Source organism: Amycolatopsis sp. NPDC021455 (assembly GCF_040640995.1).
Classification (GTDB): Bacteria; Actinomycetota; Actinomycetes; order Mycobacteriales; family Pseudonocardiaceae; genus Amycolatopsis.
On record NZ_JBFACT010000057.1, the window covers coordinates 1 to 56,250 of the forward strand.

Here is a 56,250-nt window from a genome sequence, read left to right on the forward strand (position 1 = left end):
CCTAACCCCCCCTCTCCTCGCGGCCTTCTCCTGCCTCGGGGGGGGGGGGGGGGGGGGCGGCGGGGGGGGGGGGGGGGGGGGCCCCCCCGCGGGGGGGGGGGGGGGGCGCCCCCCCCCCCCCCCCGCCACATTGGGGCGTTTGAGCTGGGGCCGCTGTACGACCTCGGACGCGCGGCACTAGTCGCGGAGGAACTTCTCCGGGCGGCGCCAGGCGTCGATGAGGCCGAGGGGGTCGGGGCGCAGCAGGGACGCCGCCGAGTAGAGGCTGGCCACCACGACCAGGGCGATGAACCACCAGTCGTAGAGGGCCTGCTCGCCGGTCGGGTAGTACACCAGCGTCACGAACACCGATACCGCCACCACCAGCGCCAGGTGGCGGGGCTGCCACTTGAAGGCCGACAGCAGGACGAAACCCCAGGTCAGGTACCACGGCAGGGTCGGCGGCATGAGGATCGCGACCGCGAGCAGGGAGATGCCGGCCCGGTAGACCGCCTCCGTGCCGCCGCCGCGGCCGAGCCACCACTGGCGGATGCCGAAGCCGATCAGGACCAGCATGCCCGCCGCGCGGGCGACCGTGACGAACGGGGACACCTGGACGTCGACGATCAGGTGGACGAGGTTGTAGAACACCTCGCCGATGCCGGTGGGGATGTTGAGCCAGTTCGCGATGAGCTGCGGGGCCTTGAGCCCCGACCACCAGCCGAGGTTGAGGGAGCCGAGCGAGATCCACGTGCCCGCGACGAACACCGGGAGGAACAGCCCGACCGAGGCCGCGCCCGCGCGCAGGAAGTTGCGGACCTTCGACTCGCCTTCGAGGTGGTTGGCCCAGATCCACACCAGGAACGGCAGCGCGATCGCCGCGGTCGGCTTGATCAGCATGCCGATGGTGACCAGGACGACCGCGACGACGTGCTTACGTTCCAGGGCGGCGAGGACGCCGATGGTGAGGAACGCGAGCATCATCAGGTCGTTGTGCGGGCCGCCGAAGAGGTGGATGACCATCATCGGGCTGGCCACCGCGAGCCACAGCGCGACCGGGAGCTTGCCGCCGAGGTGCTTGACCAGCCGCGGCAGTGCCCACAGCGTCCCGGCGAGCCCGACCAGCAGCACGACGCGCATGAGGATGACGCCGAGGATCATGTTGTCGCCGCTGGTGGCGACGACGCCCTTGGAGATCAGCAGGAACAGCGGCCCGTACGGGGCCGGCGTGGTCTGCCAGAGCGGGTGGACGTTCTGCACGACGTTCGGCAGCACGTCGAGCTCGGCGGGGCCGTTGGCGTACGGGTCGAGCCCGTAGAGCAGCTGGGCGCCCTGGCCGAGGTAGGAGAAGACGTCGCGGGTGAACAGCGGCGGCGAGACCAGCAGCGGCGCCATCCAGCAGCCGGCGGCGACGAGGACCGGGCGGCTGCCGACGCGGCCGGCGAGCACGTAGCGGCCGAGGCGGACCCAGGCCCAGACGATCATGCCGAAGCCGGTGTAGAGCACGGCGTTGGCGAGCATGCGGCCGTGGCCGTAGCGGACCCACGACAGCGGGCCGTGGCCGAGCACGGGGTCTTTGATCAGGATGCCGCCCGCGCCGAGGGCGGCGATCATGAGCAGGGTGCTCCCGACCGTGCCCATCGCGATCGTGCGGTACGGGAATCGCGAGGGCACGCGGAGCCGCCCGGCCAGTCCGGCCGAGGGGGTCTGCGCGGGGTCGGTGGTGGTCGCCATTTCCGTTCGGAGGTTACACACCGCACCTGAGCGGGGTTCCCGCAGTGCCAGGTTTCGGGTGGCGGGCGCGGCGCAACTGTCTTGAACGACTCGTTCAGGACCTCCGGTGTCTTGAACGAGTCGTTCAAGACACCGGGGGCGCCCGGGCTAGCTCCCGACGGTGCGGCGCTGGGCGGTGCCGCCGGGCAGGGCGGCCAGCAGGGACTTCGTGTACTCGTGGTGCGGGTCGAGCAGGACCTGTTCCACCGTCCCGGTTTCGACGAGCTCGCCGCGGTACATCACGGCGACGCGGTCGGCGATGTTCCAGGCCAGGCCCAGGTCGTGGGTGATCACCAGGCCGGCGAGGCCCAGTTCCCGCCGCAGCCGCAGCAGCAGGGCGAGGATCTCGCCGCGGACGGACGCGTCGAGGGACGCGACCGGCTCGTCGGCCACCACCACCGACGGCTCGAGGGCCAGGGCCCCGGCGATGACGACGCGCTGGCGTTGCCCGCCGGAGAGCTCGTGCGGGAGCCGGTCGGCGTACTTCTCGGCGGGTCGCAGTTCCGCGGCCTCCAGGGCGCGGTGGACGACGGCCCGCTCGTCGGCCAGCCCGTGGATCCGCGGGCCTTCGGCGACCGCCTCGTACACCGTGTGGGCCGGGTTCAGCGCACTCGTCGGGTCCTGCAGGACCAGCTGGACCTGGCGGCGGTAGGCCTTGAGGCCGGCGCCGCCGGTCGGGACGGGCTTCCCGGCGTAGCGGACGACGCCGGAGTCGGGTTTCTGCAGGCCGAGCAGGGTGCGGGCGAGAGTCGTCTTGCCGGAGCCGGACTGGCCGACCAGGGCGACGATCTCGTCGCGGGACACCGTGAGGTCGACCCCGGCGACGGCGTCGATGCGTTTGCCCGTGCGGTCACGGAAGGACACCCGCAGGTTCTCCGCCGCCAGCAGCGGCTCCCCGCTCGCCCTCTCCGAAGGCTCGGGGGGCAGCGGGGTGCTGGTGGCCGGGGCGAAGCGCGACATCGGGTCGCCGACGGTCGGGAACGCCGCGGCGAGTGCCCGGGTGTGTTCGTGCTGGGGTGAGCCCATCACTTCGGCGCTGGGGCCTTCTTCGACGATCTTCCCGTCGTACATGACGGCGATGCGTTCGCAGGTGGCGGCGAGTACGGACAGGTCGTGGCTGATCATGATCAGCCCGATGTGCTGCTCGGCGACCAGCCGCGAGAGCAGGGCGAGGACCTGGGCCTGGACGATGACGTCGAGGGCGGTGGTCGGCTCGTCGGCGATGATGAGCCGGGGTGAGCAGGCCAGGGCCATGGCGATCATGACGCGCTGCTTCTGCCCTCCGGACAGCTCGTGGGGGTAGGCGCCGGCGCGGCTCGGGGGCAGGTCGACCTGGGTGAGCAGCTCGGCGACGCGGGCGTCGACCTCGGCGTCGGTGAGCGCCTTGCCGCCTTCGGGCGGGTGCAGCCGCAGGGGTTCGGCGATCTGCTCGCCGATCTTGCGGACCGGGTTGAGCGCGTGCATGGCGCCCTGGAACACCACCGACGCCTCGGCCCAGCGGACCGCGCGCAGGCGGCCCCACTTCATGGCGGTGACGTCTTCGCCGCCGAGGAGGATTTCGCCGTCGATCTTCGCCGAGCGCGGCAGCAGGCGCAGCACGCTCATCGCGACGGTGGACTTGCCCGACCCGGATTCGCCGGCGACGCCGAGGGTGCCGCCGGGGTCGAGGGCGAGGTCGACGCCGCGCACGGCCGGGACGTCGCCGCCCGCCGTGGTGTAGGTGACGGTGAGGTCCTTGAGCTGCAGCAGCGGGGTCACTTCTTCAACCTCGGGTTGAGCACGGTCTCCAGTCCCCGGCCGACCAGGGTGAAGCAGAGCACGACGAGCACGATGGCGATGCCCGGCGGGAGCAGGTTCCACCAGGCGCCGCGGGTGACGGCGCCGTTGTTGAGCGCGGTCTCCAGCATCGCGCCCCAGGACACGGCGTTCGGGTCGCCGACGCCGAGGAACGCCAGGGTGGCGTCGGCGATGACGGCGTTGCCGACGACGAGGGTGGTGTTGGCCAGCACGAGCGGCAGGACGCCGGGCAGGACGTGCTTGCCGACGACGTGCAGGTGTCCCCCGCCCAGCGCCCGGGCTCGCTCGATGTACGGGCGGCTTTCGATGGTGAGGGTCTGGGCGCGGACCAGCCGGGCGGTGCTGGGCCAGGCGGTGAGCCCGATGGCGACGATGACGGTGAACACGCCGTGCGGCAGGACCGCCGACAGCGCGATCGCCAGCACCAGCGACGGCAGCACCAGGAAGAAGTCGGTGAACCGCATCAGGATCGCCGAAGGCCAGCCGCCGAAGTGGGCGGCGGTGATCCCGATTAGCGTGCCGATGAGCACCGACAGGACGGTGGCGGAGAACCCGACGAGCAGGGAGATCCGGGTGCCCCAGAGCGTCATCAGCAGCACGGAGCGGCCGTCGATGTCGGTGCCGAGCCAGTAGCGGCCGCTGGGCGGGTTGAGCGGGCCGCCGTCGGCCTTGGTGACGTCCAGGCCGCCTTCGTCGCTGATCAGCGGCAGCAGCAGGGCCAGCACGACGGTGACGGCGAGCAGGATCAGCCCGGTGAGCGCGCCCTTCTGGGCGGCGAACTCGTGCCAGGTCTTCGCGGCGGCGCGGCGACGGCGGCGCCAGGCGATCGCGCGGGGCGATTCGGTGGTCTCGATCGCGGTCATGACGTCCGCACCCTCGGGTCGAGCACGCGGTAGAGCAGTTCCGCGAGCAGGTTCATCAGCACGACGGCGCCGGCGAGGACGACGAAGACGCCCTGCAGCACCGGCAGGTCCGGGCCGTGCAGGGACTGGTAGGTCAGCTGGCCGAGGCCGGGCCAGCTGAACACGGCTTCGACCGAGACCGCGCCGGAGACGACCATGCCGAACTGCATGAACACCAGCGTGGTGGTGGGCAGCAGGGCGTTCGGCACGGCGTGGCGGCGGCGGACGAGGTCGTCGCGCAGGCCCTTGGCGCGGGCGGTGGTGAGGTAGTCGGCGTTCATCTCCCCCAGCAGCGACGAGCGCATGATCAGCATGTACTGGGCGTAGAACACCGCCAGCAGCGTCACGCACGGCAGCACCAGGTGGTGCAGCACGTCGAGGGTCTGGGAGAAGACGTCGGGCGCGGCGTCCGGGGAGTGCATGCCGCGGCTGGGGAACAGGCCGTTGGTGGCCACCAGCAGGATCAGGCCGAGCCAGAACTGCGGGACCGACCACAGGGTCAGCGCGAGGCCGGTCTGGGTGCGGTCGAACGCGCTGTCGCGGCGCCAGGCCGCGCGGGTGCCGAGCCACAGGCCGAGGACGACGGCGAGCACGGTCGCGCTGCCCACGAGCAGGACCGTGGGCCAGAGCCGTTCGGCGATCATGTCGGCGACCGGGCGCTGTTCCAGGTAGGACGTGCCGAAGTCGCCGTGCAGGAGCTTCCCGAGGTAGTCGCCGAACTGCTGCAGGACGGGCTTGTCGACGCCGAGGCGTTCGCGCAGCTCCGCGATCTGCCTCGGGTCGGTGGGCCGGTCGCGGATCATGGTGGTGACGGGGTCGCCGGGCAGCATCCGGAACAGGAAGAAGAACAGCACGATCACCAGCAGGATGCTGATGACGGCCTCGACGACCTTCTGGAGGACGAACCGGGCCGTGCCGGTCCCGCCGCGGTGCTCGTCGGGGTCGACGAGCACCGCGGCTTGTTCGGGGGCAGTCATGCTTCTACTCGCGGTCTTCCGAGGTCTTGGTGCGGCGGCTGATCATGATGCCGCCACCGATGAGCACGATCACGACGACCGCGCCGACGATGATCCACACGACGGTGCTGTCGGAGCCGCCGGTGGCGTTGGCGTCCTTCGCCCCGGCCGGGGTGGCGCCGTAGACACCCCAGTAGCCGGACTGCTCGAGGATCGCGCCTTCGGGCTGCGGCTGCTTGGTGAAGCCGGAGAACTTGTCGGAGCGGTAGGCCTCGAGCGCGTTCGGGTAGTCCAGCACGACGTTGACGGCCTGGCTCGCCAGCCGCGCCTGGGCCTGCTTGACGATCTCGGCGCGTTTGGCGTCGTCGGTCTCGGCCAGCTGCTGGGCGCGCAGCCGGTCGAACTCGGGGTCGCAGAAGAAGGTGTCGGTGGTGGCACCCTTGCCCTGGGCGTTCGGCCGGGCCGCGCAGACGTGCAGCTGCAGCGCGGAGTCCGGGTCCGGGTTGGTGGCGTAGCCGGAGATGGCGAGGTCGTACTTGCCGGCGTTGGTGCGGTCGTTGAGCTCGTCGTCGGAGACGAGCTCCTGCTTGACGGTGATGCCGATGTCCTTGAGCCAGCCCGTGACGTACTGCGCGAGGCGCTGGTCGTAGGGCCGGTTCGCGTGCCCGGTCAGCCGCAGCTCCAGCTTCGCGCCGCCGGGGGCGACGCGGACGCCGTCGGCGCCCTTGGCGTAGCCGGCCTGGTCGAGGGCGGTGTTGGCCGCCGCGAGGTCGGACTTGACCTGCTCGTTCGCGGCGGGCTCCCAGTGGTAGGTCCGGAAGACCGGTGGGACGATGCCGCTGCCGGGCTGCGCGAGGCCGCTGGCCACGCGGTCGACGACGGCCTGCTTGTCGATGGCCTGGATGATCGCCTTGCGCAGCCGGATGTCCTTGAGCACCGGGTTGCCGTCGCCGATCGGCTGGTTGTCGCTGTTCTGCACGCCGAAGTTGAGGTTGATCTCGTCGTAGCGGCGGCTGGGAGCGGCGTTGGTGGCGATGTTCGGCTGGCCCTTGAGGGCGTTGAACTGGGTGGCGGTGAGCCGGTTGATGACGTCGACCTCGCCCTGGCGCAGGGCGTTGACGGCGGCTTCGGAGTCCTTGAACACGAGCAGCTGCAGCTCGTCGACCTGCGGCGCGCCGCGCCAGTAGTTCTTGTTGGCCTTGAACTTGACGTACTCGTTCTGCTTGTACTCGGTCAGCTGGTACGGGCCGTCGTTGACGCCGACGACCGGGATGGTGTCGGTCTGCGGGGAGTTGAGGTCCTTGATCGGCGCCCAGATGTGCTCGGGGACGATCGGGACGTCGAGCAGGTTCATGTCCGACTGCACGGTCTTGGTCTTGATGACCAGCGTGGTGTCGTCGGGCGCGGTGACGGTGTCGAAGTTGGTGACGTAGCTGCCGTTGGCGGTGCGGGCGTTCTCGTCGGTGAGCATCCGGTTGAACGTGAACGCGGCGTCCTTGGCGGTGACCGGCTGCCCGTCGCTCCACTTGGCCCCGGAGCGGATCTTGTAGGTCCAGGTGAGCTTGTCCGCCGACGGGGTCCACGACTCGGCGAGCGCGGGCGAAGCCTGCGCGGTCTCGGCCGAGGGGATGGTGAGGAACTCGTAGATGAACCGGCCGACCTGCGTCGAAGCCGCCAGGCCCGCGGTGAACGGGTTGAGGTGGTCGATGCCGGTGGTCAGCGCGACGCGCAGCACTTTGCCCTGCTGGGCGTGGGCGGGCGCGGCGAGCGGGATCGCGCTCAGCGCCGCGGCGGCGAGCACCGCGCCCACGCGGCCGAGCCGCCCGACTCTGCGTTGGAAATGCACCAAAAACCACCCCATCGTTCTCGCTGTGAGCCTCCCCAAGGACGAGAAGTAACCACATACCGGGACAACCGCGCAATATGTTGTCGCTCCGGCAGGTGCCCGATCGTTATCGATCGAATTTCGTCACGCACCGTGATCGGCGATTCGGCGTCCGGGGCGGCCGCGGGCTGGCTAGAGTGCCGGGCATGCGCATCATGATCTCGGCGGACATGGAGGGTGCCACGGGCGTCACGTGGACCGACGACGTCGTGCCCGGTTCGCCGCAGTGGGAGCGCTTCCGGCGGTTGTTCACCGGCGACGTCAACGCGGTGCTGGCGGGGCTGTTCGAGGCCGGGGCCAGTGACGTGCTGGTCAACGAAGCGCATTCGTCGCAACGGAACCTGCTGCTGGAGGACCTCGACCCGCGGGCGCGGATGCTGACCGGGCGGCACAAGCCGCTGTCGATGATGCAGGGCATCGATTCCGGTGTGGACGGTGTGGTGTTCCTCGGCTACCACGCCGGCGCGGGGTTCGACGGGGTGCTCTCGCACACCTACCTGGAGAACCAGATCACCGGGGTGTGGCTGGACGACGTCCCGGCGAGCGAGGGACGGCTGAACGCGGCCGTCGCCGCGGAGTACGGCGTGCCTGTCCTGCTCGTTTCGGGTGACGACAAAACATGCGACGACGCCCGTGACTACGCTCCGGAGTCAGAGCTGGTCCAGGTGAAGGAGTGCGTGAGCCGCTACGCGGCGATCTGCCTGCCGCCGTCGCGCACGGCGGAGCTGCTGACCGGCGCGGCGGCCGACGCGATGGCGCGGGCCGGGCGCGAGGAGCGCCGTGTCGGGGCGCACCGGATGGAGGTGGAGTTCGACGCGAGCCACCTGGCGCAGGCGACGGCGGTGATCCCGACGGTGGAGCAGATCGGGACGCGCCGCGTCGGGTTCGACGCGGTGAACATGACCGAGGCGATGAAGGCGTTCAAGGTCGTCACGGCGGTCGCGGCGGGGGCGGTGCAGGGTATCTATGGCTGACGTCGTCGAGCTGTGCGCGGACCTGATCCGGTTCGACACCACCAACCGCGGTGGCGGGGACGCCGAGCCCGAACGGCCGGCCGCGGAGTACGTGGCGGCGTTCCTGGACGGCCTCGGCATCCCCGCGCGGATCCTGGAGGCGGCGCCCGGGCGGGCCAGCGTGATCGCGCGCGTTCCGGGGAGCGACCCGTCGTTGCCGGCGTTGCTGGTGCAGGGGCACCTCGACGTCGTCCCGGCGGACGCGGCGGACTGGTCGGTGCCGCCGTTCGCGGGCGAGGTGCGCGACGGGTACCTGTGGGGCCGCGGCGCGACCGACATGAAGGACTTCGTCGCGATGGTGCTGGCCGCCCTGGCGGGCGGGGTGCGGCCGCGGCGTGAGCTGGTGCTGGCGTTCGTGGCCGACGAGGAGGACCGCGGGGACTGGGGTGCGCACTGGCTGGTCGCTTCCCATCCGGAACTGTTCGAGGGCTGTGTGGCGGCGATCAGCGAATCCGGCGGCTACACCTACCACGTGCCGGCGGCCGACGGCCGGGACGTGCGCCTGTACCCGGTCGGGACGGCGGAGCGCGGGACGGCGCACCTGCGCCTGACCGCCCGCGGCCGCGCCGGGCACGGCTCGCGCCCGAACGACGAGAACGCCGTCACCCGGCTGGTGGGTGCGTTGCACCGGATCGCGTCGCACCGCTGGCCGGTGTCGCTGACGCCGGCGGTGCGGGCGTTCCTCGAACGGACGGGCGCGGCACTGGGCGTCCCGGTGGATCTGTCCTCTTCGGACGGTGTGGACGCGGCGGTGGCGGCGCTGGGGCCGGCGGGTGCGCTGGTGGTGCCGACGGTCCGCAACAGCACGACGCCGACGATGCTGGACGCGGGCTACAAGGTGAACGTGATCCCGTCGACGGCGTCGGCGCAGGTGGACGTGCGGGTGCTGCCGGGCACCGAGGAAGAGCTGTTCGCGGTGGTGGACGAGCTGCTCGGGGAGGGTGTCACGCGGGAGTTCGTGGCGCACCAGCCGCCGGTGCAGGCGCCGGTGGACTCGCCGTGGTTTTCCGCGATGGCGGCGGCCTTGCGAGCGGAGGATCCCGAGGCGGTCGTGGTGCCGTACTGCCTGGGCGGGGGCACCGACGCGAAGGCGTTCGCGCGGCTGGGGATCGACAACTACGGGTTCGCGCCGCTGTGGCTGCCGAAGGGCTTCCCGTACCGGGCGATGGCGCACGGGGTGGACGAGCGGGTGCCGGTGGAGGGCCTGCACTTCGGCACCCGCGTGCTGTCCCGGTTCCTGGCGGAGTGCTGAGCCCTATCGCACCGGCGGGTTGGGCAGTTCCGCGGAGAGGTCCGGCTCCGGCAGCGGTCGCGCACCCGCGCCACCGAGCGGCGTCGGCGGGAGCGGGCGGCGCGGTTCGCGTACCCCGACGCCGCCGGCGCCGTCTTCGTTGTCGTCGCCTGGGTCCGGCAGGTCCGCCATGCCCGGCGACCGGTACTTGAGCTGTCGCGCGACCTTGCGGCGTCGTCCAGCGGGCATGGGGTGTCCTCTCCCCCCGTTACCGGGTGAACGTGGCCCAGTAGCGGGCGCCGTCGCGAATCGTGTCCAGGCTGAGCAGCCGCACGCCGTCCTGGGCGACGGACTCGATCTCCTCGCGGCGGAACGGCCACGGTGGGCTCTGCCAGGTCGCCATGTCGAAGTTCTCCTCCGCGACCTCGCACACGAACGCCGTGCCGCCCGGGGCGAGGAAGCCTGCCAGGGACGTCAGGGCTGCCGGGCGGAAGTCGCGGGGCATCGCCTGGATGTTCATGATCTCCACGACCAGGTCGAACGCGTGGTGCCACTCCCCGGGCGGCTTCAGCAGGTCCGCCACCACGTAGTCCACTGTGGACTCCGGGAACCGCTTGCGGGCGCCCTCGACGGCGGTCGGGGCGACGTCGAACGCCGTCACGGCCCAGCCGGCCGCGGCGAGCAGTTCGGCGTCGTCGCCGAGGGCGCTGCCGACCACCAGGGCCCGGCGGCTTTCGCCCGGGTGGCCGGCGGCCCATTCGGCCAGCTCCGCGTTCGGCTTGCCGCGGTGCCACGGCAGTGCCGCGTCGCCCTTTTCGGCGGCGGTGTACAGCTGCTCGAACCACCCGGTGGGGTCGCCTTCGGCGAGGGAGGCGCGGGCGAGTACTCGGTCGGCGGGGTCCGGCGTCGTCATGGTCGCGACTTTAGCGGCGACGCCGGACCCGCGTGAGCGGTTTACGGAGCGACCGGGCCGGGGATGGCGTACAGCTTTTCGCCCGCCCATCCGACGACGTCCCGGACCGGTGAGGCCGGCGGTGCCGGGCGGAAGTTGGCCGCGTCGTCGATGCTGCCGGTGCCGTCGTAGACCGCGCGTTGCGGGTAGGCGAACACCGGCCGGGTGCGGGTGACGTGGCCGGTGGCGTCGCGGCCGGTCGCGGTCACCACCGTCGGCGCGGTGCCGCGTTCGACCCAGGCGACCAGCTCGCGAAGCGGGTCGAACTCGGTGAGCGTGGTGCCGCCGCCGCAGTGGTAGAGCGACGGGACCATGAACAGCCGCACCGAGTCCTGGGGACGGCCGTGGGTGAGCCGCTGGTAGTAGTCGAGGGTGCCGGCCGGCGGGATGGCCTCGTCGGCCCAGCCGTGCCAGAGCACGAGCTTGCCGCCGCGCCGCTGGAAGGCCGAAAGGTCGAGGCTCAACGCGTTGTACCGGACGCCTTCGGGGATCAGGCGGTCGAAGTCGCGGCGGGTGAAGGTGAAGGTGTCGACGGTCGAGGCCGGGGCGCCGATCGGGTAGCCGAGGTAGCGCAGGTAGTTGTCGGCGAGGCTGCGGGCGAAGGCGACGCCGCCGGTCTCCGGGGTCGGGATGATCCAGCCGGCCCAGGACAGCTCCGAGCCGGGCAGTTCGCCGCCGGGGTAGAGCAGCGTGCCGTGGCCGTCGGTGGGCGGCGAGTAGAGCCGGCGGGTCGCGGCCACCTGGGCCGGCGTGAGGCACGACGGCGTGTCGGCGCCGGTGCAGGTCAGCGTCGCCGGGTCGAAGTGGCAGGCGCGCGGGTCGTCGAGCTGGCCGTCGGCGAGCCCGTCGAGGCGGTCGCAGCGGGCGAGGACGGCGTCGTGCAGCGCGGGCAGTTTCGCCGCGGTGAGGATCGGGCTGCCGTCGGCGGCGGTGTTGACCCGGGCGAGCCAGGCCTGGAACTCCAGCAGCGGGCTCCAGTAGTTCGCCGGGGCGCCGGCGACGATGCCGTCGAAGTCGGCCGGGTAGCGCTGGGCCAGCAGGAGGCCTTCGCGGCCGCCGTCGGAGCAGCCGGTGAAGTAGGACTTCTTCGGCGGGGCGCCGTAGAACGCCTGGATGATCGCCTTCGACGCGCGCGAGACGACGTGCGGCGCGCGGAACTCGAAGTCGTCGCGGGCGGCTTGGTCGTTCGCGCCCCAGCTGCCGTCGTCGACGACGGCGGGGGTCTTGCCGACGTGCCCGTCGTCGGTGGCCGCGACCGCGACGTCGCCGCCGTGGGGCAGGCCGCAGTCGGCGAACTCGGGCGGGTTGACCAGGCCGCAGAAGCCGCCGCAGCCGTACTGCAGGTAGCGGCCGGCGTAGGTCTTGGTGGGCAGCCGCAGTTCGAACTGCACGGCGCGTTCGACGTAGCCCCGGACGTCGCAGTACTCGGGATCGGTGCCGGTGGCCGCGACGACGGCCGCGGAGGTGACGTGCGTGGCGGCGCCCGGGAGGTCGAACCCCCGGACCAGGGTGCCGCAGGAGGTGATCGGCCGGACGGCGGAATCCGTCGCGGCGGTGGCCGTCGCCGGGGCGAATCCGGCGGTGGCGAGCAGGAGTGCGGTCAGTGCGGTGAAGATCCGGACTGGTCTCATCGGGTTCCCCGTTCCCTCGGTTGTCCAGTTCTGGTCAGGTTTGCCGACCGGTCTTGACATCGATGTCACCCGCGCGTTTCGCTCTCTGGGCGCCGCCGGTCCCCGTCCGTCGGTCCCCAGTTCACCCTCCAGAGCTTGGAGCAATGATGCCCCGAAGCGCCAGACCGCCGGTTGCTTTCCTGGTGACCGCCGCCGTGGTCGCCGCCGGCCTGGTCGCCCTTCCCGCGGCCTCGGCGGCCGCCGCCGAAGACGCTCTTCCCCCGGACTTCTCGTCCTCCTTCGAGGCGGGTGAGGTCCAGCCGACGTGGACCGACGCGGTAGACACCGACGCGGCGGGCAAGCCGCGCGCGTCCGGCGTGAACGGCGCGAACGGCACCTCGATCCCCGGCGACATCCGCGGCAAGGTCACCGAGACCAGCGCGAGCAGCGAGAACACCTCGGGCGGCGAGGTGGTGTCGAACCTCGTCGACGGCACCACGGACACGAAGTGGCTGTCGTGGGACCCGACGGCGTGGGCGCAGATCACGGTGTCGGAGCCGACGTCGATCACGCACTACGCGATTTCCTCGGCCAACGACTTCGCCGAGCGCGACCCGAAGGACTGGACGCTGCAGGGCTCGAACGACGCGAGCTCCTGGACCGACCTGGACTCCCAGACCGGGCAGTCGTTCGCCGAGCGGTTCCAGACGAACAACTACAAGCTGGCCGGGCCGACCGCGCCGTACAAGTACTTCCGGCTGAACGTCACGCGCAACAACGGCGGCCCGATCATGCAGATCTCGGAGCTGCTGCTGGCCAACGACGAGCCGGCCCCGCCGCCGCTGCCGAACATGCGCAGCTTCGTCGACTCCGGCCCGACCAGCGGCTACACGAACAAGAACCGCGTCGGCTTCACCGGTCTCAAGGCGTTCCGCTACTCGGGCAGCCAGACCGCGGCCGGGCACGGCTGGTCGTACAACAAGATCTTCGACGTCAACATCCCGGTCGTGGCCTCGACCGAGCTGTCGTACGAGGTGCAGCCGCAGTTCATCACCGGCGACCTGAAGTACCCGAGCACGAACGTCGCGATCGACCTGGCCTTCACCGACGGCACCTACCTGCGCGACCTCGGCGCGACCGACCAGTACGGCTTCCCGCTGACGCCCGAAGGGCAGGGGAAGAGCAAGGTCCTCTACACCAACCAGTGGAACCTGGTGCGCTCGGCGATCGGGCAGGTGGCCAAGGGCAAGACGATCGACCGGATCCTGGTCGGTTACGACAACCCGGACGGCCCCGGATCGTTGCAGGGCTGGCTCGACGACGTCAAGGTCTCGGCGACGCCGACACCGCCGGCGAGCCTCCGCCCGAGTGACAACGTAGTCACCACGCGGGGCACGATGGCCAACGGCTCGTTCTCGCGCGGGAACAACTTCCCGGCCACGGCGGTGCCGCACGGGTTCAACTTCTGGACCCCGGTCACCGACGCGGGTGCCGACAACGGTGGCTCGCCGCGCTGGCTGTACAACTACAGCACCCAGAACAACGCGCAGAACCTCCCGCAGCTGCAGGCGTTCAGCGTCAGCCACGAGCCGAGCCCGTGGATGGGCGACCGGCAGGTGTTCCAGGTGATGCCGTCGGCGGCCGCCGGGGTGCCGGACGCGAACCGCGACGCGCGGGCGCTGCCGTTCAAGCACAGCGACGAGACCGCGCGGGCGCACTACTACGGCGTGCGGTTCCAGAACGGGATCAAGACCGAGATCGCGCCGACCGACCACGCGGCGATGTTCCGGTTCTCCTTCCCGGGCACCGACTCCAGCCTGATCTTCGACAACGCCACCGACAAGGGCGGGCTGGCGCTCGACACCGCGACCGGCACGCTGTCGGGCTACACCGACACCGGCAACTACGCCGGGGCGGGCCGGATGTTCGTCTACGCGACGTTCGACAAGCCGGTCACCGCGGGCGGCAAGCTCACCGGGCAGGGCCGCGACAACGTCACCGGCTACCTGCGCTTCGACGCGGGCGCGGACAAGACGGTGAACATGCGGATCGCGACGTCGCTGATCAGCGTGGACCAGGCGAAGAAGAACCTCGCCATGGAGATCGCCCCGGCGGCGACGTTCGACTCGGTGCGCGACGCCGCGCAGCGCGCGTGGGACGACCAGCTGAAGGTGATCGAGGTCGAGGGCGCGTCGAAGGACCAGCTCACGACGCTCTACTCGAGCCTGTACCGGCTGTTCCTGTACCCGAACTCGCAGTTCGAGAACACCGGCACGGCGCAGAAGCCCGCGTACAAGTACGCGAGCCCGGTCTCGCCGAAGACCGGCGCGGACACCGCGACCCAGACCGGGTCGAAGATCGTCGACGGCCAGCTGTACGTCAACAACGGCTTCTGGGACACCTACCGGACGACGTGGCCGGCGTATTCGCTGCTCACGCCGGACATGGCCGGGAAGATGGTCGACGGGTTCGTGCAGCAGTACCGCGACGGCGGCTGGATCTCCCGGTGGTCGTCGCCGGGCTACGCGGACCTGATGACCGGCACCAGCGCGGACGTCGCGTTCGCCGACGCCTACCTCAAGGGCGTGAAGAACTTCGACGTCAAGTCGTTCTACGACGCGGCGCTGAAGGACGCGACGGTGACCCCGCCGAACAACGCGGTCGGCCGCAAGGGCATCGACGAGGGCATCTTCCTCGGCTACTCGCCGAACACCGCCGAGCACGGGTTCTCCTGGTCGATCGAGGGCTACGTCAACGACTTCGGCATCGCGAACCTGTCGAAGAAGCTGTACGACGAGGCGCCCGCGAGCGACCCGCGCAAGCAGGAGTACCTGGCCAACTACGAGTACTTCACCAACCGGGCCCAGCAGTACGTGAACGTGTTCGACCCGAGCGTCGGGTTCTTCCAGGGCCGGGACGCGGCCGGCAAGTTCAGCCGGTCGCCGCAGGAGTACGACCCGCGGGTGTGGGGCATCGACTACACCGAGACCGACGGCTGGGGCATGGCGTTCTCCGTGCCGCAGGACGGCCAGGGCCTGGCCAACCTCTACGGCGGCAAGGCGGGCCTGGCGAAGAAGCTGGATGCGTTCTTCGCCGACCAGGAGACGGCGAACTTCCCGGGTTCCTACGGCGGGGTGATCCACGAGATGCGGGAGGCGCGGGACGTGCGGATGGGCCAGCTCGGTCACTCCAACCAGGCCTCGCACCACACGCTCTACATGTACGACTACGCGGGTCAGCCGGCGAAGACGCAGGAGAAGGTCCGCGAGGCGCTCTCGCGGCTCTACACCGGCAGCGAGATCGGGCAGGGCTACGCGGGTGACGAGGACAACGGCGAGCAGTCGGCGTGGTGGATCTTCAGCGCGCTGGGCTTCTACCCGCTGCAGATGGGCAGCCCGAACTACGCGATCGGGTCGCCGCTGTTCAAGAAGGCCACGATCCACCTGGCCGGCGGGAAGGACCTGGTGATCAACGCGCCGAAGAACAGCGCGAAGAACGTCTACGTCCAGGGCGTGAAGGTCAACGGCAAGGCGTACTCCTCGACGTCGCTGCCGCAGGACCTGATCGCGCGCGGCGGGACGATCGACTTCGCGATGGGCCCGAACCCGTCGTCGTGGGGCACCGGCCCGGACGACGCGCCGAAGTCGATCACCACGGGTGACGCGGTGCCGACGCCCCTGCATGACGAGACCGGCGCGGGCAAGGGCACGCTGTCCACTTCGGACGGCTCGAACGCGGCGGCGCTGATCGACAACACCTCGCGCACCCAGGCCGCCGTCACCGGCGCCGTGCAGTACCAGCTGAACAACACCGACGAGGCCGTCACGCACTACACGCTGACGTCCCAGACCGGTGCGGGCGACCCGAAGAGCTGGACGCTGAAGGGCTCCTACGACGGCAAGACCTGGGCGGTCGCGGACAAGCAGGAGAACCAGGCGTTCACCTGGCGGCAGCAGACCCGCGCGTTCAAGGTGGCCAACCCGGCGCACTACGCCTACTACAAGCTCGAGGTCACCGCGACCAGCACCGGTGCCCCGGCGCAGCTGGCCGAGTTCGAGCTGCTGGGCAAGCCGGACGCCTCCTGCACCCGCACGGTCACGGGCGCTTCGAACGGCCCGTTGTCGGTGACGTCGGGCACGGTGTGCCTGCAGGACGCGACGGTGTCCGGCCCGGTGACGGTGACCGGCGGCGCGTCCCTGGTCGTGCGTGGCGGCTCGATCAACGGCCCGCTGTCGGCCGCCGGTGCCGGGCAGGTGGTCCTGAACCGCACGAAGGTCGGTGGCCCGGTGTCGGTGACCGGGACGACCGGGACGGTGTCGATCGAGCTGACCGAGGTGGGCGGCCCGGTCGCGCTGACCGGCAACCACGGCCCGGTGCTGACGTCGAGCACGGTCGGCGGTCCGCTGGCGTGCGCGCTGAACACGCCGGCGCCGACGGACTACGACCTGCCGAACACCGTCCGCGGCCCGTCCGCCGGACAGTGCGCGAAGATCTAGCCGCTGGTCAAAGGTCCGTGAAGGCCTCCTTACCGGCTCTTATGGCTGGTAAGGAGGCCTTCACGGCGTTCGAGGGGGTGGGATGGAGTACTTCTGCTATCACCGGGACCGTCCGGGGTCGGCCGCGCTGCGGGAGCGGCTGGTGGAGGAGCACCGGGCCTACATGGACCGGTTCGCGGCGACGATGATCGCCCGCGGGCCGACGTTCGACGGGGAGATCCCCACCGGTAGCGTGCATGTGCTCGACCTGCCGGATCCGGCCGCGGCCCGCGCGTTCGCCTTCGACGAGCCGGGCTATCAGGCCGGGGCGTACCGGGACGTGCTGCTGCGCCGGTGGCGCAACACCCTCGGGCGCACGATGGGGGACTTCCCCGGTGGCCCGGCCGGCGGGGACCGGTACCTGGTGCTCGGGCTCGGTTCGGGCGCCCCCGCCGACCTCGAGCCGCCGGCCGGGGCGGACCTGATCGCCTACGGGCCGCTGCTGTCCGACGACGCCGCCGCGTGGCTCGGCACCGCAGTGCTGCTGCGAGCCGCGGACGCCGCCGGGGCCCGGGCCGTGCTGACACCGGAGCGGTACGCGGCGATCGAGGTCCACCGCTGGCGGTTCGGCGGCCGCCCGTCGTGACCGGCGGCCTACGCCGTTCGGCGGATACGGTGTGGGCATGCCCGACGCCGTGTTCTTCTCGTCCTTCGAAACCGGTGACCCGCAGCCCGCGGACCCCGCGCTGTCCGTCGGCAGCGGACCGGACCGCTCCCCCACGGCGAAGACCGGCGTCGGCTTCACCGGCACCAGGGCCCTGCGCTACGACACGCGGCCCGAAGCCGTCCTGTTCGAACTCGACGTCCCGGTCACCGAAGGCACCGAGCTGTCCTATGTGGTCTTCCCGGCCTCGGACGGCGAGATCCCGGCCTACCACGCCACCCGGGTCAGCTTGGACGTCGAGTTCGCCGACGGCACCGCAGCCGGGTTCGCCCCGGTCGACGACAAGACGCTCTACCTCGACCAGTGGAACCTCGTCCGCCGCCCGCTGGGGGCGTTCGCCGGACGCCGGATCAGCCGGATCGTCCTGCGTACGGCCGCGCCAGGCGAGATCAGCGGGTGGATCGACGACGTCCGGATCGGCGAGCGGGCCGAGCCGCCGCGGGATCCCGTCGACTGCGTCCGGACCACCCGCGGCACGCACTCCAGCGCCGAGTTCTCCCGGGGCAACACCTTCCCGGCCACGGCCGTGCCGCACGGGTTCAACTTCTGGACCCCGGTCACCGACGCCGGCGTCACCAACTGGATCTACTCCTACCACCGCCACAACGACGCCGAAAACCGGCCCGCCCTGCAGGCACTGGCCCTGAGCCACCAGCCGAGCCCGTGGATGGGCGACCGGCACACCTTCCACGTCATGCCCGGCACCGGCCCGGTCGAACCCGACCGCCGCAAGCGCGCCCTGGCCTTCTCCCACGACGACGAAACCGACTCACCCCACCACTACCGCGTCCGGTTCGCGAACGGCATGACCGCCGAGCTCGCGCCGGCGTCGCACGCGGCGATCATGCGGTTCACCTTCCCCGCCAAGCACGGCTGGCTGCTGTTCGACAACGTCGGCAACCGCGGCGGCCTCCGCCTCGACCCCGACACCGGCGTCGTCACCGGCCACACCTGGGTCCGCAGCCGGCTGTCCGCCGGGGCGCGCCGCATGTTCGTCTACGCCGTGACCGACGCCCCGGCCACCAACGGCGCCAAGATCCGCCGCCGGCCCTGGCGGCGCGTCTCGGGCTACTTCGAGTTCGACGGGCCCGGCGTCACGCTGCGGATCGCGACATCGCTGATCAGCCTGGCCCAGGCCAAGCACAACCTGGAGCTGGAGATCCCGGCCGGGACGACGTTCGAAGACGTGAAAACGCGGGCCCGGGAGCTGTGGCAGGAGCAACTGGGCCGCGTCGAGGTCGAGGGGGCGACCGAGGACCAGCGGACCACGCTGTACTCCAACCTCTACCGGCTGTTCCTGTACCCGAACATCGCGCACGAGACCACGCCGAAGGGCGTCCGGCACGCCAGCCCGGTCCGGCGCCGGCGGTGGCCGAGCACCCGGACGCGCACCGGCGCGAAGGTCGTCGACGGCGAGCTGTACGTCAACAACGGCTTCTGGGACACCTACCGCACGACCTGGCCCGCGTACGCGCTGCTCGCCCCGGACCGCTGCGGCCGGATGATCGACGGGTTCGTCCAGCAGTACCGCGAAGGCGGCTGGATCTCCCGCTGGTCCTCCCCCGGCTACGCCGACCTGATGACCGGCACCAGCTCCGACGTCGCCTTCGCCGACGCCTACCTCAAGGGCGTCCGCGGCTTCGACGTCGAGGCCGCCTACGACGCCGGGCTGAAGAACGCCACCGTCACCCCGCCGCACCGCTCGGTCGGCCGCAAAGGCCTCGCGGAGTCGATCTTCCTCGGCTACACCCCGGTGTCCGTCCACGAAGGACTCTCGTGGGCGCTCGAGGGTTGCATCAACGACTTCGGCCTGGCCAACCTCTCCGCGGAGCTTTCACGTGAAAGCTCCGGGTCACGCTCGCGGATGTATGCCGACTACGCCGCCTACTTCCGCGAGCGCGCGAAGCACTACGTCCACCACTTCGACCCGGCGATCGGGTTCTTCCAGGGCCGCCACCGCGACGGCCGCCGCAAGTTCGCTCCCGAGGGCTACGACCCGGCCGCGTGGGGCGGCGACTTCGTCGAGACCAACGCCTGGAACACCGCCTTCACCGCACCCCACGACGGCCCCGGCCTCGCGGCCCTGCACGGCGGCACCGCCGGCCTGGAAGCCAAGCTCGACACCTTCTTCGCCACCCCGGAGACCGGACGGCGGCCCGGCGCGTACGGCGGCCTGATCCACGAGATGACCGAAGCCCGCGACGTCCGCATGGGCCAGTACGGCCACTCGAACCAGCCCTCGCACCACATCCCGTACGTCTACAACCTCGCCGGCGCGCCCGCGAAGACGCAAGCCGTCGTCCGGGAGGTGCTCGGGCGGCTCTACCTCGGCAGCGAGATCGGCCAGGGCTACCCCGGCGACGAGGACAACGGCGAGATGTCCGCCTGGTACGTCTTCAGCGCTCTCGGCTTCTACCCCCTGGCCGTCGGCAGCCCGCACTACGCCATCGGCTCGCCGCTGTTCGAGAAGGCGACCGTGCACCTCGGCGGCGGCAAGACGCTCGTCGTCCACGCGCCCGGCAACACCGGCGAAACCGTCTACGTCCGCGGCCTCACCGTCGACGGCGAGCCGCACGACGCCACGACCATCGCCCACGCCACCCTCGCCGCCGGCGCCACGCTCGTCTTCGACCTGACCACCGAGCCCACCGGCTGGGGCGCCCCGCCGCCTCCCGCCGAGCACCCGGACCCGGTCACCGACCTCGCCGGGACCGGGACCGCCTCGGACGGCACCGGCACCGGCGCGCTCTTCGACGACACGACCCGCACCCAGGTGACCTTCCGCGGCGCCACGCCGTCGATCGAGTTCACGGTCACCGGCGAACCCCGCGAAGTCACGATGTACACACTGACCTCCGGAGATCGCCGCGGAGACCCGAGCGCGTGGGTGCTGGAAGGCTCCGACGACGGCGTCACCTGGACCACCCTCGACCGGCGCGACGGCGAGCTGTTCCGCTGGCGCCGCCAGACCCGCCCCTTCGTCCTCACCACCCCGGCCGCGCACGCCCGCTACCGGCTGCGGATCACCGCCACCCGCGGCCGGCGCGCCACCCTCGCCCAGTGGGAGCTGCTCGCCCGATGAACGACTTCCGCACCGCCGCCCTCGACCGGCTCACCGCGGCCGACCCCGGCCTGGTCCGGCTGCGCCTGGCCGGCTCCGCCGTGCTCGGCATCGTCCTCGCCGTGGCCGCCCTGCTGCCCGCCCACCTGCCGCTGACCGTGATCCTCGTCGGGGCCATCGCCGCGATGATGACGGCGTTCACCGTCAACGACCCCACCCCGGGCGCCCAGGCCGTCACCCTCGGCCTGGCGTTCCTCACCGGCGCCGCGTCGATCACCGTCGCCAGCCTCGGCTCCGGCCTGCCGCCGCTCGACAGCGTCGTGTTCGTCCTGCTGATCTTCGTCGCCGTCTACGCCCAGCGCTTCGGCGCCCGCGGCACCGCGCTCGGCTCGATCGCCTTCTTCCTGTTCTTCTTCCCGATGTTCCTGCAGGCCCACGTCAAGCAGGTCCCGCAGCTGCTGCTGGCCCTCGCGGTCGGCGTCCTCGCCAACGCCGCCGTCCGCTTCCTCCTGCTGCGACGCAAGCCCGAAGCCGAGTTCCTCCGGGTCCGCCGCGCCTTCCGCGCCCGCCTCGGCGCCGTCATCCGCGCCACCGAGGCCTACCTGACCGTCAACGGCAGCGAACGCACCCGCAAGCAGCTGCGCAGCGCGCTCAACCGGCTCCACGAATGCGTCCTGCTCATCGAGGACGCCGCTCCCGACGTCGTCGACGCCCGCGCCGCCGACCGGCTCCGGCGCCGCGCGATCGAGGTCGAACTGGCCGTGCAGTGGCTCGCCATCACCGTCCAGCGCACCTGCTCCGACGAGCTCACCACCGACGTCCGCGACGACCTCGTCGCCCGGCTCGCCCGCTTCCGCGCCCTCATGGAACGCGACCCCCGAGAGCTCCCGCTGATCAGCCAGACCGGCGAATACAGCCGGATGCTCGTCGAAGGCAGCCGCATCGACTCCCACGCCGCTCCCGGCGACGGCGTCCGCAAGGCACTGGCCGAGCTGGCGCTGGCCGACGACCGCGCCCAGCGCGCCGCCGCCCCGGAGTCCACACCGGACCCGCTCGACCCGGAAGAGAACGACGACGAGCCGCCGCCCAGGTTCGCCTACGACAACCGGACCCGCAGCGCCATCCAGGCCGTCGTCGGCGGTGGGCTCGCCGTGCTCGGCGGCCAGCTGATCTCCCACCAGCGCTGGTACTGGGCCGTCCTGACGGTGTTCGTCGTGTTCATCGGCGCCTCCAGCGCCGGCGCCACCTTCGTCAAGGGCGTCCGCCGCCTCGGCGGCACCCTGATCGGCATCGTCGGCGGCGTCCTGCTCGCCCTGTTGGTCGGCGGCGACACCGCGGCCACGCTCGCGCTCATCCTGGTGTGCGTCTTCGGGATGGTCTACACCGCCCGCGTCTCCCAGGTGACGATGGCCTTCTTCGTCACCAGCATGCTCGGCCTGCTCTACAGCCTGCTCGGCACGTTCAGCCTCGAAGTGCTCTGGGTCCGCGTCGCGGAAACCGCCGTCGGCGCCGCCGCGGGCATCCTCGCCGCCGTCGTCATCGTCCCGGTCCGCACCCGCTCGGTCATGCTCGACGACATCGGCGAAGTGCTCGACGACCTGGAAGAGTTCCTCGAACACACCCGCGGCCTGCTCGCCGGCGAAGAGAACGTCAACATCATCGAGCTCTCCCGCGACCTCGACCGCGACGTCGAACAGGTCCGGACCACCGTCGAGCCGCTGACCCACCCGGTCAACCTCCGCAGTGCCCGCCGCGACTACGGCTGGCACGTGCTCACCACCCTGGAAACCATCGCCTTCCGCGCCCGCCACGTCGCCGCCCGCGCCCAGCCCGGCCAGCTCGCCGGCGCCGACGCCGACCGCCTGCGCCAGTTCACCGGACGGCTGCTGCGCAACATCGACGTCCTCCGCACGGCCCTCGACGCCCCCGGTGGCGCGGGCCCGGGCACGCTCGTGCGCGACGACGGCACCCCGGTCTCCGACCGCGTCGAGGCGGCCGAAACCCGCGCGGTCCTCTCCAGCCTCAGCCACCTCGACGAGGCTCTCGTCTCCCTCGGCCGTGTCTTCGGAGTGCAGGCCACCGATCCGCGCGCCCCGGCCAAACCGTGACTGCCGGGGTGGCGCGGTCATCCACCGCGCCACCCCGGCAGTCACACCCGATCACGGGCAGGTCAGCCACGCGAAGTGGTACGTGGTGGTGATGCTGCCGTCGGTCGAGTCCATCGTGACGTAGCTCGTCGTCTTCTTCGGATCCGACGTCCCGGCCGCCGCACGCAATTCCGTGTTGATGTTCAGGTTGCGTTCCTCGCCACACGGCTTGAACGCGATCGCCCCGACCTCCGTGGAATCGGTGAAATGCCAGTCATCGTCTAGCGGCCCCGCCAGCGGGTGCTGGACGTAAGCCGTCGGTGAATTACCCTGGAAATAGTAGTTCGCTCTTTCCAGGCCGGTCGCGCCGCGTTCCAGGTGCGCGAATCCGCGGTAGTCGGCCTGCGCGATTCCGTAGGTGAACCCCTGCGGCACGTGCACCCGCAGGCCGATCTGGCAGTTCTTCCTGGCGTCCAGCGGCCCGGCCCCGACGCCGACCAGAGCCGTGTACGTGCTGTAAGTTACAGTGAATGCCGTGTTGTCCTGCGAGACCGACACGGCGGCCGAGTTCGGCGGACAGCCGGTGCCATTGACGGTCGCGACGTCGATGACGATTTTGTCGGGGGGCGGAGGAGTGTTCCACGAATGCGGGGTGACCACAGAGGACAGCGCCATTACGGCAGCAACGACCGCAGACAGCATCGGAATCCTTCCCAATACATCCGAAATCGGGACCGGGGCCGGACCATGGTAGCGGAAGGATCATGGAAGCAAACCCCGCTGAACGGAGCAACGCCGCGCATCCAGGCCACTACACGACATTGCTCACGTTTCGACAAATTCTGCGCAACCCATTCCCGATGAACGTGAATGAATACTGGGGGAAAACGATTTCGCGCCCCCGGTCCGCCCGGTGATCGGCACGATCACCCGCGCGACGTCCGGCCCGGCCGATCACCGACCGGAGAGCGCCCGGCGCCTCTATGCCCGGGTGAGCAGTTCCATGTTGTGCCCGTCAGGGTCCGCGAAGTAGACCCCGCGACCGCCGTTCATGGTGTTGACCTCGCCGGGCCGCTCGTGGACCGGGTCCGCCCAGTACGCGATCCCGGCCGCTTCGATCCGGGCCAGCGCGGCGTCGAAGTCCTCGTCGCCGACCAGGAACGCGTAGTGCTGGCTCGTCACGTGGTCGACTCGCATGTAGTCCAGGGTCACGCCGTTCGCCAGCGCGATCGGCACGAACGGCCCGGCGACCGGACCGGTCCGCAGGCCGAGGATCCCGGCCAGGAACTCCGCCGACTTCTCACGATCGGTGACACACACGATCGTGTGGTTCAACTCCACGCTCATCGTTCGCTCCCTTCGGGCGCGCGGGCGAACGGCGGCGGACCGCCGATCGGGCTGAGGTGAATGCTCGCCAGCCGCCACCGGTCGTCGTCGCGGACCAGCACGTGCGTGGCGCGGAACCGGCCGTTCACGGGGTTCCCCCGGTGCGTCGCGACCTGCTCGTGCACGCCGATCGCGACCGCGGTACCGCCGAAATCGCGAACCTCGACGCCGTCCCAGTCCAGCTTTTCGGTCACCAGCCCACCACCACCGTAGCGCGCCAGCCACTGGTCACGGTCCAGGACGAAGCCCAGTGGCCCGACCAGCCGGAAGCCGTCGGCGGCCAGGCCGGCCAGGACCTCGGTGTCGCCGCGCTCCTCGGCGGCGGCCCAGACCCGGCCGAACTCGCGAACCTGCTCTTCGGTGCTCATCGCGTTCCCCTTCCTTCGATGCCATAAACGTTAGAAGTCTAACCATTAGATGTCAAACGCTTAGACTTCTCGGCATCTGCGGTACGGTCAACGACGTGCCAGCACCCGTCACCGCACCCATCGGCGTCGTCCTCGCCCGCACCGCCAAAACCGCAGGCCGCGCCTTCGACCAGGCCCTCGCCGCCGCCGGCGGCTCCCAGCCCATCTGGCAGATCCTCATCTCCCTCAAAACCCGACCCGTCGCCAACCAGCGCGAACTCGCCGACGCCGTCGGCATCCAAGGCGCCACCCTCACCCACCACCTCAACGGCATGGAAACCGCCGGCCTCATCACCCGCCGCCGCGACCCCGGCAACCGCCGCGTCCACCTCGTCGAACTCACCGACCACGGCGAAAACCTCTTCCACCGCCTCGCCGAAGCCGCCATCGCCCACGACCAGCGCATGCGCAAAGGCCTCACCGAAACCGAGATCGCCCAGCTCGCCGACCTCCTCCACCGGCTCGCCGCCAACGTGACGGATACCTGATCGATCCAGCCGGAGTGACTGGACGCACCCGAACAGCGACGCCCAGGAGGGATAGGCTCCAAGGCACAAGCCGAAGTCGTCTCAAGCTGGAGTACCGCAATGACCCAAGCCCCTGTCAACGTGACCGTCACCGGCGCCGCCGGCCAGATCGGCTACGCGCTGCTCTTCCGCATCGCGTCCGGTCAGCTCCTCGGCCAGGACGTCCCGGTGAAGCTGCGGCTCCTCGAGATCCCGCAGGCGGTCAAGGCGGCCGAGGGCACCGCCATGGAGCTCGAGGACGGCGCATTCCCGCTCCTGGCAGGCACCGACATCTTCGACGACCCCAAGCAGGCCTTCGAAGGCACCAACATCGCCCTCCTCGTCGGCGCCCGCCCCCGCAGCAAGGGCATGGAGCGCGGCGACCTCCTCGAAGCCAACGGCGGCATCTTCAAGCCCCAGGGCGAAGCCATCAACGCCGGCGCCGCCGACGACATCAAGGTCCTCGTCGTCGGCAACCCCGCCAACACCAACGCCCTCATCGCCCGCTCGCACGCCCCCGACGTGCCCGCCGACCGCTTCACCGCGATGACCCGCCTCGACCACAACCGCGCCCTCGCCCAGCTCTCCAAGAAGCTCGGCGTCCCCGTCACCGAGCTCAAGAAGCTCGCCATCTGGGGCAACCACTCCGCCACCCAGTACCCCTCGGTCCAGCACGCCGAGGTCGGCGGCAAGCCCGTCGACGTCGACCAGGCCTGGCTCGAAAACGACTTCATCCCCACCGTCGCCAAGCGCGGCGCGGCCATCATCGAAGCCCGCGGCCTCTCCTCCGCCGCCTCGGCCGCCTCCGCCGCCATCGACCACGTCTACACCTGGGTCAACGGCACCCCGGCCGGCGACTGGACCTCCGCCGCGGTCGTCTCCGACGGCTCCTACGGCGTCCCCGAAGGCCTCATCTCGTCCTTCCCCGTCACCGCCGAGAACGGCCAGTACAAGATCGTCCAGGGCCTCGAGATCGACGACTTCTCCCGCGCCCGCATCGACGCCTCCGTCGCCGAACTCGTCGAGGAACGCGACACCGTGCAGAAGCTCGGCCTCATCTGAGCAACTCCACGGAAAAGGGGCCGCCGTCACCCCGGTGACGGCGGCCCCTTTTCCGCGTGCCCGGACGCTCAGGCGGCCACCAAGTCCGTCCGCGTCCGCAGCAAGGCCCCGGCGCTCAGACCGCCACGCACCCCGACCTCCCCGGTGACGTCGTCACGGGTTTCGGCGTACCCGTGGGCCACACCGGCACCGTAGGCCGCGGCCGTAGCGGCGATGAAGGCCAAACCCCAACCGGCGGCCTTGCCGAACGCCGCGTGCGCGGCCAGCCGCGCGGTGGCCTCCGCGGCAGTGGCCGCACAGCTCACCGGCACGACCGGCATCGCCACCTGCAAGCGAACGAGCGCACCGGCCTGCACGCCGGCGGCTTCTTCGATCCTGTTCATCGTTGTCCTCACGGTTGGGCCGACTCGATCACGCGTGACGCTAGCTTCGCGCCCTACGCCCCACATCCACCCAACTGACGAGGCAGGCCAGGTTCAGCGATTCGCGGAAACCCCGTCCGCATCGCCCGCAGCGAACACCGCACGCTCACAGCGAAACCCCGCACCCGCCGTCGATCACCGGCCCTACCGTCAGGCCCATGACCCTTCTCGCCGTACCCGAAATGCAGGCACCCGGCCAGCCGACCGAAGACCCGGTCTACCAACAGCTCCTGCGCGACCGCATCGTCTTCCTCGGCTCCGAGGTCAACGACGAAGTGGCGAACCGGCTCATCGCCCAGCTGCTCCTGCTCGCCGCCGACGACCCCGCGAAGGACATCACCTTCTACATCAACTCCCCCGGCGGCTCGGTGACCGCCGGACTGGCGATCTACGACACCATGCAGCTGATCAAACCGGACGTCTCCACGTGGGGCCTCGGGTTCGTCGCGTCCATGGGCCAGTTCCTGCTCTCCTCGGGCACTCCCGGAAAGCGCTACCTGCTCCCGAACACGCGGATCGTCATGCACCAGCCGTCGGCCGGGATCAGCGGCGCCGCCACCGACATCGCCATCCAGGCCGAGGTCTTCGGGAAGATGAAGCGGCGGATCGCCGAGATCACCGCCCGGCAGACCGGCCAGAGCGTCGACCGCATCACCGCCGACGCCGACCGGGACCGCTGGTTCGACGCCGACGAAGCACTCTCCTACGGCTTCATCGACCACATCGTCACCAGCGAGCAGACCGCACCGGCCTGAGCCTTCCGCGTCTGTGCGGTTTTTGGGTGCAGAACTGGCTACTGCGGGCCGGTTTTCAAGAAAACCGGCCCGCAGTATAGGTCGTTATACACTCAGGGAGTCAGACTCCGCTGAGGCCGCGGCGGTCGAGGAGGGGTTCGATCTCGGGGTCGCGGCCGCGGAAGGCCCGGAAGGCGTCCATCGGGTCGATGCTGCCGCCTCGGCCCAGGAGGGTGCGGCGGAAGTGGTCGCCGTTCTCGCGGGTCAGGCCGCCGCTCTCCCGGAACCATTGGACGGTGTCGGCGTCGAGGACTTCGCTCCAGATGTAGGAGTAGTACCCGGCGCTGTAGCCGCCGCTGAAGATGTGGGCGAAGTACGTGGTGCGGTAGCGCGGCGGGATCGCCTCGACGGCGACGCCGGCTTTCACGAGCGCTTCGGCCTCGAACCGCTGCACGTCCCCCACCTGGTCGTCGACGCCGAGGCTGTGCCATGCCTGGTCGAGCAGGGAGGCCGCGAGGTACTCGGTGGTGGCGAAGCCCTGCCCGTACTGCTGGGCGGCGAGGAGCTTCTCGACCTGTTCCGCGGGCAGCGCTTCACCGGTCTCGTGGTGTTTGGCGTAGTGGGCCAGCACTTCCGGCCACAGCATCCACATCTCGTTGACCTGCGAGGGGTATTCGACGAAGTCGCGGGGCACGTTGGTGCCGGAGAAGGTCGGGTAGCGGACCGACGAGACCAGGGCGTGGAGGGCGTGGCCGAACTCGTGGAACGCGGTGACGACCTCGTCGAAGGTGAGCAGGGTCGGCTCCCCCGCCGGCGGCTTGTTCACGTTGAGCACGTTGACCACGACCGTCTTGCGACCGAGCAAATCGGACTGGTCGACGAAGGTGTTCATCCAGGCGCCGCCGCGTTTGGAGTCCCGGGTGTAAAGGTCGAGCAGGAACAGGCCGAGCGGGGTGCCGTCGGCGTCGAAGACCTCGAAGGTCCGGACCTCCGGGTGGTACTTCGGCAGGTCGTGCCGCTCGGTGAAAGTCAGGCCGTACAGCTTGGTCGCGGCGAAGAAGACGCCGTCGGCGTACACGCGGCCGGCCTCGAAGTACGGGCGCAGCGCCTCGGTGTCGACGTCGAAGCGTTCGCGGCGGACCTGCGCGGCGTAGTACGCCCAGTCGGACGGCCGCAGCTTCGCGCCCGGCACGTCGGCTTCCAGCAGCTGCTGGAGCTCGGCGGCTTCGGCGCGGGCGTTCGTGACCGCGGCGGGTGCCAGGCGCTCCAGCAGCCCGGCGGCGGCTTCGGCGGTCTTCGCCGTCTCGTCCGCGATGACGTACGCCGCGTGGTTCGGATAGCCCAGCAGCACGGCCCGTTCCGCGCGCAGGCGGACGATCTCGGCGGCGACGGCGTTGTTGTCGTTGGCGTTGCCGCGGTTGCCGCGCGCCATCGACGCGGTGTGGATCCGCGCGCGGACCTCGCGGTTCCGCAGCGTTTCCAGCGGTGACGCCTGACTGGTCGGCAGGGTCAGGGTGAGCACGTACTTGCCGTCCTCGCCACGGGCGGACGCGGCTTCGGCCGCGGTGGCGATCGCGCCGTCGCCGAAGCCGTCCAGCTCGGCGGGGTCGGCGATGACGACGGCCAGCTCGTTGGTGTCCTTGAGGAGGTTCTGCTGGAACTTCGTCTGCAGCGTGGAGAGCTGTTCGTTCAGCTCGCGCAGGCGGGCTTGCTCGGCCTCGCCGAGCGCGGCGCCGGCCCGGCTGAAGTCGGTGTGCCACCGTTCCAGCAGCCGCCGTGACTCCTCGTCGAGCCCGAGCTCGCCGCGGCGCGCGTGGAGGGCGTCGATCCGGGCGAACAGCTTGGGGTTCAGGTGGATGCCGTCGTGGTGGGCGGCCAGCTTCGGCGCGAACTCCGCCTGGATGTCCTGGATCTCGTCGGTGCTGTTCGAACCGGACAGGTTGTAGAACACGCTCGCCACCCGGCCCAGCAGCTCGCCGGCGCGTTCGAGGGCCACGATGGTGTTTTCGAACGTCGGCTCGGCGTCCTGCGTCGCGATCTGCTCGATCTCCGCCGCGTGCTCGGCCAGACCGGCCTCGAACGCGGGTCGGTAGTGCTCGTCGGCGATCCGGTCGAAGGGCGGCAGGGCGTAGGGCAGCTCGCTGGGTGCGGCGAACGGGTTGTCCGGCGAAATCATCGGGCAGGCTCCTGGTCGGGGAAAACACTCGGTCCCGCCACCCTACGGGTTCCCCCGGTACCGCCGTCAGCGCTTTAGGAAGGTGGCCGAAGTCACCGTCCCGTGGTACCGCCGACGACGGCGTCGCTGCTCCCGGCGGTCTTCTTGCCGCGCTTCGGCTTCGGTTCCGGCGGGACGATGCCGCCGAGGTCGCCGCCGTGGTCGTTGACCCGCATGACGAACGGCCGCGTCTCGGTGTAGCGCACGACCGAGATGGACGCCGGGTCGACGACGATCCGCTGGAAGGCGTCGAGGTGCTGGCCGAGCGCGTCGGCCAGGATCGACTTGATGACGTCGCCGTGGCTGCACAGCAGCCAGACGGCGTGGTCACCGTGCTCGGCGGCGATCCGCCGGTCGTGGGCGCGGACGGCGGCCACCGAGCGTGCCTGCATCTGGGCGAGCCCTTCGCCGCCCGGGAACACCGCGGCCGACGCGTGCGCCTGCACGACACGCCAGAGCGGTTCCTTCGCCAGGTGCTTGAGCTCCTTGCCCGTCCAGTCGCCGTAGTCCACTTCGGACAGCCCGGGCTCGACGACCTTGTCGAGGCCACGCGCGGCGGCCAGCGGGCCGACCGTCTGCTTGCACCGCAGCATGGGCGACACGACGAGACCCGCGAGTGGCACGCCGTCGAGCCGCTCCACGAGCTTCTCCGCCTGGGCGCGGCCGGTGTCGTCGAGGCTGACCTTCGGGGACCGCCCGGCCAGGACGCCGGAGCCGTTGGCCGTCGACTTGCCGTGCCGGAGCAGAATGACCGTACTCACGGCCCCCACCCTACGTGGCAGGTCTCCGGCGAAGTCGATCGCGCCGCGGTGCTCCGAGCGGAAGCGGCGCGGTGAGCTGCCGGCTGGTGTCGCGAATGACTCATTCGGGACGTGCGAGGTCCCCCATGACCCATTCGCGACCCGCGGAACCTCGCGACCTCGGCACCCAGCGGCCAAGGGGCGAGCCGGGCGACTCGGGTGGCGTCAGTGGCCGACCGGACCGGCGTTGGGGTCCAGGGCACCGGTGAAGATCAGCACGAACAGCAGCACGCCGAGGATCAGCCGGTAGATCACGAACGGCACGAAGCTGCGCTTCTTGATGTAGGCCATCAGCCAGGCGATCACGGCGTAGCCGACGCCGAAGGCGACCAGCGTGGCCAGGATCGTCGGACCCCACTGGGCCGGCACGCCGCCCGCGCCGATGTCCTTGAGCTTGTACACCCCCGACCCGAACACCGCGGGCAGCGCCAGCAGGAACGAGTACTCCGCCGCCTCCGCGCGGGTGTAGCCGAGCAGCAGGCCGGCGCTCGTCGTGCCGCCGGAGCGGGACACGCCCGGGATGAGGGCCAGCGCCTGCGCGAAGCCGAAGCCGAGCCCGTGCGGCACGGTCAGGTCGTCCAGCGTGCGCTCCTGCTTCCCGATCCGGTCGGCGACCAGCAGGATCAGGCCGAACACGATCAACACGGTCGCGGTGATCCGCAGGTCGCGGAACGCGCTGTCGATCTCGTCCTGCAGCAGCAGCCCGAGCACCACGATCGGCAGCGAGCCGACGATGATCAGCCAGCCCAGCCGGGCGTCCGGGTCGCGGCGCCACTCCGCCTTGTACAACGAGAAGAACCAGGCCCGCAGGATCTTCCCGATCTTCGGGCCGAAGTAGATGATCACCGCCAGCTCGGTGCCGATCTGGGTGACCGCGGTGAACGCCGCCCCCGGGTCGTCCCAGCCGGCCAGCGCCGCGACGATGCGCAGGTGCGCGCTCGAGGAGATCGGGAGGAACTCGGTCAGGCCCTGGACCAGGCCCAGGACCAGTGCTTCGAACCAGCCCACGTCAGGCCACCCCCGCCAGCTCGAGCGCCTCGGCGGCGGTACGCAGGGCCTGGGCCGGCTCCGGTGTGTACGGCGACACTGACAGGGTCGTCACGCCGGCTTCGGCGAATTCGGTCATCTTCTCCGCGATCCGTTCCTTGGGTCCCAGCAGCGACGTCGCGTCCAGGAACTCCGGCGGCACCGCCGCCATCGCCCCCGCCCGGTCGCCGGCCAGGTATTTCTCTTGCACTTCGGCGGCTTCCGCCGCGAAACCCATCCGGCACGCCAGCCGGTTGTAGAAGTTCTTCTCCTTGCTCCCCATCCCGCCCAGGTAAAGCGCCGCGTAGCCGCGGACGGCGTCCGCGCAGGCCCGCCAGTCGTCGCCGGGCACGAGCGGCACGGACGGGGCGACGTCGAAGCCGTCCAGACCGCGGCCCGCCCGCTCGGCGCCGGCCCGGACGTGAGCCAGCTGCTCCCCCGCGTGCGACGGCGAGAAGAACACCGGCAGCCAGCCGTCGGCGAGCTCCCCGGCCAGCTCCAGGTTCTTCGGGCCGATCGCGGCCAGGTAGAGCGGGACGTGCTTGCGGGCCGGGCGGACGGTCAGCCGCAGCGCCTTGCCGGGGCCGTCCGGCAGCGGCAGCGTGAAGTGCTCGCCTTCGAACCGCACGCGCTCACGGCGCAGCGCCGAACGCACGATCTGCGCGTACTCCCGGGTCCGGCCCAGCGGCGAGGCGAACCGCACGCCGTGCCAGCCCTCCGACACCTGCGGGCCGGACACGCCGAGGCCGAGCCGGAACCGGCCGCCCGACAGCGTGTCCAGCGTCGCGGCCGTCATCGCGGTCATCGCCGGCGTCCGGGCCGGGATCTGCAGCACGGCCGCGCCGACGTCGATCCGCGAGGTCTGCGCGGCGATCCAGGTCAGCACGGTCACCGCGTCCGAACCGTAGGCCTCCGCGGCCCACACGACCGCGTACCCCAGTTCCTCCGCCTGTTTCGCCAGTCCCAGGTTCGCGGGATCCTTCCCCGCGTCCCAGTAGCCGAGATTGAGTCCGAGTCGCACGGGGCCGAACCCTAACGGGGGCCTTGATCGCGACACGACTCACCTTGGTCTCCTCCGGCGGGGGACGCCCACTAGGCTCGGCGGTCGTGGAAAAGCGACTGCTCGGCCGCTCGGGACTCCGCGTTTCGCGGATGGCGCTCGGCACCATGACCTGGGGTGGCGACACCGACGCGGAGGAAGCGGCCAGCCAGCTGGTCGCCTTCGTCGACGCCGGCGGCACCCTGGTGGACACGGCCGACATCTACGGCGACGGCGAGAGCGAGCGGGTGCTCGGCTCGCTGCTCGGCGACCTGGTGCCCCGCGACGACGTCGTCCTCGCGACGAAGGCCGTCGCCAAGCGCACCGACGGCCCCTTCGGCGGCGGCGCCTCACGCGGCGCCCTGCTCACCGCGCTCGACGGCTCGCTCAAGCGGCTCGGCACCGACCACATCGACCTGTGGCAGCTGCACGCCTGGGACGACTGCGTCCCCCTGGCCGAGACGCTGTCCGCCCTCGAGTACGCCGTGACCAGCGGCAAGGTCCGCTACGTCGGCGTCTCGAACTACGCCGGCTGGCAGCTCGCGACGGCCGCCGCCGGTGCCTCCGCGCTCGCGCCGATCGTCTCCACCCAGGTCGAGTACTCGCTGCTCGAGCGCGGCGTGGACCGCGAAGTCGTGCCCGCCGCCGAGCACCACGGCATCGGGCTGCTGCCCTGGGCGCCGCTCGGCCGCGGCGTGCTGACCGGCAAGTACCGCACCGGCACCCCCGCCGACTCGCGCGGGGCGAACAGCGCCTACGCCGGCTACGTCGAGCACCACCGCACCGACCGGGCCGCCCGGATCGTGCAGGCGGTCGCGACCGCCGCCGACGGGCTCGGCACGTCGCCGCTCGCGGTCGCGCTGGCCTGGGTCCGCGACCGGCCCGGCGTCGTCGCCCCGGTCGTCGGCGCGCGGGACACCGGCCAGCTCACCGGCTCGCTGACGGCGGAGGACATCACCCTCCCGCCCGCCATCCGGTCCGCGCTCGACGACGTCAGCGCGATCGAGGTCGGCTACCCCGAACGCTGGCCGCGATGAGCGCCAGGTGTCTGTTCGGTGACACGCACGTGACGGCACGGGGATCAAGGAGCATGCTGGTGAAGACCGCCCGCCGAGGGACACCTGGAGGCAGCAACGTGCGTCGGCTCACCGCCGTGCCGTGGATCGCGATCCCGCTCGCCGGTGTCCTGGTGCTCTCGGGCTGCTCGTCGGCCAAGACGGGTGGCGACGAACTGCAGATCGTCGCGAACCCGACCGCCGCCCGCCCGGCCGTCTCCCCCGCGGTGACCGTGAAACCCGCGGGTCAGGTGCTCACCACCGGCTCGGTGTCGGCCGTCGCCGTCGACGCGAAGACGTCGACTCTCGTCGTCGCGGTTTCCCAGCCTCCGGCGTTGCGGCTGTACGACCTCAACGCGCTCGCGTCAGCCCCGGTGAATATGCCGTTATACGGCAAGGCCTCGCGGTTGACCGTGACGCCGGGGCGGGTGGAGATCGCGGAGCCGGATCAGGGCGTGGTGCAGCGGTTGTCGTTGCCGGACCGGAAGCTGACCGAGACGAAGACGGGTGGGCAGCCGGCGGCGAGCCTGGCCTACGGCGCCGACCGGCTGGTCGCGATGGGGGCAGGGAAGGACATCCAGGTGCTGCCGCCCGGCGGAGCGCCGCGGACGATCGGCGGCCAGCTCTACAGCGCCGACGACGTGCTCGACACCGGGGACGGCGTGGTGGTGCTGGACCGGCTGCGGACGGCGGTGTTCTCGGTCGACGTCGCCGCCGGCAAGGTCGGCGAAGGCCTGCGGGCGGGCGACGGCGCGGCGAACGCCGTGACGGACTCCTACGGGCGCGTGCTGGTGACCGACGCGCGGGCGGGCGCGCTGATCGCGTTCTCGGCTTCGCCGCTCATCATGCGCCAGCGGTACCCGGTTCCCGGCGGGACATACGGGATCGCCTACGACGCGACGCGGAGCCTGGCTTGGGTGACGCTGACGGAACGCAACGAAGTGGTCGGGTTCGACGTCCGTGGCGGCGAGCCCGTGGAGAAGTACCGGTTCCCCACCGTGCGCCAGCCGGACTCGGTCGGGGTGGACGAGAAGAGCGGCCGGGTGATCGTCGGCTCGGCCGCGGGAGAAGGGACCCAGGTGATCCAGCCATGACGACGGTCAGCGAGGCGGTGGTCGAAGGGGATTGGGAGTATCGCCGCCTGCACCTCCCCCCGGGCGTGTCCCGGCGTGCGGCGGCGATCCAGCTCTCCATCCACGCGGAGTTCGCGGGCTGGGAACTGCGCACCGTGCGGCTCTACGCCGACGGAACGCGCCGGGTCTGGCTGCGCCGCAAGAAGACGGCGGAAAGCCTGCCCGGCGCACTGCCGACCTAGCCTCCGTTCGGGCACGGGGTTCCGAAGGTCGCGAATGGGTCATTGGGGACCTCGCACGTCCCGAATGAGTCATTCGCGACACCGGGCGGCTACACGACGCCGTCGAGCTCGGTACGCAGGCCGATCGCCTTGACCAGCAGGTGCCGTCCGGCGAACAGGAGCAGTACGGCGACCGTCCCGGCCACGACCGCGGCGGCGGTGCCGAGCCAGAGGCCGATCACGTCCATCCCGTCGGTCGGCGACGGGATGTCGGCGAGCGTGACGTAGCCGAACACCGCGGCGGTGACGACGGTCGCCGCGCCGGTGGCGCCCACCACGACGTTCGCCCAGGTCAGCGCGGACGGCTCGAAGACCGTCCCGCGGCCGGCCCGGCGCAGCAGCAAGCCCAGGCCCACGAGCGCGACCTGCCCGCACGCGACGAACAGGATCGCGGCGGTCACCAGTGGCACCCGGATCGGCGCGTAGGGCGGGAACATTTCGACCTGGTCGGCCGCGGTCGTCGGGATGACGACGATCTGCGCGTACAGGCCGACGAGGATCGCGCCGACCACGGCGGCCTGGAGGGCGAAGACGAGGAAGCGAGGCATATATCGATAATCGATGCATACCGCTCGACTGTCAACCGAACACGCGGTTCAGCCAGTCGCTCCAGGTCTTCTCTTCGGTCTCGGCGTCCGCACCGGGGGCGAAGACGTTGTGGCACACGACCATCGCGCCGTGGAAGCCGCGCAGGTACCGGAACATCGCGTCCGCGGTCCGCACCCCGACCGTCTGGTCGTTCACCGCGAAGACGACGCCCTCCTGGCCGGCGGGCTCGATCCGGACCCGGTCGCCTTCGGCCGGACGCGCGGACAGGCCGAGTGCCGTGCCGAGCCGCGTCCACGCCTCGTCCCAGTCCCCCACCGGCGGCCCGAACGCCGTGATCGGCAGCGCCGTGCGCCCCGCGAAGTGCGTCAGGTACTCGACCAGGGTCCGGAAGAAGAGCTCGCCGCCCGCGGTCATCGCTTCGAACTCGTCCTCCCAGTCGTCACCGGGCAGGAAGCCGCTGGTGACGCACCGGACCACCGAGCTGCCGCCGCCGCGGCCTTCGACGAGGAACTCGTAGGCGATCTTCCGGCCGTCCGGTTCCGGCTCGCCGCCGTAGACGAGCTTCGCCGGCGGTTCCCACTCCCGGATCCGGTGCTCCGGCCGGTACTCGCCGAAGGCGCCGCGGACCACGCCGCCGGTGCCGCCGTCGACCTCGTTGCGGCCCATGTACCACGAGTCGACGCCGGGTCCGGTGGCGATGGCCTCCCACACCTGTTCCGGCGTCGCGCCGACCTCGGCGGTGTCGGTCAGCTCGAACTCATACCCCACGGTCGGACTCCTCCGGGACACTCGGGTGGACGGCGACGACCACCCGGTACGGGCGGCCCTTCTCGGCGCCTTCGTCGTGGTACTTGGCGACCAGTGTGGTGACGGCGGTCGCGAGCTCCTCGGCGAACGCGGCCCGGTCGGCGGCGGAGGCGAACCGGACCTCGCCGTCGAGCGCGAAGGTCGCCACGCGCTGCTTGGCCTTCGCGGCGCCGGTGATGAGCACGCCGACGTCCCGCACGAGCCGCCCGGCCACGGCGAGCAGCCAGCGGGCCGAGAGCCGGTCGGGCGCCTGGGCCGGGTCCGGCTGCACCGCGGCCAATGCCGACGGCGAGATGACGTACGACGACGCCGTCGCCCGCATCATCCGCTCGGTGACGTTGCCCTTGCGCCGCTCTTCGACCAGCTCGACCAGGCCGTGGTGCTCCAGCGTCCGCAGGTGGTAGTTGACCTTCTGCCGGGGCAGCCCCACCCGCGCGGCGAGCATGGTCGCCGACGCCGGTTCCGCCAGTTCGGCCAGCAGCCGGGCACGCACGGGGTCCAGCGACACTTCGGCCGCTGCCGCGTCTTCGATCACCGCCACGGAGAACATGCGCCCAGGATCGCGCCGAAAAGAGAAGTTGTCAAGAAGTCCCGTTTTGTCGGTAGGTCGCGTTGACCAGGGCGACCACCCGCGGCAGCACCTGCGCCGCGGCTTCCAGCGGCACGACGTGCCCGACCCCGGGCAGCACCACGGCGGTCCCGTTGCCGAGCCCGGCTGCCCACTGTTCGACGTCGGACGCGCGCACGATCCGGTCCCGCTCCCCCACGATCGCCGTCACCGGGAGGCCGCCGACCTGCGACAACGCCGCGTCGCGGGCGTACGCGTCCATGGCCGGGCGGAACAGCGACACCGTGTGCGGCCAGTTGCCGCGGATCATCTTCACCGTCAGCTCGACCTGCTCCGGATCCGGGTCGTCGCCGAAGAGCCACCAGCGCAGGCCCGCGCTGACCGCGCGGCTGGTGCGCTCGCGCACGACCCCGAAGAGCTTCGAGCCGAGCACCGCTTCGAGGTCGCGGGCCAGTTTCCCCAGCGCGTTCGGCCAGGCTGCCGACACTTCGGTGGCCAGCGTCCCCGACGACGTCGCGAGCAGCACCAGGCCCGAGACCCGCGCGGCGAACACTTCCGGGTGCCGCTGGGACAGCGACATGATCGCCAGGCCGCCCATGTCGTGCCCGACCAGCACCACCCGGCCTTCGGGGGCTTCGCGCGCGAGCAGCTCGGCGAGGTCGTCGCCGAGCTGCGCCATCGTCGCCGTCCCGCGCCGCGCCCGCCCGGATCCGCCGTGGCCGCGCTGGTCGTAGGTCAGCACGGCCACCGGCCCGTCGGCCGCGTCCGGGACCAGCGGCGCGATCCGGCCCCAGCTGCGCTGGTCGAGCGCGTAGCCGTGGACGAAGACCACCGTCACCGGCGCGGCCGGGTCGCCCCTGCGCACCACCTGCAGGGACGTGCCGTCGGCGAGCGCGAACGCGGTCATCAGCTGGTGCGCAGGAACCGGTCCAGCACGCGGGTGCCGAACTTCAGCGCCTCGACCGGGACCCGCTCGTCGACGCCGTGGAACAGCGCCGAGAAGTCGAGGTCCGCGGGCAGCTTGAGCGGCGCGAAGCCGAAGTTGCGGATGCCGAGCTCCTGGAACGACTTCGCGTCGGTGCCGCCGGAGAGCATGTACGGCAGCGTCTTCGCGCCCGGGTCCTCGGCCAGTACGGCGGCGGTCATCGCGTCCACGAGCGCGCCGTCGAAAGTAGTCTCGACCGGCGGGAGCTCCATCCACTCCTTCTCGATGTCCGGGCCGAGCAGCTCGTCGAGCTCGCGGTCGAAGGCTTCCAGCCGGCCCGGCAGGATCCGGCAGTCGACCGCGGCCTCGGCGACCGACGGGATGACGTTCGACTTGTACCCCGCGGTGAGCATGGTCGGGTTGGCCGTGTCGCGCAGGGTCGCGCCGATCATCCGGGAGATGTTGCCCAGCTTGGCGACCGAGCCCTCCAGGTCGTCCTCGGGGAAGTCCCACCCGGTGATCTCGGTGACGCCGGCGAGGAACTCCTTCACGGAGTCGGTGAGCACCAGCGGGAAGCGGTGGTTGCCGAGCTTCGCGACGGCCTCGGAGAGCTTGGTGACGGCGTTGTCGCGGTGGATCATCGAGCCGTGCCCGGCGGTGCCGCGCACGCGCAGCTTCATCCAGCGGATGCCCTTCTCCGCCGTCTCGATGAGGTAGGCGCGGACGTCGTCCTTGAGCGTGATGGAGAAGCCACCGACCTCGCTGATCGCCTCGGTCACGCCCTCGAACAGCTCGGGGCGGTTCTCGACGAGCCACTGCGCGCCGTACTTCCCGCCGGCCTCTTCGTCGGCGAGGAAGGCGAAGACCAGGTCGCGCGGCGGGACGACGTTGTTCAGCTTGTAGTGCCGCGCCAGCGCGAGCGCCATCCCGCACATGTCCTTCATGTCGACCGCGCCGCGGCCCCAGACGTAGTCGTCCTGGATCGCGCCGGAGAACGGGTGGACCGACCACTCGGACGCATCGGCGGGCACGGCGTCGAGGTGACCGTGGATCAGCAGGGCGCCGCGGGACCGATCGGCCCCTTCGAGCCGGACGATGACGTTGTGCCGGTCCTTCCCGCCCGACTCGACGTAGGTGATCTCGTAGCCGGCGTCGGTCAGCTTCTCCGCGACGTACTCGGCCGCCACCCGCTCGCCGACCAGCGTGTCGGGATCGCCGGTGTTGGTCGTGTCGATGCGGATGAGCTCACTGGTCAGCGTGACGGCCTCGGCCGCGGCGGCTTCGATCAGGTTCGGTTCGGTCACCGGCCCTTCCTATCACCCGGACGGTCGCGTGCGCCGGACGAGCACCAGGTGAGATCCGCTCGGTCCACCACGGCAGGTCAGGGCGCGCCGGCGCCGGCGGGCACCTCCGGCCGCGGGGCCGCACGGCGGAAGTAGGCCGGTCTCGCCGCCGCGGGTGATGCTGGACGGCGACACGGACGACGAGGAGCTGCTCATGCTGGTGTGCGTGACCGGAGGTACGGGTTTCGTCGGCTCGCACACCACCGCGGCCCTCCTCGCCGCCGGGCACCGGGTCCGCCTCCTCGCGCGGCGGCCCGAAGCGGTCGGTGCGGTCCTCGGCCCGCTCGGCGCCGGTGCGGCCGGCGTCGACGTCGTGCCCGGCGATGTCACGGACGCCGCCGCCGTCGACGCGGCCGTCCGCGGGACCGATGCCGTGCTCCACGCCGCGTCGGTGTACTCGTTCGACCCGCGTCGCCGGGCGGAGATCCGGCGGACCAACGTCCGCGGGACCGAGCTCGTGCTCGACGCCGCCCGCAGGCACCACGTCGGCCGGACCGTCCACGTCTCCAGCTTCGGCGCGCTGCTGCCGGCCCCGGAACGGTTCCTCCGGGAAGACGCACCCGTCGGCCGGCCCCGGGAACCGTACCTGGCGAGCAAGGCGGCGGCCGAGCTCGTCGCCCGGCAGCACCAGGAGCGGGGCGAACCGGTCGTGATCACCTACCCGCCCGGCCTGCACGGTCCGCACGACCCGCGCCTGGGCGACCAGAACCGGCGGCTGCGGGACCTGCTCCGCGGCCTGATGCCGATCTGGCCCGGCGGCGGGTTCCCCATCGGCGACGTCCGCGACACGGCGGCGGCGCACGCGACGCTGATCTCTTCCCCGGCGGCCGCCGCTCGTCAGTTCACCCCGGGGCGCTACCTCACCACGCGCGAATACCTGCGAGCGATCCGCGACGCGACCGGCCGCGCGCTCCCGGCCGTCTTCCTGCCCGCCCGGGCCATGATGCCGGTCGGCCGGCTCGCCGACGCGGTCCAGCGCGTGGTCCCGTGGCACATTCCGGCGGAGTTCGGCGCCATCTACACCTGCGCGCACGCCTGCTGGCACCGGCCGGCCGGGGACACCGCACCCCGCCCCCTCGGCGAAACGATCACCGACACGGTCCGCTGGCTGCACGATCGCGGCGCGATTTCCGGCCGCGCGGCCGGAACCACCGTCCGCGCCCTGCCGGAGAACGCGGCGCGACAGGTGAGCTGAGCCCGGCGAAGCATTCGGGAGCACTAGGCCCTGTCCTGGGCCTCCTCCACGGCCGTGAAGGAGGCCAGCGTCTCCGGTGCCCCGAAGCGGCGCACCAGCGCGGGGTCGCCGTACGCGGTGATCCGGGCGATCCCGGCCGGTGACACGGTGAGCACCGAAACGCCGAACGGCCGGTAGGCGCCCCCTTCGCCCCGTACGTAGGAAACGGCGGCCGGCTGTCCGCCGTTCGCGCTCGTGGGCAGCATCCGCCATCGGCCCGGTTCGTCCAGCACCTGCGCGGCGAGGAACGGCACGCAGTACCGCTGCCCCGCGAACCAGGTCCGGGCCGGCGGGAACTCCAGCACCGCGTCCTCGCGGAGCACCGTCCGCAAGGCGTCGACGTCCGCGTTTTCGAAGGCGGCGATGTACCGGGTGAGCAACGCCTTCCGGCTCGGTTCGTCGATCTCGGTGACGTCGTCCTGGACCGGCGCGTGCTCTTCGATCCGGGCCCGCGCCCGCTTGAGCGTGCTCTTGACCGCGTCGGCCGTCGTTTCGAGCATCTCGGCGACTTCGGCCGCCGGCCAGTCGAGGACGTCACGCAGGATCAGCACCACCCGCTGCCGCGCCGGGAGGTACTGCAGGCTGGCGATCAGCGCGAGCCGCAGGCTGTCCCGGCGCGTGACGATCGAGGCCGGGTCGTCCGGCTCGGCCACGAGCAGGGCGTCGGGCACCGGCTGCACCCAGGCCACCCCCGCGTCCGCGGGGACCACCGGCGCCTCGACGTCCTCCCCCGGCATGCCGAGGCCGGTGGGCAGGACGCGACGGGCCCGGTGCTCCAGGAAGGTCAGGCACACGTTCGTCGCGATGCGGAAGAGCCAGGTCCGCACCGACGACCTGCCCTCGAAACCCGCGAAAGCCCGCCAGGCACGCAGATACGTCTCCTGCACGACGTCCTCGGCGTCGTCCACCGAACCGGTCATCCGGTAGCAGTGGGCGAACAGCTGCCGCCGGAACCCTTCGGTGCGCGCGACGAATTCGCCGTGGTCCCCCGTGCCGACGTCAGGCTGTGCCATCCCCGCTCCCCGGCCGATAGCTGAGGACGGCGATGCCGGTCCCCAGCTCACTGCAGCCGGCCAGCTTCAGGTCGGCGCGCGGCGCGCCGTCGGCGAAGAGCCGCTTCCCCGCGCCGACGACCACCGGGACCACGAGCAGGTCCAGCTCGTCGACGAGACCGTGCCGGAGAAGCGATGCGCTCAGCGTCGGGCTGCCGTACGTCATGATGTCACCTCCGGGCTGCTGTTTCAGCTCCGCGAGCGCGGTCACGGCGTCGCCGGCCAGCGCCGTCGCGTTCCAGCCGAGGTCGCCGGTGAGCGTGGTCGAGGCGACCAGCTTCGGGATGCCGTTCAGCCGGTCCGCGTACGGTCCCGACGCGTCCGGCCACGCCTTGGCGAACATCTCGTACGAGTGGCGGCCGCAGAGGAAGTAGTCGCAGGTGGCCAGGTGCTCCAGCGACCGCTCGACCGCCTCTTCACCGAAGTACGGCGCGGCCCACCCGCCGTGCGGCGATCCGCCGAAGCCACCCGGGTCCTCGATGACGCCGTCCAGTGTCACCAGCGTCGAGACGATGATCTTGCGCACTTTCGCTCTCCTTCGTCGGCCGGGGGTGGGAGTCGGCCCTCACCACATGTAGACCGGACAGGACCGCGGCAGGGGTCGCGGCCGGGAAGGTTTTTTCGAACGCGGTGATGGCAGGATGCCGCCATGGTCAACCTGCCCCTCGACGGCGTCACCGTCGTGTCCTGCGAACAGGCCGTCGCCGCGCCGCTGGCCACCCGGCACCTGGCCGACCTCGGGGCGCGCGTGCTCAAGATCGAGCGGCCGGGCAGCGGCGACTTCGCCCGCGCCTACGACGAGACCGTGCACGGCCAGTCCAGCCACTTCGTCTGGCTCAACCGCTCCAAGGAGAGCGTCACCCTCGACCTCAAGAGCGACGCCGCGAAGCCGGTCATGGCGGCGCTGCTCGACCGCGCCGACGTGTTCGTGCAGAACTTCGCGCCCGGTGTCGCCGAACGGCTCGGGCTCGGCGCGGCCGCGATCCGCGCGGCCCGGCCGCGGCTGATCACCTGCTCGGTGTCCGGCTACGGCTCGAGCGGCCCCTACCGCGATGCCAAGGCCTACGACCTGCTCATCCAGTCCGAAGCCGGCCTGGTCTCGGTGACCGGGTCGGCGGGCGAGCCGGCCAAGAGCGGCATCCCGGCCGCGGACATCGGCGCCGGGATGTACGCCTTCTCCGGCATCCTTTCCGCGCTCTACGACCGGGAACGCACCGGGCGCGGGACCGCGCTCGAGGTCAGCCTGTTCGATTCGCTCGTCGAATGGATGGGGTTCCCGCTCTACTACGCCGGTTACGGCGGGACGCCGCCACCGCGGACCGGCACCAGCCATCCGGCGATCGCGCCCTACGGCACCTTCACCGCCGGCGACGGCACCGAGCTCGTGCTGGCCGTGCAGAACGACCGGGAGTGGGCGGCCTTCTGCGAGCACGCCGTCGAACGCCCGGACTGGATCACCGACGAGCGGTTCGCCACCGGCAGCGCCCGCGTCGCGCACCGGGCCGCGCTCGAACGCGAAATCGACGCCGTCTTCGCCACGCTGACCGGCGCCAAGCTGGAAGCCCGGCTCACGGCGGGCCGGATCGCCCACGCGCGCCGCCGTGAGCTGCCCGACGTCCTGGCGCACCCGCAGCTCACCGCACGCGACCGCTTCGCGGACGTCTCCACCCCCGCGGGGGCCGGTCCGGGCCACGCTGCCGCCGATCACCGTCCCCGGCCGGGCGCCGAGGATGGACCCCGTCCCAGCCCTGGGCGAGCACACCGACGCGGTGCTGGCCGAGTTCGGGTTCGACGCGGACGCGTTGCGGCGTCAGGGCGCCGTGTAGCGCAGGGCGATCTTGTGCTCGCGCGGCCGGCCCGTCTCGACGAAGCCGAGCCGTTCGTAGAACGCCTTCGCGCGCGTGTTGACGTCGAGGACTTCGAGCACGACGTCCTGGCCGCGCGACGCGGCTTCGGCGACCAGCGCCTTGACGACGTGGCCGCCGATGCCGCGGCCCTGGTACACCGGGTCGAGCTCGATCAGGCCGAGGACGACTTCGGTGCCGTCGTCGATGACGGTCAGCGCTCCCGCGTCATGGCCGTCGACGGTGATGATCTGCGTGTGCGCCGCGTCGAAGTGGGTCTCGTGGTAGGCACGCTGCGCCGGCTCGTCCCAGCCCCAGATCGCGTCGACGTACTCGCCGAGCGCGCTGCGGTGCAGCTGGAAGCAGAACTCGTCGTCACCCGACTTGAGCCGGCGCAACGCGACCTGCTGGTTCTTCCCGCCCACGGTTCCCCCTGCCATCACTGGTCGAGGATGCGCCGGGCCCTGGCGAGCACCGGCTTGTCCACCATCCGGCCGTCCACAAGGGACACCGGATCGCCCGCCGTCACCACCCGGCGCGCCCACACCAGTTCGGCTTCGGTCGGCGCGAAGCCGGCCCGGACCGGGGCCACCTGCCGCGGGTGGACGCACAGCTTGCCGCCGAAGCCGAGGCGGCGCGCGTACCGGACGTCGGCTTCGAGCCGGGCGTCGTCGCGCACGTCCGTGGTGACGCCGTCCACCGGTGCCGCGAGCCCGGCGGCGGCCGACGCGATCACCAGCCGGGACCGCGCGTAGGCGAACGGCTCCGGGTCTTCCGGCGCGACGCCGAGCTCGGCCGCCAGGTCGACGTGGCCGAAGGCCAGCCGTGTCACCGACGCCACGGCGGCCAGTTCACCGGCACGTTCGACACCCCGGGCCGTTTCGACGAGGGCAACGACTTCACGGAACCCGGCGAGCACTCCGGGGTTCTCCGCCTTCGGCACGACCACCGGAACGCCCAACGCGGCCACCAGCGCGGCGTCGGCCTCGAACCACGGGGTGCCCGGCGGGTTGATCCGGACCATCGCGGCATGCCGCTCGAGCCAGGCTCCGACGGCGGCGCGCGCGGAGTCCTTGGCCGCGGGGGCCACGGCGTCTTCCAAGTCGAGGATCACGACATCGGCACCGGCGGCCACGGCCTTGCCGAAGCGGTCGGGCCGGTCGCCGGGCACGAACAGGAACGTCGTCGCGGCCACCTCGCCACGATAACGAAACCCCTGCGGGTAAGGGGTCCCTCGGTCCGGGGTGCGTGTTCACCCGATGTGGTCGAGCAGGCCTCAGGCCGATCGTGGGTTTCACCGTCCGACGAGGTGAGGGAGCGAACATGCGCGGCGACTGGATTCACGACTGGGTCCTCGTGGAGATGGACTACCGGGCGGGCACGCCGTCGCGGGTGGCGGCGGTGCGTGCCGAGGAGCGCCGGCCGCCGTCGAAGCCGTGGCGGGCGTTGTGGGCCACGTTGTTCCCGCCCCACCGCGCCGGAGTGTCCTGCCCGTGACGGCGATACGTCACCGGTTCCGGTAGCGCAGCACGCCCGCGTCGGCCTGCTCGGACAGGTACCGGTCGAAGGTGATCTTGCCGTCGCGGTGGTCCGGCGCCAGGTGGCCGCCGTCCGCGTAGGCCCGGAACGTCTCACCCGGCACGCTCAGCGGGACGATCCGGCGGCGCCGGCCGCTCGCCTCGGCGACCGCCTGGGCCAGTTCCGCGGCCGCCAGGATCTCGGGGCCGCCGAAGTCGTCCGCCCGGCCGGCCGGGTCGTCGAGCGCCAGGTCCGCCAGCCGCTCCGCGACGTCCCGGACGTCCACCGGCTGGAACGACAGCCGCGGCACGGGCAGTACCGGGAGGCGGGACGCGCCGGCGAACAGCGTCCGGACCAGCGCGTGGAACTGCGTCGCCCGCTGGATCGTGTACGGCAGGCCGGAAGCGGCGAAGACCTGCTCGGTTTCGCGCTTGGCCCGGTAGTAGCCGAGCGGGACGCGGTCGACGCCGACGATCGAGACGTACACCAGGTGCGGGCCGCCGGCCCAGCGCGCCGCCTCGACCAGCGTGCGCGCGATCTCCGCTTCGCGTCCGAAGTAGTCGGTGGCGCAGTGGACGACCACGTCGGTGCCGGCCACCGCGCTGTCGATGCCGCGGCCGGTCCGCAGGTCGCCCCGGACGACGTCCGGCGCGGGCCGCCGGCTCAGCACGCGGACCTCCTCGCCCGCCGCCCGCAGCCGCGCGACCACGACGCTCCCCAGCTGGCCGGTCCCGCCCGTGACGAGGATCCGCACGTCGACCACCTCCGGCGCCATCCTGGCACGGCGGCGCCCGCCGGGGCAGGCGTCAGCGCACGGCGCCGAGGCGGATCGCGCGGAGGCTCGGGGCGACGGCCGGGTCGCCGCAGTGCGCGCAGACGGTGACCGGCTCCAGCACCTCGCCGCACGAGTGACGCCACAGCGTCGGCGGCTCGCCCTGGTGGACGTACTCGTCGCCCCAGGCCATCAGGCTCAGCAGGATCGGCTGCAGTGCCCGGCCGGCTTCGGTCGGGTAGTACTCGTGTCGCGGCGGGTGGGCCTCGTACTGGACCTTCTCGAGGACGCCCGCGTCGACGAGCTTGCGCAGCCGCGCCGCCAGGATGTCGCGGCTGGCGCCGGTGTTCTCGGCGATCTGGTTGAACCGCCGCTCCCCCAGCATGATCTCGCGCAACGCCAGCAGGCTCCACCGCTCGCCGACGACCTCCAGGGCCTCGGCGACCGAGCATTCGCGACCACGCCGGACCATGCCACCTCCATGGGGTTGAAAATCCAACCTAGCACGTCAGTTCGCTGTGACCTGGCAGACAAGTAAGTTGTGAAATCCAACTCTCGCGGCGTATACCGAAGTCATCCCCGATCTGCGAGGAGGCAGACGCCATGACGGACGCGGTGATCGTCGACGCGGTACGGACCCCGATCGGCAAGGGCAAGCCGAACGGCACCCTTTCCGGGGTGCACCCGGTGGACCTGCACGCCCACGCCCTGCGCTCGCTCGTCGAGCGCACCGGGATCGACCCGGCCCGGATCGACGACGTCATCAGCGGCGCGGTCGGCCAGGTCGGCGAGCAGAGCATGAACACCGCGCGATGGGCGGCACTGGCCGCCGGGCTCCCGGAGTCGGTGCCCGCGGTGACCGTCGACCGCCAGTGCGGCAGCAGCCAGCAGGCCGTCCACTTCGCTGCGCAGGGCGTCATCGCCGGCGCCTACGACGTCGTGATCGCCTCCGGCGTCGAGTCGATGAGCCGAGTGCCGATGGGCAGCCAGGCGGCCGGCCGTGATCCGTTCGGCCCGCAGGTCGCCGCCCGCTACCCGGACGGGCTCGTGCCGCAGGGCATCAGCGCGGAGCTGATCGCCGCCAAGTGGGGCTTCACCCGGGCGCAGCTGGACGAGTTCTCCGCGGAAAGCCACCACCGCGCCGCGAAGGCTTGGGCCGACGGCAAGTTCACGGGCGAAGTGGCCCCGCTCAAGGCGCCCGGGCCCGACGGCACGCCGCGCGAGGTCACGACCGACGAGACCGTCCGGCCCGGCACCACGCCGGAGATCCTCGCCGGGCTGAAGCCGGCGTTCCGCGCCGACGTCTGGGAGCAGCGGTTCCCCGAGCTCGGCTGGCACGTCACCGCGGGCAACTCTTCGCCGATCAACGACGGCGCCGCGGCGGTGCTGATCACCAGCAGCGAGACGGCGGCGGCGCTGGGCCTGAAGCCGCGGGCCCGGATCCACAGCTTCGCCGTCGCCGGCGACGACCCGCTGTCCATGCTGACCGGCGTCATCCCGGCCACCCGCAAGGTCCTGGCGCGCGCGGGGCTCGAGGTGTCGGACATCGACGCGTTCGAGGTCAACGAAGCGTTCGCCAGCGTGGTGCTCGCCTGGCAGGCCGAGATCGGCGCCGACCTGGCCAAGGTCAACGTCAACGGCGGCGCGATCGCCCTCGGCCACCCGCTCGGCGGCAGCGGCGCCCGGCTGCTGACGACGCTGCTTTCGGTGCTGGAGCAGACCGGCGGCCGCTACGGCCTGCAGACGATGTGCGAAGCCGGCGGTCTCGCCAACGCGACGATCATCGAGCGCCTGGACTGACTCAGGCGGGGTCGGGCGGTTCCTCGACGCCGTCGCGGTCGGCCCACTCCAGCAGCGGGTCCAGGGAGAACACGGCGTCGTCCATTCCCGCGTGGAGGTCGCCCAGCTCGGCGAAGCGGGCCGGGACGGTCGCGATCGTGCAGTCGCCCGGCTCGACGTCGTCGATCTCCGCCCAGCGGATCGGCGTCGACACCGTGCCCTCGGGGTTCCCGCGGACCGAGTACGCGCTGGCGATCGTGTGGTCGCGGGCGTTCTGGTTGTAGTCGACGAAGAGCAGCCGCGGGTCGCGGTCCTTGCGCCACCAGGTCGTGGTGACGTCGTCCGGGGCGCGCCGCTCGACCTCGTGGGCGAAGGCCAGCGCCGCGCGCCGGACCTCCTGGAAGCCCCAGCGCGGCTCGATCCGGACGTAGATGTGCAGGCCGCGGCCGCCGGAGGTCTTCGGCCAGCCGACCGCGCCCAGCTCGTCGAGGATCTCGTGGGCGACGTGCGCGACGCGGCGGACGCGGTCGAAGCCGCAGTCGGGCATCGGGTCGAGGTCGATGCGCCATTCGTCGGGCTTTTCGGTGTCGGCACGCCGGGAGTTCCACGGGTGGAACTCCACTGTGGACATCTGCACGGCCCACGCGACGTGCGCCAGCTCGGTGACGCACAGCTCGTCGGCGTGCCTGTTGTAGCGCGGGAAGGTGACCCGGACGGTCTCCAGCCACGGCGGCGCGCCGTTCGGGACGCGCTTCTGGTGCACCTTCTCCCCCGCCACACCGGACGGGAAGCGGTGCAGCATGCAGGGCCGCTCGCGCAGGGCGTTGACGATGCCGTCGCCCACCGAGAGGTAGTAGTTGACCAGGTCGAGCTTCGTCTCACCGCGCGCCGGGAAGTACACCCGGTCCGGGTTGGAGATCCGGACGGTCCGGTGCCCGACTTCCAGCTCCACTGCCTTGTCAGCCATGGTCGGAGGCTACCCGCTACGGTGGGTTCGGTGAGCCTTCCGCCGGACGGTCACGTCCACACCGAATGGTCCTGGGACACCGTCACCGGGTCGATGACCGGCTCGTGCGAGCGGGCGCTCGAACTGGGGCTGCCGTCGGTGGCGTTCACCGAGCACGCGGACCTCACGCCGTGGCTGATGCCCGAGGCGGTCCGGCCGCACCTGCCGGAGCACTTCCGGGTCCGGCTGCGCCCGGACGGCGTCCTCGAGCCGCCGGACCTCGACGTCGCCGGGTACCTGGCGTGCGTCGAGGAGTGCCGTTCGCGGTTTCCTTCGCTGCGGATCCTGTCGGGCGTGGAGCTGAGCGAGCCGCACTGGCACCGCCCGCGCGCCGACGCGCTGCTCGCCGCCCACGACTTCGACCGGGTGCTCGGCTCGGTGCACTCGCTGCCGGACGGCGAGCACCACCACGAGCTGACGGTGGTCTCGGACCGGCCGCCGGGGGAACTGCTGCGGGCCTACCTCGAAGAGGTGCTGAGGCTCGTCGAGTCGACGGCGGACTTCGCGGTGCTGGCCCACATCGACTACGCCCTGCGGTCGTGGCCGGGCGAGGGACCGCCGTTCGTGGCGGCGGACTTCGAGGAGGAGTTCCGGACGGTACTGCGGGCGTTGCGGGCGAGCGGCCGGGCGCTGGAAGTGAACACGAAGGTGCCACTGCCGGGCGAGGTGGTGCGCTGGTGGTTCCAGGAGGGCGGCGAGGCGGTGGCGTTCGGCAGCGACGCCCACGAGCCGGCCCTGGTCGGCCACGGCTTCGCGGAGGCGGCGGCCTCGGTGGAATCGTGCGGCTTCCGCCCAGGCCGCACCCCACACGACTTCTGGCGCCGCTGACCCGCCGCGCGGCTTCGGCCCCAAGCGCCCCAATGTGGCGTTGGTTGCGTCCAACGCACCCAATGTGGCGTTCGGTGCGTCCAACGCACCCAATGCCACATTGGGGCGCTTGAAACGGGCGGCGCCGCTGACCGGCCGGCCGTCAGGTCAGGGCGTGACGGCCGTAGGAGCGGGCCTGGGCGCTCTGGTCCATCAGCCGCGCCGCGACCCGGCCGATGGCCGCGTCCAGCTCGGCTCGGCTGCCCGTGCCCCAGTCGCCGAGGCGGTCGGCGAGCCAGTCGTGCCAGGCCCGGACCACCTTGGCGAACTCCTCCCGTCCGGACGGCGTCAGCTCCCAGCGGCCGCTCGCGTACCGCAGGTGCCCCGTCAGCTCCAGGCGGTTGAACGCCGGTTCCAGCACCGGTGCTGGCACGCCGAAGTCGTCGCCGATCGCCCGCAACGTCGCCGGCGAACCACGGCGGTCCCGCAGGTGGACCTGCAGCAGGCACCAGATCCCGCCCTCGTCGAGGTCTCCCCCGGCCCGCTCGACGATCGCCGGCGCCACCTTGCGGCGCTCGCGGAAGAACAGCGTCGCGACGGCGCGTTCGAGTTCGCGATCGTCGGTGTGGGCCTCCGGCATCGCGAAGCCGTCGCCGAGATCCGGGGCCGCCGCGCGGGCCGTGTCGCGCAGCGGGACTTCCTTGAGGAAGAACGCCAGCACCAGAGCGACCAGGCCGACCGGCGCCGCGGCGAGGAACACCACGTGCAGTGAGTCGCTGTACGTCTTGATCACCGGGGCCGACACCGACTCCGGTAGCGCGTGCAACGCCGTGGGTACTTGCAGTGCGCGCGGGTCGACACCCGGCGGCACCGGAAGGGCGGCCAGCTTCGGCGTCAGCTGGTTGGCGTACACCGTGCCGAAGATCGCCGCGCCGAACGAGCTGCCGATCGACCGCAGGAACGTCACGCCCGAGGTCGCGACGCCGAGGTCGGCGTAGTCGACCGTGTTCTGCACGGCGATCGTCAGTACCTGCATGCCGAGCCCGATCCCGAGGCCCAGCACGGCCATGTACGCCGACGCCTCCCAGAACCCGGTGTCCGTGTCCAGCCGCGACAGCAGGTACAGCCCGATCGTCATGCCCGCCGCCCCCACCAGCGGGAACACCTTGTACCGCCCGGTGCGGCTCACCGCGTTGCCCGCGGCGATCGACGCGACGAGCAGCGCCAGCACCATCGGCAGCAGCCGGACCCCGGACGTCGTCGCCGAGGTGCCCTGGACGTACTGCATGTACGTCGGCAGGTACGACAACGCACCGAGCATCGCGAAGCCGACGACGAAGCTCATGATCCCGCCGACGGTGAACACCGGGTTGCGGAACAGCCGCATCGGCAGCATCGGTTCCTTCGCCCGCAGCTCCACGAAGACGAACGCGGCCAGCAGCACCACCGAGCCGATCGCCATGCCGGCGATCACCGGCGAGCCCCACGCGTACTGCGTGCCGCCCCAGCTGGTGACGAGCGTCAGGCCGGTCGCGGCGAGGCCGATGAGCAGGATGCCGAGGTAGTCGATGACCGGCTTGACTGAGGCACGGGCGTTCGGCATCGCCGAAGACGCCACCACCAGCACGACGACGACCAGCGGGATGTTGACGTAGAACGCCCAGCGCCACGACAGGTGGTCGACGAAGAAGCCGCCGAGCATCGGGCCCGCCACGGTCACCACGCCGAACACCGACCCGAGCACGCCCTGGTACTTGCCGCGCTCGCGCAGCGGGACGACGTCGGCGATCAGCGCGGTCGAAGTGACCATCAGCCCGCCGCCGCCGAGGCCCTGCACCGCCCGCCAGACGATCAGCCACACCATGCTGTCGGCGAAGCCCGCGCAGAACGAGCCGACGCCGAACACGATCACCGAGAGCTGGAACAGCAGCTTGCGCCCCAACAGGTCGCCGAGCTTGCCCACGACCACGGTCATGATCGTCTCGGCGAGCAGGTAGGAGGTGACCACCCAGGACAGGTGCCCGGCGCCGCCGAGGTCGCCGACGATGGTGGGCAGCGCCGTTCCGACGATGGTCTGGTCCAGCGCCGCCAGCAGCATCCCGAGCAGGACGGCGCCGAACACGGCGTTGACGCGGCCGCGGCTCAGGGCGGGCGGCGCGGCGGCGCCCGGGGTGAGGACCGCAGTGGCCGTCATCTCTCCAAGCTAGTGCGCGAAGTCCACTGTGGATAGCCACTCGTTCCGGTGGTCCGCGCCGCTCAGAGGGTCCAGCGTTCCCGCGGCGGGGATTCGAGGACGAGATCGCCGCCGACGGCCGCGGCGATCTCCTCGACCGTCCAGGTCTCCTGGTGCAGCACCGGCCGGATGATCGCGGGCTGGCGGACGGCGTGCAGGTGCCCGTCCGCCAGCCGCAGCACCTGCCCGGTGATGCCGGCCGAGAGGTCGCTGAGCAGGTAGGTCACCAGCGGCGCCACCCGTTCGGGCGGCGGTGCGTCGCGCTTGCCGTTCGGGTCGGCAGCCATCAGGCGGGTCCAGGCGATCGGGCTGACGGCGTTGACGCGCACCCCGTGTGCGGCCAGGTCACCGGCCCACGAGTAGGTCATCGACGCCACCGCGCCCTTCGACGCCGAATAGGCGGCGGCGCGGCGCTGCCCGATCATGGCCCCCGAGGTCACGTTGACGATGACGCCCCTGCCCTGGGCACACATGACCTTCGCGGCCGCCGTGCCACAGTGGAGCGGACCGAGCACGTTCGTCTCGATCAGGGCGCGCGTCCGCTCGGTGTCGTCGTCCTCCCACGGCGGGGCGTGATAGCCGACGGCGGCGTTGTTGACGAGACCGTCCAGCGTGCCGAAGTGGTTGTGGCACAAGGAGATCAGCGACCGGGCGTAGCCGGCGTCGGCCACCGAGCCGACGCTGGCCAGCGCGGTACCGCCGTTCGCTTCGATGGCCGCCACGGTGTAGTGGGCCGGTTCCGCGTCGATGTCGTTCACCAGGACCGCCGCGCCCGACTCGGCGGCGTGCCGCGCGAACGCCCGCCCGAGCCCGCGCCCGGCCCCGGTGACCACGACCGCCCGGCCGTCCAGGATGCCCATGGGTGCCATTGTCGCCCGGGAATGGCTCAGGTGCGCGCCAAGGTCACCTCGAAGGGCCGGAATCCCTGTGCGCGGTAGAACGCCAGTGCACTGTCATTCTGCGCGTACGCCTGCACGGTCATTTCGTTCGCGCCGCGCTCGCGGGCCCACGCCAGGAACGCGTCGACGAGCGCACCACCCACTCCCGTGCGACGTCGTTCCGGCGCGACGCGCATGCTCTCGAGCACCGCGGTGACGGCCCCGGGCCGCAGGGGATTCGGCGGGCGCAGCCGCCCGACCAGGTGGCCCCCGCCGTCGCGGGCCAGCAGGCACAAGCAGTCCGGGTCGTCGACGAGACCCGCGTAGTAGGCCGTGCCTTCGCGGGCGGGCCAGCCGGTGTCCATGAACGGATCACGGCGGCCACCGTCCTCGGCGAACAATGCGGCGGCCGACGCCAGGAGTTCGGGAACGTCTTCGGGACGGCACTCGGAAACAGTCATGCCGACGACGGTAGCGGCCCCATTTTTCGCTGTAAATTTCGCTTTCAGGGCGAAAGGTGCGCCAGGTTTTCCAGCGCCAGCTGCTCCAGATATCCGGCCGCCGCGGCGCTGCCGCCCGCCGCGCGGAACGACGCCGCCACGGTTTCGGCCGCCCGGCGGTACCCCGGTTCCGTCAGCACCTCCTCGACCGCCGCCGCGATGCGCGGGGCGTCCGCGCGGCCGAAGCGCAGGCGCACTCCCGCGCCCGACGCCACCACCTGGGCCGCCACGATCGGCTGGTCGTCGCGGATCGGGGCCACGACGAGCGGCAGGCCGTGCCACAGCGTTTCGCAGACGGTGTTGTGGCCCGCGTGGCACAGCACCGCGTCGCCCCGGGCCAGCAGCGGCAGCTGTGGGACGCGCGGCCGCACCAGGACGTTCGGCGGGACGTCGCCGAGCACGCCGCCCGGGTCGGCGATCACCGCCCGCGCGGCCAGCCCGGCGAACGCCTCCGCCGTCGCCGCCAGGAACTCCGCGCCCGCGCCGGTGTTGGCCGTGCCGAGGGAGACCAGCACCGACGGCTGGAGCGGGTCGAGCCACTCCCACGGGAAGTCCGTTGTGGACGGACGCGGGCCGAGGGCGGGCCCGACGAGCCGGACCCGCGGCGGCAGCTCGACCGCGCCGAGCAGTTCGCGCGTGGTGAAGGCGAGCACGCCGTGCGGGGAGAACCGGGGGTCGGCCCGGCCGCGGCCGCCGGCGATCCGGGTGCGCAGCCCGGCCAGGAGCCCGTCGACCCAGTCCGCGACCTTCGGCATCCCGGCCAGGGGGTCGATCAGTTCGGCCGACGTCGTCGCCGACGTGACCCACGGCAGGCCGCCGGCTTCGGCGAGCAGCCCGCCGGCCAGTGCCTGCTGGTCGGCGACCACGACGTGTGGCTGGAAGGCGTCCAGCGCCGCGGCGACTCCGGGCGCCATCGCGTCGCCGAGCGGGACGAGGAAGTCCTCCCAGAGGAACCGCAGCGCCGCCGGTCCCTTGAGCCCGGCCGGCCGCGGCGGCAGATCCCGCGGCACGGCGCACGAGAACACGAGGGCGGCCGGGCCGGCCAGCTGCCACAGCAGCTCGTCGTGGCCCGCCCAGGCGACCTCGTGGCCGCGCGCGGTGAGCTCGGCCGCGACGCCGACGGCCGGGTTGACGTGCCCGACCAGCGGCGGGACGACGAAGAGGAACCGGGCCACTACCGCACCCGGGCCGGGGCGCGCGAGGTGTCGCGAACCCACTCGAAGACCAGCTCGGTGATCTCGGCGGTCCGCTCGACCAGGACCGAGTGGCCCTGGTCGGGCAGCACGACGCAGCGGGAGCCGGCCACCAGGTGCGTCTCGAAGTGCGGCACCTGCGCCGACAGGCCCGAGTCGCCGCCGAAGATCGCGAACACCGGGCAGCGCACCGCCGAGAGGTCCGCCGCGATCGTCGCGCTGCGCGGGATGTCTTCGGCGATCGTGGTGGTCTGGAGGATCTTGTTCGCGGCCTTGGACAGCCGCGCGGTGTGCGCGCCGTGGTTGTCGGCGATCCAGCCGATGACCTCGTCGATCGCCAGCCGGGTCTTGGCGTCGGCGAGGCCGTCGGCCATGTGCCGGGTCCACTCCTCGGTCGGCGGTTCGCCTTCGAGCACGACGACGCTCGCCACCCGGTCGGGCCGGGCGGCGGCCAGCCCGAACGCCACCGACGCGCCGAAGGAGTTGCCGACGACGTGCACCGGCCGGGTGACGTCACAGGCGTCGAGGACCGCGACGAGGTCGTCGACGAACCGCTCCAGCTGATAGCCGGACGACGGCCGGGTCGTCCGGCCGTGCCCGCGCAGGTCGTACATCAGCACGTCGAGCCCGCGCGCGGCGAAGGCCGGGCCGAGGGTGAAGTAGTAGCTGGCGAGGCTGTCGGTGAGCAGGCCGTGGACGCACACGACGATCGGCGCGTCGCCGTCCAGCGGAACGTCGGGGGTCAGGCGCTGGACGTGGACGTCCAGCTCGCCCGCGCGGATCCGGCTCACGCCGTCTCCCGCAGGGAGACGACGATGTACCGGACGAGCTCGCCGACGGTCAGCGCGATGATCTCTTCGAGGTCGCGCTCGGCGATGAAGGTCGCGAAGTTGACGCGGTCGCCGTAGTGCTCGCGCAGCTGCCCGGACAGCGCCACCAGGTCGACGCTCTCGAGCTCGAGGTCGTCGTGGAACGTCGTGTCCATGGTGATCTCGCCAGTGTCTTCCTCGTCGAGCCCGTACTCCTCGAGCAGCTCCCGCAGCATTCCGGTCAGCTGCGCGAGCACGGTCACCTCGTTCGCGGCCGTGGTCTCGATGCTCATCCGGCGATCTCCTTCGTCTCTTCGGTCCAGGCGACGACGTAGTGGCGCGGCGGTGCGCCGGGCAGGTTCTCCACGTCCGCGCAGCACACGCGGTAGTCGTGTCCGGCGGCGCGGACGGTCAGTTCGTCCGGGGCGGCCGCGACGACCTCGAAGTTCCGGGGTTCGCCTTGCAGGCCGGTCCCGCGCAGCTTCGCGACGGCCTCCTTGGCGGTCCAGAACCGGGCGAACCAGCGCTCCGGATCCCCGGCCAGGCTCGCGAACAGCTCCTGCTCCGCCGGGCCGAATGCGGCGTCCACAGTGGACTCCTTGCGCGGCCCGACCTCTTCGACGTCGATGCCGCACGGCCCGTGGCGCGCGATCGCCACGCCCGCTTCCCCGCGGTGGGCCACGGAAATCGTCAACGGCGGCAGGTCCCGGCCGTAGGCGCCCGTGACGAACGGACGGCCGGCGCCGTCGTTTCCGACGCGTAGTTCGGCCGGGAACATTTCGGGCTCGCCGCCGGCCCAGAGGAACTGGCGGACGGCGTCTTTCGCCGCGATCCGGCCGAGCAGCCACTGCCGGCGCCCGCGCGGCGGCCGGCTTTCGTAGGCGTCGCGTTCCGGGCCGGCGAGGTAGTTGCGCATGATGAGCTCGCGGGTGGCCAGGTCCGGCCACTGCTCGTGCACGAGTGCCCAGCCGCCGGGCTGTTCGATCGACAGCGTCGAGCGCTCGGGGGTACGGTCCGCCTGCCGGATGTGCGGGGTGCTGTCGAACCGCCGGTCCCGCCAGCCGGTGAACTCGGCCCAGACCTGCCCCCGGTGGACCAGCTGCATGTCGGCGTCGAGGAACTCCTTGGTCAGCCCGGTGATCCGGACCAGGCACTCCAGCCGCTCCCCCGGCGCCGGGTGCGGGCCGTGGAACCGGATCTCGCGCATGGCGACCGGGAAGACGGTGGTGCGTTCGGCCAGCCGGGACATGATCCAGTAACCGAGCACCTGGCCGACGTTGTCGAGCAGCGCGCCGGGTGCGGCCGGCGTCGTCAGCACGGCGCGGACGTGCCGCTCGCCGACGGCGGTCAGCTCGGTGACGCCCTGGAAGCGCGGGCCGTGGAACATCCAGCGGTCGTCGTAGAGCTCGGCCGCCGTGGTTTCCGGCACCTGCTCGGCCGACGCCGGGAACCGCCACGGCGCGGGCGCGCCGGCCGGGTACGCCGGGGCGAGTTCCACGACGGCCTGGGAGTAGCCGTCCAGCGCCGCCAGCACCCGGCCGGGAGCGTGCGGCCGCACCCGCACCGGCACGGAGACCGGCGGGACAGCCGTGATCCACTGGGTGAGGCGGACATCGTGCACCGCGACCGCCCGGTGGCCCGGCGCGGCCTGCTCGGCGAAGCGCATGAGGTGGTCGATCACCGTCGTGGCCGGCACGACCGGCCAGCGATCACCGGGGTCGGCCTGCGGCGGCTGCTTGAAGAAGCAGTGGTCGAGCAGGTACGGCATCGCCTCAACCGACACCTCGAGCGTGCTGTCCAGCTCGGCCGGTGGCCGAGCTTTCACGGGAAAGCTCTTAGGCCCCCCGTCGGAGCTTTCACGTGAAAGTGCCGGATCGGGACGGCCGGCGAGCAGGGTGGACGCCAGGTCGGCGGTGTCGGCCAAGAGGGCGGCGAACTCCGCGGCCAAGGGGCCCTTGCCGGCCAGGTCATCCATAGTGGAC

General features: G+C 71.6%; 51 protein-coding genes and 1 pseudogene (1 of these 52 only partly in view). 17 read left to right on the forward strand and 35 right to left on the reverse strand.

What is annotated here, in order from left to right:
• Positions 1-177: 177 nt before the first annotated feature.
• The 5 genes from mptB to AB0G28_RS37985 form a co-directional block, all read right to left on the reverse strand.
• The gene (gene mptB, locus AB0G28_RS37965; RefSeq protein WP_361100956.1) at positions 178-1,713 is read right to left on the reverse strand and encodes a polyprenol phosphomannose-dependent alpha 1,6 mannosyltransferase MptB; all 1,536 of its coding nucleotides are present in this window, start codon (positions 1,711-1,713) and stop codon (positions 178-180) included.
• A gap of 147 nt (positions 1,714-1,860) precedes the next feature.
• A complete protein-coding gene (locus tag AB0G28_RS37970) occupies positions 1,861-3,510 on the reverse strand; it encodes an ABC transporter ATP-binding protein (RefSeq protein ID WP_361100959.1) in 1,650 nt (549 codons plus the stop codon).
• Positions 3,507-4,412 carry an ABC transporter permease gene (locus AB0G28_RS37975; protein ID WP_361100962.1) on the reverse strand — a complete coding sequence of 302 codons (906 nt, stop codon included), beginning with the start codon at positions 4,410-4,412 and terminating at the stop codon, positions 3,507-3,509. The genes AB0G28_RS37970 and AB0G28_RS37975 overlap by 4 nt, the downstream gene beginning before the upstream one ends.
• Positions 4,409-5,428, reverse strand: a complete 1,020-nt coding sequence (locus tag AB0G28_RS37980; protein ID WP_361100965.1) for an ABC transporter permease — start codon at positions 5,426-5,428, stop codon at positions 4,409-4,411. Before AB0G28_RS37980 ends, AB0G28_RS37975 begins: the two co-directional genes overlap by 4 nt.
• A gap of 4 nt (positions 5,429-5,432) precedes the next feature.
• Positions 5,433-7,268 (reverse strand): ABC transporter substrate-binding protein, encoded by a 1,836-nt coding sequence (locus tag AB0G28_RS37985; protein ID WP_361100968.1) that lies wholly within the window; start codon positions 7,266-7,268, stop codon positions 5,433-5,435.
• A gap of 170 nt (positions 7,269-7,438) precedes the next feature.
• Here AB0G28_RS37985 and AB0G28_RS37990 point away from each other — a divergent pair, with 170 nt between their 5' ends.
• Complete coding sequence (locus AB0G28_RS37990; RefSeq protein WP_361100971.1) at positions 7,439-8,266, forward strand: M55 family metallopeptidase; 828 nt, start codon at positions 7,439-7,441, stop codon at positions 8,264-8,266.
• Complete coding sequence (locus tag AB0G28_RS37995) at positions 8,259-9,557, forward strand: M20/M25/M40 family metallo-hydrolase (RefSeq protein WP_361100974.1); 1,299 nt, start codon at positions 8,259-8,261, stop codon at positions 9,555-9,557. Before AB0G28_RS37990 ends, AB0G28_RS37995 begins: the two co-directional genes overlap by 8 nt.
• Before the next feature lie 3 nt (positions 9,558-9,560).
• On the opposite strand, the gene AB0G28_RS38000 is transcribed toward AB0G28_RS37995, so the two are convergent.
• The 3 genes from AB0G28_RS38000 to AB0G28_RS38010 are packed head-to-tail and all read right to left on the reverse strand — an operon-like array spanning position 9,561 to position 12,119.
• Complete coding sequence (locus AB0G28_RS38000; protein WP_361100977.1) at positions 9,561-9,785, reverse strand: hypothetical protein; 225 nt, start codon at positions 9,783-9,785, stop codon at positions 9,561-9,563.
• Between the two features lie 19 nt (positions 9,786-9,804).
• Entirely contained in the window at positions 9,805-10,449 is a 645-nt protein-coding gene (locus AB0G28_RS38005) for a class I SAM-dependent methyltransferase (RefSeq protein ID WP_361100980.1), read from the reverse strand.
• Positions 10,450-10,490: 41 nt separating this feature from the next.
• Positions 10,491-12,119: a tannase/feruloyl esterase family alpha/beta hydrolase gene (locus tag AB0G28_RS38010; protein ID WP_361100984.1), complete on the reverse strand. Its 1,629-nt coding sequence runs from the start codon at positions 12,117-12,119 to the stop codon at positions 10,491-10,493.
• A gap of 146 nt (positions 12,120-12,265) precedes the next feature.
• On the opposite strand from AB0G28_RS38010, the gene AB0G28_RS38015 reads away from it, so the two are divergent.
• The 4 genes from AB0G28_RS38015 (at position 12,266) to AB0G28_RS38030 (ending at position 22,466) form a co-directional block, all read left to right on the forward strand.
• Positions 12,266-16,594 carry a GH92 family glycosyl hydrolase gene (locus AB0G28_RS38015; protein WP_361100987.1) on the forward strand — a complete coding sequence of 1,443 codons (4,329 nt, stop codon included), beginning with the start codon at positions 12,266-12,268 and terminating at the stop codon, positions 16,592-16,594.
• An 82-nt stretch (positions 16,595-16,676) separates the two neighbouring features.
• The gene (locus tag AB0G28_RS38020; protein WP_361100990.1) at positions 16,677-17,219 is read left to right on the forward strand and encodes a YciI family protein; all 543 of its coding nucleotides are present in this window, start codon (positions 16,677-16,679) and stop codon (positions 17,217-17,219) included.
• Between the two features lie 37 nt (positions 17,220-17,256).
• Entirely contained in the window at positions 17,257-20,379 is a 3,123-nt protein-coding gene (locus AB0G28_RS38025) for a GH92 family glycosyl hydrolase (protein ID WP_361100993.1), read from the forward strand.
• Positions 20,376-22,466, forward strand: a complete 2,091-nt coding sequence (locus AB0G28_RS38030) for an FUSC family protein (protein ID WP_361100996.1) — start codon at positions 20,376-20,378, stop codon at positions 22,464-22,466. The genes AB0G28_RS38025 and AB0G28_RS38030 overlap by 4 nt, the downstream gene beginning before the upstream one ends.
• Before the next feature lie 51 nt (positions 22,467-22,517).
• On the opposite strand, the gene AB0G28_RS38035 is transcribed toward AB0G28_RS38030, so the two are convergent.
• The 3 genes from AB0G28_RS38035 to AB0G28_RS38045 all read right to left on the reverse strand — a co-directional run bounded on the left by AB0G28_RS38035 (position 22,518) and on the right by AB0G28_RS38045 (position 24,199).
• Positions 22,518-23,147, reverse strand: a complete 630-nt coding sequence (locus AB0G28_RS38035) for a DUF4360 domain-containing protein (protein ID WP_361100999.1) — start codon at positions 23,145-23,147, stop codon at positions 22,518-22,520.
• Positions 23,148-23,426: 279 nt separating this feature from the next.
• A complete protein-coding gene (locus tag AB0G28_RS38040) occupies positions 23,427-23,792 on the reverse strand; it encodes a VOC family protein (protein ID WP_361101002.1) in 366 nt (121 codons plus the stop codon).
• On the reverse strand, positions 23,789-24,199 hold the full coding sequence (locus tag AB0G28_RS38045; protein ID WP_361101005.1) for a nuclear transport factor 2 family protein: 411 nt from the start codon (positions 24,197-24,199) through the stop codon (positions 23,789-23,791). Before AB0G28_RS38045 ends, AB0G28_RS38040 begins: the two co-directional genes overlap by 4 nt.
• A 95-nt stretch (positions 24,200-24,294) precedes the next feature.
• Between AB0G28_RS38045 and AB0G28_RS38050 the strand changes: the two genes are divergently transcribed.
• Together AB0G28_RS38050 and AB0G28_RS38055 are read left to right on the forward strand one after the other, a co-directional pair.
• Positions 24,295-24,726, forward strand: a complete 432-nt coding sequence (locus AB0G28_RS38050; RefSeq protein ID WP_361101008.1) for a MarR family winged helix-turn-helix transcriptional regulator — start codon at positions 24,295-24,297, stop codon at positions 24,724-24,726.
• A gap of 99 nt (positions 24,727-24,825) precedes the next feature.
• Entirely contained in the window at positions 24,826-25,806 is a 981-nt protein-coding gene (locus AB0G28_RS38055; RefSeq protein WP_361101011.1) for a malate dehydrogenase, read from the forward strand.
• A 68-nt stretch (positions 25,807-25,874) separates the two neighbouring features.
• On the opposite strand, the gene AB0G28_RS38060 is transcribed toward AB0G28_RS38055, so the two are convergent.
• Positions 25,875-26,189, reverse strand: a complete 315-nt coding sequence (locus tag AB0G28_RS38060; protein ID WP_361101014.1) for a hypothetical protein — start codon at positions 26,187-26,189, stop codon at positions 25,875-25,877.
• Between the two features lie 197 nt (positions 26,190-26,386).
• Between AB0G28_RS38060 and AB0G28_RS38065 the strand changes: the two genes are divergently transcribed.
• Positions 26,387-26,983 carry an ATP-dependent Clp protease proteolytic subunit gene (locus AB0G28_RS38065; protein ID WP_361101017.1) on the forward strand — a complete coding sequence of 199 codons (597 nt, stop codon included), beginning with the start codon at positions 26,387-26,389 and terminating at the stop codon, positions 26,981-26,983.
• Positions 26,984-27,083: 100 nt separating this feature from the next.
• Here the strand turns inward: AB0G28_RS38065 and AB0G28_RS38070 are convergent, their stop codons facing one another.
• The 4 genes from AB0G28_RS38070 to AB0G28_RS38085 all read right to left on the reverse strand — a co-directional run bounded on the left by AB0G28_RS38070 (position 27,084) and on the right by AB0G28_RS38085 (position 32,024).
• Positions 27,084-29,138: a M3 family metallopeptidase gene (locus tag AB0G28_RS38070; protein WP_361101020.1), complete on the reverse strand. Its 2,055-nt coding sequence runs from the start codon at positions 29,136-29,138 to the stop codon at positions 27,084-27,086.
• A gap of 92 nt (positions 29,139-29,230) precedes the next feature.
• Entirely contained in the window at positions 29,231-29,938 is a 708-nt protein-coding gene (locus AB0G28_RS38075) for a histidine phosphatase family protein (protein WP_361101023.1), read from the reverse strand.
• Between the two features lie 204 nt (positions 29,939-30,142).
• Positions 30,143-30,985, reverse strand: a complete 843-nt coding sequence (locus tag AB0G28_RS38080; protein ID WP_361101026.1) for an undecaprenyl-diphosphate phosphatase — start codon at positions 30,983-30,985, stop codon at positions 30,143-30,145.
• Position 30,986: 1 nt separating this feature from the next.
• The gene (locus tag AB0G28_RS38085; RefSeq protein WP_361101029.1) at positions 30,987-32,024 is read right to left on the reverse strand and encodes an LLM class F420-dependent oxidoreductase; all 1,038 of its coding nucleotides are present in this window, start codon (positions 32,022-32,024) and stop codon (positions 30,987-30,989) included.
• An 86-nt stretch (positions 32,025-32,110) separates the two neighbouring features.
• Here AB0G28_RS38085 and AB0G28_RS38090 point away from each other — a divergent pair, with 86 nt between their 5' ends.
• The 3 genes from AB0G28_RS38090 (at position 32,111) to AB0G28_RS38100 (ending at position 34,412) form a co-directional block, all read left to right on the forward strand.
• The gene (locus tag AB0G28_RS38090) at positions 32,111-33,079 is read left to right on the forward strand and encodes an aldo/keto reductase (RefSeq protein WP_361101032.1); all 969 of its coding nucleotides are present in this window, start codon (positions 32,111-32,113) and stop codon (positions 33,077-33,079) included.
• A gap of 98 nt (positions 33,080-33,177) precedes the next feature.
• Positions 33,178-34,191 (forward strand): hypothetical protein, encoded by a 1,014-nt coding sequence (locus tag AB0G28_RS38095; RefSeq protein WP_361101035.1) that lies wholly within the window; start codon positions 33,178-33,180, stop codon positions 34,189-34,191.
• Positions 34,188-34,412: a DUF5703 family protein gene (locus AB0G28_RS38100; RefSeq protein WP_072478962.1), complete on the forward strand. Its 225-nt coding sequence runs from the start codon at positions 34,188-34,190 to the stop codon at positions 34,410-34,412. Before AB0G28_RS38095 ends, AB0G28_RS38100 begins: the two co-directional genes overlap by 4 nt.
• Before the next feature lie 89 nt (positions 34,413-34,501).
• Here the strand turns inward: AB0G28_RS38100 and AB0G28_RS38105 are convergent, their stop codons facing one another.
• Genes AB0G28_RS38105 through AB0G28_RS38125 form a run of 5 tightly spaced genes read right to left on the reverse strand, consistent with a single transcriptional unit; the run spans position 34,502 to position 38,604 of the window.
• Positions 34,502-34,999 carry a DUF2975 domain-containing protein gene (locus AB0G28_RS38105; protein ID WP_361101038.1) on the reverse strand — a complete coding sequence of 166 codons (498 nt, stop codon included), beginning with the start codon at positions 34,997-34,999 and terminating at the stop codon, positions 34,502-34,504.
• A 31-nt stretch (positions 35,000-35,030) separates the two neighbouring features.
• Positions 35,031-35,768, reverse strand: a complete 738-nt coding sequence (locus AB0G28_RS38110) for an SRPBCC domain-containing protein (protein WP_361101041.1) — start codon at positions 35,766-35,768, stop codon at positions 35,031-35,033.
• Positions 35,758-36,357 carry a helix-turn-helix domain-containing protein gene (locus tag AB0G28_RS38115; protein WP_361101044.1) on the reverse strand — a complete coding sequence of 200 codons (600 nt, stop codon included), beginning with the start codon at positions 36,355-36,357 and terminating at the stop codon, positions 35,758-35,760. The genes AB0G28_RS38110 and AB0G28_RS38115 overlap by 11 nt, the downstream gene beginning before the upstream one ends.
• Before the next feature lie 31 nt (positions 36,358-36,388).
• Positions 36,389-37,282 carry an alpha/beta hydrolase gene (locus tag AB0G28_RS38120; RefSeq protein ID WP_361101047.1) on the reverse strand — a complete coding sequence of 298 codons (894 nt, stop codon included), beginning with the start codon at positions 37,280-37,282 and terminating at the stop codon, positions 36,389-36,391.
• Complete coding sequence (locus tag AB0G28_RS38125; RefSeq protein ID WP_361101050.1) at positions 37,282-38,604, reverse strand: M20/M25/M40 family metallo-hydrolase; 1,323 nt, start codon at positions 38,602-38,604, stop codon at positions 37,282-37,284. The genes AB0G28_RS38120 and AB0G28_RS38125 overlap by 1 nt, the downstream gene beginning before the upstream one ends.
• 157 nt (positions 38,605-38,761) lie before the next feature.
• Between AB0G28_RS38125 and AB0G28_RS38130 the strand changes: the two genes are divergently transcribed.
• Positions 38,762-39,838 carry an SDR family NAD(P)-dependent oxidoreductase gene (locus AB0G28_RS38130; protein WP_361101054.1) on the forward strand — a complete coding sequence of 359 codons (1,077 nt, stop codon included), beginning with the start codon at positions 38,762-38,764 and terminating at the stop codon, positions 39,836-39,838.
• Between the two features lie 23 nt (positions 39,839-39,861).
• On the opposite strand, the gene AB0G28_RS38135 is transcribed toward AB0G28_RS38130, so the two are convergent.
• Positions 39,862-40,890: a sigma-70 family RNA polymerase sigma factor gene (locus tag AB0G28_RS38135; RefSeq protein WP_361101057.1), complete on the reverse strand. Its 1,029-nt coding sequence runs from the start codon at positions 40,888-40,890 to the stop codon at positions 39,862-39,864.
• A complete protein-coding gene (locus AB0G28_RS38140; protein WP_361101060.1) occupies positions 40,877-41,455 on the reverse strand; it encodes a dihydrofolate reductase family protein in 579 nt (192 codons plus the stop codon). The genes AB0G28_RS38135 and AB0G28_RS38140 overlap by 14 nt, the downstream gene beginning before the upstream one ends.
• 123 nt (positions 41,456-41,578) lie before the next feature.
• Here AB0G28_RS38140 and AB0G28_RS38145 point away from each other — a divergent pair.
• Positions 41,579-42,755: pseudogene (locus tag AB0G28_RS38145) on the forward strand (CaiB/BaiF CoA-transferase family protein).
• Here AB0G28_RS38145 and AB0G28_RS38150 read toward each other — a convergent pair.
• Complete coding sequence (locus AB0G28_RS38150) at positions 42,740-43,213, reverse strand: GNAT family N-acetyltransferase (RefSeq protein ID WP_361101063.1); 474 nt, start codon at positions 43,211-43,213, stop codon at positions 42,740-42,742. The pseudogene AB0G28_RS38145 and the gene AB0G28_RS38150 overlap by 16 nt on opposite strands.
• Positions 43,213-43,968, reverse strand: a complete 756-nt coding sequence (locus AB0G28_RS38155) for a CoA ester lyase (RefSeq protein WP_361101066.1) — start codon at positions 43,966-43,968, stop codon at positions 43,213-43,215. The genes AB0G28_RS38150 and AB0G28_RS38155 overlap by 1 nt, the downstream gene beginning before the upstream one ends.
• A gap of 128 nt (positions 43,969-44,096) precedes the next feature.
• Between AB0G28_RS38155 and AB0G28_RS38160 the strand changes: the two genes are divergently transcribed.
• The gene (locus AB0G28_RS38160) at positions 44,097-44,270 is read left to right on the forward strand and encodes a hypothetical protein (RefSeq protein ID WP_361101069.1); all 174 of its coding nucleotides are present in this window, start codon (positions 44,097-44,099) and stop codon (positions 44,268-44,270) included.
• A gap of 10 nt (positions 44,271-44,280) precedes the next feature.
• On the opposite strand, the gene AB0G28_RS38165 is transcribed toward AB0G28_RS38160, so the two are convergent.
• Complete coding sequence (locus AB0G28_RS38165; RefSeq protein ID WP_361101107.1) at positions 44,281-45,054, reverse strand: NAD(P)H-binding protein; 774 nt, start codon at positions 45,052-45,054, stop codon at positions 44,281-44,283.
• Between the two features lie 43 nt (positions 45,055-45,097).
• Complete coding sequence (locus AB0G28_RS38170) at positions 45,098-45,535, reverse strand: helix-turn-helix domain-containing protein (RefSeq protein WP_361101072.1); 438 nt, start codon at positions 45,533-45,535, stop codon at positions 45,098-45,100.
• 131 nt (positions 45,536-45,666) lie between these two features.
• Here AB0G28_RS38170 and AB0G28_RS38175 point away from each other — a divergent pair, with 131 nt between their 5' ends.
• Positions 45,667-46,863: a thiolase family protein gene (locus AB0G28_RS38175; RefSeq protein ID WP_361101075.1), complete on the forward strand. Its 1,197-nt coding sequence runs from the start codon at positions 45,667-45,669 to the stop codon at positions 46,861-46,863.
• 1 nt (position 46,864) lies between these two features.
• Here the strand turns inward: AB0G28_RS38175 and ligD are convergent, their stop codons facing one another.
• The gene (gene ligD, locus AB0G28_RS38180) at positions 46,865-47,809 is read right to left on the reverse strand and encodes a non-homologous end-joining DNA ligase (RefSeq protein WP_361101077.1); all 945 of its coding nucleotides are present in this window, start codon (positions 47,807-47,809) and stop codon (positions 46,865-46,867) included.
• Between the two features lie 30 nt (positions 47,810-47,839).
• Between ligD and AB0G28_RS38185 the strand changes: the two genes are divergently transcribed.
• Positions 47,840-48,676, forward strand: a complete 837-nt coding sequence (locus AB0G28_RS38185) for a PHP domain-containing protein (RefSeq protein ID WP_361101080.1) — start codon at positions 47,840-47,842, stop codon at positions 48,674-48,676.
• 142 nt (positions 48,677-48,818) lie between these two features.
• Here the strand turns inward: AB0G28_RS38185 and AB0G28_RS38190 are convergent, their stop codons facing one another.
• From AB0G28_RS38190 to AB0G28_RS38220, 7 genes are all read right to left on the reverse strand, one after another.
• Positions 48,819-50,849, reverse strand: coding sequence for an MDR family MFS transporter (locus tag AB0G28_RS38190; RefSeq protein WP_361101083.1), 2,031 nt, complete (start codon positions 50,847-50,849; stop codon positions 48,819-48,821).
• 62 nt (positions 50,850-50,911) lie between these two features.
• Positions 50,912-51,748 carry an SDR family oxidoreductase gene (locus AB0G28_RS38195; protein WP_361101086.1) on the reverse strand — a complete coding sequence of 279 codons (837 nt, stop codon included), beginning with the start codon at positions 51,746-51,748 and terminating at the stop codon, positions 50,912-50,914.
• 26 nt (positions 51,749-51,774) lie between these two features.
• Entirely contained in the window at positions 51,775-52,227 is a 453-nt protein-coding gene (locus AB0G28_RS38200) for a GNAT family N-acetyltransferase (RefSeq protein WP_361101089.1), read from the reverse strand.
• A 44-nt stretch (positions 52,228-52,271) separates the two neighbouring features.
• A complete protein-coding gene (locus AB0G28_RS38205) occupies positions 52,272-53,441 on the reverse strand; it encodes a nucleotide disphospho-sugar-binding domain-containing protein (protein ID WP_361101092.1) in 1,170 nt (389 codons plus the stop codon).
• Positions 53,441-54,250 (reverse strand): alpha/beta hydrolase, encoded by an 810-nt coding sequence (locus tag AB0G28_RS38210; protein WP_361101095.1) that lies wholly within the window; start codon positions 54,248-54,250, stop codon positions 53,441-53,443. The genes AB0G28_RS38205 and AB0G28_RS38210 overlap by 1 nt, the downstream gene beginning before the upstream one ends.
• Positions 54,247-54,561, reverse strand: coding sequence for a phosphopantetheine-binding protein (locus AB0G28_RS38215; protein WP_361101098.1), 315 nt, complete (start codon positions 54,559-54,561; stop codon positions 54,247-54,249). The genes AB0G28_RS38210 and AB0G28_RS38215 overlap by 4 nt, the downstream gene beginning before the upstream one ends.
• Positions 54,558-56,250, reverse strand: the 3' end of a protein-coding gene (locus AB0G28_RS38220; RefSeq protein WP_361101101.1) for a beta-ketoacyl synthase N-terminal-like domain-containing protein. Its footprint extends 2,633 nt past the window's final position; the window shows 1,693 of its 4,326 coding nt (coding positions 2,634-4,326); the start codon falls outside the window, past its right edge; it ends in the stop codon at positions 54,558-54,560. The genes AB0G28_RS38215 and AB0G28_RS38220 overlap by 4 nt, the downstream gene beginning before the upstream one ends.

Excerpts from the sequence above, each read along its gene's own strand:
- mptB (WP_361100956.1), bottom strand. The coding sequence starts at position 1,713 with ATGGCGACCACCACCGACCCCGCGCAGACCCCCTCGGCCGGACTGGCC.
- AB0G28_RS37975 (WP_361100962.1), bottom strand. The coding sequence starts at position 4,412 with ATGACCGCGATCGAGACCACCGAATCGCCCCGCGCGATCGCCTGGCGC.
- AB0G28_RS37980 (WP_361100965.1), bottom strand. The coding sequence starts at position 5,428 with ATGACTGCCCCCGAACAAGCCGCGGTGCTCGTCGACCCCGACGAGCAC.
- AB0G28_RS37985 (WP_361100968.1), bottom strand. The coding sequence starts at position 7,268 with ATGGGGTGGTTTTTGGTGCATTTCCAACGCAGAGTCGGGCGGCTCGGC.
- AB0G28_RS37990 (WP_361100971.1), top strand. The coding sequence starts at position 7,439 with ATGCGCATCATGATCTCGGCGGACATGGAGGGTGCCACGGGCGTCACG.
- AB0G28_RS37995 (WP_361100974.1), top strand. The coding sequence starts at position 8,259 with ATGGCTGACGTCGTCGAGCTGTGCGCGGACCTGATCCGGTTCGACACC.
- AB0G28_RS38000 (WP_361100977.1), bottom strand. The coding sequence starts at position 9,785 with ATGCCCGCTGGACGACGCCGCAAGGTCGCGCGACAGCTCAAGTACCGG.
- AB0G28_RS38005 (WP_361100980.1), bottom strand. The coding sequence starts at position 10,449 with ATGACGACGCCGGACCCCGCCGACCGAGTACTCGCCCGCGCCTCCCTC.
- AB0G28_RS38010 (WP_361100984.1), bottom strand. The coding sequence starts at position 12,119 with ATGAGACCAGTCCGGATCTTCACCGCACTGACCGCACTCCTGCTCGCC.
- AB0G28_RS38015 (WP_361100987.1), top strand. The coding sequence starts at position 12,266 with ATGCCCCGAAGCGCCAGACCGCCGGTTGCTTTCCTGGTGACCGCCGCC.
- AB0G28_RS38020 (WP_361100990.1), top strand. The coding sequence starts at position 16,677 with ATGGAGTACTTCTGCTATCACCGGGACCGTCCGGGGTCGGCCGCGCTG.
- AB0G28_RS38025 (WP_361100993.1), top strand. The coding sequence starts at position 17,257 with ATGCCCGACGCCGTGTTCTTCTCGTCCTTCGAAACCGGTGACCCGCAG.
- AB0G28_RS38030 (WP_361100996.1), top strand. The coding sequence starts at position 20,376 with ATGAACGACTTCCGCACCGCCGCCCTCGACCGGCTCACCGCGGCCGAC.
- AB0G28_RS38035 (WP_361100999.1), bottom strand. The coding sequence starts at position 23,147 with ATGCTGTCTGCGGTCGTTGCTGCCGTAATGGCGCTGTCCTCTGTGGTC.
- AB0G28_RS38040 (WP_361101002.1), bottom strand. The coding sequence starts at position 23,792 with ATGAGCGTGGAGTTGAACCACACGATCGTGTGTGTCACCGATCGTGAG.
- AB0G28_RS38045 (WP_361101005.1), bottom strand. The coding sequence starts at position 24,199 with ATGAGCACCGAAGAGCAGGTTCGCGAGTTCGGCCGGGTCTGGGCCGCC.
- AB0G28_RS38055 (WP_361101011.1), top strand. The coding sequence starts at position 24,826 with ATGACCCAAGCCCCTGTCAACGTGACCGTCACCGGCGCCGCCGGCCAG.
- AB0G28_RS38060 (WP_361101014.1), bottom strand. The coding sequence starts at position 26,189 with ATGAACAGGATCGAAGAAGCCGCCGGCGTGCAGGCCGGTGCGCTCGTT.
- AB0G28_RS38065 (WP_361101017.1), top strand. The coding sequence starts at position 26,387 with ATGACCCTTCTCGCCGTACCCGAAATGCAGGCACCCGGCCAGCCGACC.
- AB0G28_RS38070 (WP_361101020.1), bottom strand. The coding sequence starts at position 29,138 with ATGATTTCGCCGGACAACCCGTTCGCCGCACCCAGCGAGCTGCCCTAC.
- AB0G28_RS38100 (WP_072478962.1), top strand. The coding sequence starts at position 34,188 with ATGACGACGGTCAGCGAGGCGGTGGTCGAAGGGGATTGGGAGTATCGC.
- AB0G28_RS38105 (WP_361101038.1), bottom strand. The coding sequence starts at position 34,999 with ATGCCTCGCTTCCTCGTCTTCGCCCTCCAGGCCGCCGTGGTCGGCGCG.
- AB0G28_RS38115 (WP_361101044.1), bottom strand. The coding sequence starts at position 36,357 with ATGTTCTCCGTGGCGGTGATCGAAGACGCGGCAGCGGCCGAAGTGTCG.
- AB0G28_RS38120 (WP_361101047.1), bottom strand. The coding sequence starts at position 37,282 with ATGACCGCGTTCGCGCTCGCCGACGGCACGTCCCTGCAGGTGGTGCGC.
- AB0G28_RS38130 (WP_361101054.1), top strand. The coding sequence starts at position 38,762 with ATGCTGGACGGCGACACGGACGACGAGGAGCTGCTCATGCTGGTGTGC.
- AB0G28_RS38135 (WP_361101057.1), bottom strand. The coding sequence starts at position 40,890 with ATGGCACAGCCTGACGTCGGCACGGGGGACCACGGCGAATTCGTCGCG.
- AB0G28_RS38150 (WP_361101063.1), bottom strand. The coding sequence starts at position 43,213 with ATGGCAGGGGGAACCGTGGGCGGGAAGAACCAGCAGGTCGCGTTGCGC.
- AB0G28_RS38160 (WP_361101069.1), top strand. The coding sequence starts at position 44,097 with ATGCGCGGCGACTGGATTCACGACTGGGTCCTCGTGGAGATGGACTAC.
- AB0G28_RS38170 (WP_361101072.1), bottom strand. The coding sequence starts at position 45,535 with ATGGTCCGGCGTGGTCGCGAATGCTCGGTCGCCGAGGCCCTGGAGGTC.
- AB0G28_RS38175 (WP_361101075.1), top strand. The coding sequence starts at position 45,667 with ATGACGGACGCGGTGATCGTCGACGCGGTACGGACCCCGATCGGCAAG.
- ligD (WP_361101077.1), bottom strand. The coding sequence starts at position 47,809 with ATGGCTGACAAGGCAGTGGAGCTGGAAGTCGGGCACCGGACCGTCCGG.
- AB0G28_RS38190 (WP_361101083.1), bottom strand. The coding sequence starts at position 50,849 with ATGACGGCCACTGCGGTCCTCACCCCGGGCGCCGCCGCGCCGCCCGCC.
- AB0G28_RS38195 (WP_361101086.1), bottom strand. The coding sequence starts at position 51,748 with ATGGGCATCCTGGACGGCCGGGCGGTCGTGGTCACCGGGGCCGGGCGC.
- AB0G28_RS38200 (WP_361101089.1), bottom strand. The coding sequence starts at position 52,227 with ATGACTGTTTCCGAGTGCCGTCCCGAAGACGTTCCCGAACTCCTGGCG.
- AB0G28_RS38215 (WP_361101098.1), bottom strand. The coding sequence starts at position 54,561 with ATGAGCATCGAGACCACGGCCGCGAACGAGGTGACCGTGCTCGCGCAG.